This is a genomic window from Paenarthrobacter aurescens (assembly GCF_041549525.1).
Classification (GTDB): Bacteria; Actinomycetota; Actinomycetes; order Actinomycetales; family Micrococcaceae; genus Arthrobacter; species Arthrobacter aurescens.
Genome location: NZ_CP157456.1, coordinates 2980146 through 3037816 on the forward strand (window position 1 = coordinate 2980146; position 57671 = coordinate 3037816).

The 57671-nt window shown below is 61.2% G+C and carries 59 protein-coding genes and 1 tRNA gene (1 of these 60 only partly in view); 12 read left to right on the top strand and 48 right to left on the bottom strand.

Annotated elements, in window-relative coordinates; translation table 11 throughout:
• Positions 1-192: 192 nt before the first annotated feature.
• Complete coding sequence (locus ABI796_RS13780; RefSeq protein ID WP_174754471.1) at positions 193-1155, bottom strand: P1 family peptidase; 963 nt, start codon at positions 1153-1155, stop codon at positions 193-195.
• Between the two features lie 314 nt (positions 1156-1469).
• On the opposite strand from ABI796_RS13780, the gene ABI796_RS13785 reads away from it, so the two are divergent.
• The 3 genes from ABI796_RS13785 to ABI796_RS13795 are packed head-to-tail and all read left to right on the top strand — an operon-like array spanning position 1470 to position 4736.
• Entirely contained in the window at positions 1470-2420 is a 951-nt protein-coding gene (locus ABI796_RS13785) for a carbohydrate ABC transporter permease (RefSeq protein WP_174754472.1), read from the top strand.
• The gene (locus ABI796_RS13790; RefSeq protein ID WP_141281618.1) at positions 2417-3337 is read left to right on the top strand and encodes a carbohydrate ABC transporter permease; all 921 of its coding nucleotides are present in this window, start codon (positions 2417-2419) and stop codon (positions 3335-3337) included. Before ABI796_RS13785 ends, ABI796_RS13790 begins: the two co-directional genes overlap by 4 nt.
• 52 nt (positions 3338-3389) lie before the next feature.
• The gene (locus tag ABI796_RS13795) at positions 3390-4736 is read left to right on the top strand and encodes an ABC transporter substrate-binding protein (RefSeq protein ID WP_141281620.1); all 1347 of its coding nucleotides are present in this window, start codon (positions 3390-3392) and stop codon (positions 4734-4736) included.
• A gap of 60 nt (positions 4737-4796) precedes the next feature.
• Here the strand turns inward: ABI796_RS13795 and map are convergent, their stop codons facing one another.
• The 23 genes from map to rpsJ all read right to left on the bottom strand — a co-directional run bounded on the left by map (position 4797) and on the right by rpsJ (position 17671).
• Positions 4797-5624, bottom strand: a complete 828-nt coding sequence (map, locus tag ABI796_RS13800) for a type I methionyl aminopeptidase (RefSeq protein WP_141281898.1) — start codon at positions 5622-5624, stop codon at positions 4797-4799.
• 182 nt (positions 5625-5806) lie between these two features.
• Positions 5807-6376 (bottom strand): adenylate kinase, encoded by a 570-nt coding sequence (locus ABI796_RS13805; RefSeq protein ID WP_174754477.1) that lies wholly within the window; start codon positions 6374-6376, stop codon positions 5807-5809.
• 5 nt (positions 6377-6381) lie between these two features.
• The gene (gene secY / locus ABI796_RS13810; protein WP_024817581.1) at positions 6382-7692 is read right to left on the bottom strand and encodes a preprotein translocase subunit SecY; all 1311 of its coding nucleotides are present in this window, start codon (positions 7690-7692) and stop codon (positions 6382-6384) included.
• A 184-nt stretch (positions 7693-7876) separates the two neighbouring features.
• The gene (rplO, locus tag ABI796_RS13815; protein ID WP_011775579.1) at positions 7877-8359 is read right to left on the bottom strand and encodes a 50S ribosomal protein L15; all 483 of its coding nucleotides are present in this window, start codon (positions 8357-8359) and stop codon (positions 7877-7879) included.
• Positions 8359-8565, bottom strand: a complete 207-nt coding sequence (gene rpmD, locus ABI796_RS13820) for a 50S ribosomal protein L30 (protein WP_011775580.1) — start codon at positions 8563-8565, stop codon at positions 8359-8361. The genes rplO and rpmD overlap by 1 nt, the downstream gene beginning before the upstream one ends.
• Positions 8566-8567: 2 nt before the next feature.
• Positions 8568-9239, bottom strand: coding sequence for a 30S ribosomal protein S5 (gene rpsE, locus ABI796_RS13825; protein ID WP_011775581.1), 672 nt, complete (start codon positions 9237-9239; stop codon positions 8568-8570).
• A 29-nt stretch (positions 9240-9268) separates the two neighbouring features.
• Entirely contained in the window at positions 9269-9652 is a 384-nt protein-coding gene (gene rplR / locus ABI796_RS13830) for a 50S ribosomal protein L18 (RefSeq protein ID WP_011775582.1), read from the bottom strand.
• A 3-nt stretch (positions 9653-9655) separates the two neighbouring features.
• On the bottom strand, positions 9656-10192 hold the full coding sequence (gene rplF / locus ABI796_RS13835) for a 50S ribosomal protein L6 (protein ID WP_062073167.1): 537 nt from the start codon (positions 10190-10192) through the stop codon (positions 9656-9658).
• 18 nt (positions 10193-10210) lie between these two features.
• Positions 10211-10609 (bottom strand): 30S ribosomal protein S8, encoded by a 399-nt coding sequence (gene rpsH, locus ABI796_RS13840; RefSeq protein ID WP_011775584.1) that lies wholly within the window; start codon positions 10607-10609, stop codon positions 10211-10213.
• Between the two features lie 79 nt (positions 10610-10688).
• Entirely contained in the window at positions 10689-11264 is a 576-nt protein-coding gene (rplE, locus tag ABI796_RS13845; protein ID WP_141281624.1) for a 50S ribosomal protein L5, read from the bottom strand.
• Positions 11264-11623 (bottom strand): 50S ribosomal protein L24, encoded by a 360-nt coding sequence (gene rplX, locus ABI796_RS13850; protein WP_141281625.1) that lies wholly within the window; start codon positions 11621-11623, stop codon positions 11264-11266. The genes rplE and rplX overlap by 1 nt, the downstream gene beginning before the upstream one ends.
• Positions 11624-11626: 3 nt before the next feature.
• Entirely contained in the window at positions 11627-11995 is a 369-nt protein-coding gene (gene rplN, locus ABI796_RS13855) for a 50S ribosomal protein L14 (RefSeq protein ID WP_003803789.1), read from the bottom strand.
• Positions 11996-12348: 353 nt separating this feature from the next.
• Complete coding sequence (gene rpsQ, locus ABI796_RS13860; RefSeq protein ID WP_011775587.1) at positions 12349-12645, bottom strand: 30S ribosomal protein S17; 297 nt, start codon at positions 12643-12645, stop codon at positions 12349-12351.
• Positions 12642-12962, bottom strand: a complete 321-nt coding sequence (gene rpmC, locus ABI796_RS13865) for a 50S ribosomal protein L29 (RefSeq protein WP_014922387.1) — start codon at positions 12960-12962, stop codon at positions 12642-12644. Before rpmC ends, rpsQ begins: the two co-directional genes overlap by 4 nt.
• Positions 12963-12964: 2 nt before the next feature.
• On the bottom strand, positions 12965-13381 hold the full coding sequence (gene rplP / locus ABI796_RS13870) for a 50S ribosomal protein L16 (RefSeq protein WP_003803795.1): 417 nt from the start codon (positions 13379-13381) through the stop codon (positions 12965-12967).
• Positions 13382-14203: a 30S ribosomal protein S3 gene (gene rpsC / locus ABI796_RS13875; protein WP_011775589.1), complete on the bottom strand. Its 822-nt coding sequence runs from the start codon at positions 14201-14203 to the stop codon at positions 13382-13384. It lies immediately after the preceding gene.
• Positions 14204-14569: a 50S ribosomal protein L22 gene (gene rplV / locus ABI796_RS13880; protein ID WP_011775590.1), complete on the bottom strand. Its 366-nt coding sequence runs from the start codon at positions 14567-14569 to the stop codon at positions 14204-14206.
• 38 nt (positions 14570-14607) lie between these two features.
• A complete protein-coding gene (gene rpsS / locus ABI796_RS13885) occupies positions 14608-14889 on the bottom strand; it encodes a 30S ribosomal protein S19 (protein ID WP_011775591.1) in 282 nt (93 codons plus the stop codon).
• A gap of 12 nt (positions 14890-14901) precedes the next feature.
• Complete coding sequence (gene rplB, locus ABI796_RS13890) at positions 14902-15741, bottom strand: 50S ribosomal protein L2 (RefSeq protein ID WP_011775592.1); 840 nt, start codon at positions 15739-15741, stop codon at positions 14902-14904.
• A 29-nt stretch (positions 15742-15770) separates the two neighbouring features.
• Positions 15771-16076, bottom strand: a complete 306-nt coding sequence (gene rplW, locus ABI796_RS13895; protein WP_024817589.1) for a 50S ribosomal protein L23 — start codon at positions 16074-16076, stop codon at positions 15771-15773.
• On the bottom strand, positions 16073-16690 hold the full coding sequence (gene rplD / locus ABI796_RS13900) for a 50S ribosomal protein L4 (RefSeq protein ID WP_141281626.1): 618 nt from the start codon (positions 16688-16690) through the stop codon (positions 16073-16075). The genes rplW and rplD overlap by 4 nt, the downstream gene beginning before the upstream one ends.
• Before the next feature lie 4 nt (positions 16691-16694).
• Complete coding sequence (gene rplC, locus ABI796_RS13905; protein ID WP_011775595.1) at positions 16695-17345, bottom strand: 50S ribosomal protein L3; 651 nt, start codon at positions 17343-17345, stop codon at positions 16695-16697.
• 17 nt (positions 17346-17362) lie between these two features.
• Entirely contained in the window at positions 17363-17671 is a 309-nt protein-coding gene (rpsJ, locus tag ABI796_RS13910; RefSeq protein ID WP_003803825.1) for a 30S ribosomal protein S10, read from the bottom strand.
• A gap of 382 nt (positions 17672-18053) precedes the next feature.
• Here rpsJ and ABI796_RS13915 point away from each other — a divergent pair, with 382 nt between their 5' ends.
• Entirely contained in the window at positions 18054-19487 is a 1434-nt protein-coding gene (locus ABI796_RS13915; protein WP_141281627.1) for a GH1 family beta-glucosidase, read from the top strand.
• A gap of 50 nt (positions 19488-19537) precedes the next feature.
• Here ABI796_RS13915 and ABI796_RS13920 read toward each other — a convergent pair whose 3' ends face one another.
• The 8 genes from ABI796_RS13920 to rpoB form a co-directional block, all read right to left on the bottom strand.
• Positions 19538-19663 (bottom strand): hypothetical protein, encoded by a 126-nt coding sequence (locus tag ABI796_RS13920; protein ID WP_261609405.1) that lies wholly within the window; start codon positions 19661-19663, stop codon positions 19538-19540.
• 31 nt (positions 19664-19694) lie between these two features.
• Positions 19695-23879 (bottom strand): hypothetical protein, encoded by a 4185-nt coding sequence (locus tag ABI796_RS13925; RefSeq protein ID WP_141281629.1) that lies wholly within the window; start codon positions 23877-23879, stop codon positions 19695-19697.
• Between the two features lie 154 nt (positions 23880-24033).
• The gene (gene tuf / locus ABI796_RS13930) at positions 24034-25224 is read right to left on the bottom strand and encodes an elongation factor Tu (RefSeq protein WP_373091518.1); all 1191 of its coding nucleotides are present in this window, start codon (positions 25222-25224) and stop codon (positions 24034-24036) included.
• 231 nt (positions 25225-25455) lie between these two features.
• Positions 25456-27570, bottom strand: coding sequence for an elongation factor G (gene fusA, locus ABI796_RS13935; RefSeq protein WP_011775599.1), 2115 nt, complete (start codon positions 27568-27570; stop codon positions 25456-25458).
• Positions 27571-27639: 69 nt separating this feature from the next.
• Positions 27640-28110, bottom strand: a complete 471-nt coding sequence (gene rpsG, locus ABI796_RS13940) for a 30S ribosomal protein S7 (protein WP_003803829.1) — start codon at positions 28108-28110, stop codon at positions 27640-27642.
• A gap of 1 nt (position 28111) precedes the next feature.
• Entirely contained in the window at positions 28112-28486 is a 375-nt protein-coding gene (gene rpsL, locus ABI796_RS13945; RefSeq protein WP_009358312.1) for a 30S ribosomal protein S12, read from the bottom strand.
• Positions 28487-28899: 413 nt separating this feature from the next.
• The gene (locus tag ABI796_RS13950) at positions 28900-32799 is read right to left on the bottom strand and encodes a DNA-directed RNA polymerase subunit beta' (RefSeq protein ID WP_141281631.1); all 3900 of its coding nucleotides are present in this window, start codon (positions 32797-32799) and stop codon (positions 28900-28902) included.
• Positions 32800-32902: 103 nt separating this feature from the next.
• Positions 32903-36409, bottom strand: a complete 3507-nt coding sequence (rpoB, locus tag ABI796_RS13955) for a DNA-directed RNA polymerase subunit beta (protein WP_043471397.1) — start codon at positions 36407-36409, stop codon at positions 32903-32905.
• 428 nt (positions 36410-36837) lie between these two features.
• Here rpoB and ABI796_RS13960 point away from each other — a divergent pair, with 428 nt between their 5' ends.
• Entirely contained in the window at positions 36838-38037 is a 1200-nt protein-coding gene (locus ABI796_RS13960; protein WP_141281633.1) for an acetyl-CoA C-acetyltransferase, read from the top strand.
• Positions 38037-38531 carry an aminoacyl-tRNA deacylase gene (locus ABI796_RS13965; protein ID WP_141281635.1) on the top strand — a complete coding sequence of 165 codons (495 nt, stop codon included), beginning with the start codon at positions 38037-38039 and terminating at the stop codon, positions 38529-38531. The genes ABI796_RS13960 and ABI796_RS13965 overlap by 1 nt, the downstream gene beginning before the upstream one ends.
• Before the next feature lie 134 nt (positions 38532-38665).
• On the opposite strand, the gene rplL is transcribed toward ABI796_RS13965, so the two are convergent.
• From rplL to ABI796_RS14010, 9 genes are all read right to left on the bottom strand, one after another.
• On the bottom strand, positions 38666-39043 hold the full coding sequence (gene rplL / locus ABI796_RS13970; protein ID WP_011775604.1) for a 50S ribosomal protein L7/L12: 378 nt from the start codon (positions 39041-39043) through the stop codon (positions 38666-38668).
• A gap of 76 nt (positions 39044-39119) precedes the next feature.
• Positions 39120-39713: a 50S ribosomal protein L10 gene (gene rplJ, locus ABI796_RS13975; RefSeq protein WP_062073190.1), complete on the bottom strand. Its 594-nt coding sequence runs from the start codon at positions 39711-39713 to the stop codon at positions 39120-39122.
• A 302-nt stretch (positions 39714-40015) separates the two neighbouring features.
• Positions 40016-41185, bottom strand: coding sequence for a GNAT family N-acetyltransferase (locus ABI796_RS13980; protein WP_141281637.1), 1170 nt, complete (start codon positions 41183-41185; stop codon positions 40016-40018).
• Positions 41164-42273: a GNAT family N-acetyltransferase gene (locus ABI796_RS13985; protein WP_141281639.1), complete on the bottom strand. Its 1110-nt coding sequence runs from the start codon at positions 42271-42273 to the stop codon at positions 41164-41166. Before ABI796_RS13985 ends, ABI796_RS13980 begins: the two co-directional genes overlap by 22 nt.
• Before the next feature lie 109 nt (positions 42274-42382).
• Complete coding sequence (gene rplA / locus ABI796_RS13990) at positions 42383-43090, bottom strand: 50S ribosomal protein L1 (protein ID WP_011775608.1); 708 nt, start codon at positions 43088-43090, stop codon at positions 42383-42385.
• Between the two features lie 146 nt (positions 43091-43236).
• The gene (gene rplK / locus ABI796_RS13995; RefSeq protein ID WP_011775609.1) at positions 43237-43668 is read right to left on the bottom strand and encodes a 50S ribosomal protein L11; all 432 of its coding nucleotides are present in this window, start codon (positions 43666-43668) and stop codon (positions 43237-43239) included.
• A 130-nt stretch (positions 43669-43798) separates the two neighbouring features.
• Complete coding sequence (nusG, locus tag ABI796_RS14000) at positions 43799-44659, bottom strand: transcription termination/antitermination protein NusG (protein ID WP_141281641.1); 861 nt, start codon at positions 44657-44659, stop codon at positions 43799-43801.
• Positions 44660-44773: 114 nt separating this feature from the next.
• The gene (secE, locus tag ABI796_RS14005) at positions 44774-45055 is read right to left on the bottom strand and encodes a preprotein translocase subunit SecE (protein ID WP_141281643.1); all 282 of its coding nucleotides are present in this window, start codon (positions 45053-45055) and stop codon (positions 44774-44776) included.
• Between the two features lie 80 nt (positions 45056-45135).
• Positions 45136-45208, bottom strand: a tRNA-Trp gene (locus tag ABI796_RS14010).
• Positions 45209-45461: 253 nt separating this feature from the next.
• Between ABI796_RS14010 and ABI796_RS14015 the strand changes: the two genes are divergently transcribed.
• The gene (locus ABI796_RS14015) at positions 45462-46691 is read left to right on the top strand and encodes a pyridoxal phosphate-dependent aminotransferase (RefSeq protein WP_141281645.1); all 1230 of its coding nucleotides are present in this window, start codon (positions 45462-45464) and stop codon (positions 46689-46691) included.
• Between the two features lie 111 nt (positions 46692-46802).
• Here ABI796_RS14015 and ABI796_RS14020 read toward each other — a convergent pair whose 3' ends face one another.
• Both ABI796_RS14020 and ABI796_RS14025 read right to left on the bottom strand, forming a co-directional pair.
• Positions 46803-47477, bottom strand: a complete 675-nt coding sequence (locus ABI796_RS14020; protein WP_141281647.1) for a response regulator transcription factor — start codon at positions 47475-47477, stop codon at positions 46803-46805.
• Positions 47474-49132, bottom strand: coding sequence for an ATP-binding protein (locus ABI796_RS14025; protein WP_141281649.1), 1659 nt, complete (start codon positions 49130-49132; stop codon positions 47474-47476). Before ABI796_RS14025 ends, ABI796_RS14020 begins: the two co-directional genes overlap by 4 nt.
• 126 nt (positions 49133-49258) lie before the next feature.
• On the opposite strand from ABI796_RS14025, the gene ABI796_RS14030 reads away from it, so the two are divergent.
• The 5 genes from ABI796_RS14030 (at position 49259) to ABI796_RS14050 (ending at position 53584) form a co-directional block, all read left to right on the top strand.
• Entirely contained in the window at positions 49259-50818 is a 1560-nt protein-coding gene (locus tag ABI796_RS14030; protein ID WP_174754473.1) for a PspC domain-containing protein, read from the top strand.
• Positions 50819-51041: 223 nt separating this feature from the next.
• A complete protein-coding gene (locus ABI796_RS14035; RefSeq protein WP_246095684.1) occupies positions 51042-51293 on the top strand; it encodes a hypothetical protein in 252 nt (83 codons plus the stop codon).
• Positions 51294-51342: 49 nt separating this feature from the next.
• On the top strand, positions 51343-51591 hold the full coding sequence (locus tag ABI796_RS14040; RefSeq protein WP_141281653.1) for a PspC domain-containing protein: 249 nt from the start codon (positions 51343-51345) through the stop codon (positions 51589-51591).
• A gap of 200 nt (positions 51592-51791) precedes the next feature.
• Positions 51792-52817 carry an ATP-dependent 6-phosphofructokinase gene (locus ABI796_RS14045; protein WP_141281655.1) on the top strand — a complete coding sequence of 342 codons (1026 nt, stop codon included), beginning with the start codon at positions 51792-51794 and terminating at the stop codon, positions 52815-52817.
• 17 nt (positions 52818-52834) lie between these two features.
• On the top strand, positions 52835-53584 hold the full coding sequence (locus ABI796_RS14050; RefSeq protein ID WP_141281657.1) for a GNAT family N-acetyltransferase: 750 nt from the start codon (positions 52835-52837) through the stop codon (positions 53582-53584).
• 71 nt (positions 53585-53655) lie between these two features.
• Here the strand turns inward: ABI796_RS14050 and ABI796_RS14055 are convergent, their stop codons facing one another.
• The 5 genes from ABI796_RS14055 to ABI796_RS14075 form a co-directional block, all read right to left on the bottom strand.
• Positions 53656-55176 carry a DHA2 family efflux MFS transporter permease subunit gene (locus ABI796_RS14055; protein WP_141281659.1) on the bottom strand — a complete coding sequence of 507 codons (1521 nt, stop codon included), beginning with the start codon at positions 55174-55176 and terminating at the stop codon, positions 53656-53658.
• Entirely contained in the window at positions 55160-55789 is a 630-nt protein-coding gene (locus ABI796_RS14060) for a PadR family transcriptional regulator (protein ID WP_141281661.1), read from the bottom strand. Before ABI796_RS14060 ends, ABI796_RS14055 begins: the two co-directional genes overlap by 17 nt.
• Before the next feature lie 109 nt (positions 55790-55898).
• Positions 55899-56291, bottom strand: coding sequence for an ankyrin repeat domain-containing protein (locus ABI796_RS14065; protein ID WP_141281663.1), 393 nt, complete (start codon positions 56289-56291; stop codon positions 55899-55901).
• Positions 56288-57373 (bottom strand): folate-binding protein YgfZ, encoded by a 1086-nt coding sequence (locus ABI796_RS14070; RefSeq protein ID WP_141281665.1) that lies wholly within the window; start codon positions 57371-57373, stop codon positions 56288-56290. Before ABI796_RS14070 ends, ABI796_RS14065 begins: the two co-directional genes overlap by 4 nt.
• Before the next feature lie 39 nt (positions 57374-57412).
• On the bottom strand, positions 57413-57671 hold the 3' portion of the coding sequence (locus ABI796_RS14075; protein ID WP_141281667.1) for a flavodoxin family protein. It continues 464 nt past the right edge of the window; only the last 259 of its 723 coding nucleotides appear in the window; the start codon falls outside the window, past its right edge — the gene reads right to left on this strand; it ends in the stop codon at positions 57413-57415.

The window sequence follows — 57671 nt, forward strand, 5'->3', positions numbered from 1 at the left end:
CTCCGCTAACTGTTGTTTGCCACCGCCCTTCGGTTAGGCACCGAAGATCCAGCGGACGTTTTTTGTTTGCTTGGCCCTCTTGGAACCACGACACTAAAAAGGGCGTGGCTGCACAGACAACCAACAAATAACTCTACGCCAATGAGGCCGGAAAGTTAAATCCGTCTATGGTAGCGCACCTGTCCCCAGTCGTCACTCCCCTGCGGGCCGGTAAGCAGGGAAGTCCCCTGCCGCCGTCGAGACGCTTTGGGCCGCAAGGACGCCATCCACAATGGCCAGGCGAACGGCGTCGGCAGCGGCGCTCTGGAGCGTTATCAGCGAGACTTGCCGCGCCTGTTCGGTACTGCGGTCAAGCCCGACGGCGCCAGTCGCCAAGGCGAACACGGTATCTCCGTCCGCCAACGTATGGGACGGATCCAAGGCCCGCGCCAACCCCGCATGCCCGGCACTGGCGGTCCGCCTGCACTCGGCCACATCAAGCACAGCGTTGGTGGCGATCACCACGAGAGTCGTGTTGAGCCCTTGCGGCGACCCCAGCGGATCTGCCGAGGTTGCGGGCGAAGATTCAGGCCCCGCGCCGCTGAACACCGGCGCCCCCATCGCGTTCACCACGGCAATGGCACCAACAACCACCCCACCGTCGAGAGCGATTGAAGAAGTACCTACCCCACCCTTGTAGTGGCCACGCGCAACAACGGCCCCCGTCCCGGCACCCATGTTTCCACGTTCGACGGCGGCGTGGTCGCCTGAGGCGAAGGCTGCGGCGGCTGCCTGGTAGCCCATGTCCGCGCCGGGCCGCGCTTTCACGTCGCCACCGCGCCCGAGGTCGAAGATGGCCGCCGCCGGCACAATGGGCACCACTGTCCCCGGAACAGCAAAACCCCTGCCCTGCTCCTCACACCACAATTGAGCACCACCAGCAGAAGCCAAGCCAAAGGCACTGCCACCCGTCAACACCACGGCATCCACAGTCGACACCAATGTGGTCGGATCCAGCGCATCGGTCTCATGCGTCCCGGGCCCACCCCCACGCACGTCCACAGACCCCACAGTCCCCGGCGGAGGAAGCACCACAGTAACCCCGGACAACCACCCCTCCCCCACCTTCTGCACATGCCCAACCCGTATGCCGGCAACATCGGTGATCGAATTCATGGCTCCATTCTCCACCCGCCGGGAGCAGAACGAACTGGCGGTGCGCCGGGACCCGGCAGCGCGCGTCTAAGGGAGGAACGACCGAGCGCGCAGAGGGGTCCAGCCAGCCCGCAGGGCGGGGCAAGTGGGAGCCGAGCCTCAAATACGAACAAGCGAGTAACGCCGAGTAAACGGGCTTGGAAGTGTAAGCCAACTATCCATACACGCCCCGCTTTTGGCCTCAACGGGTGCTTTCGGTGTGGTGAGCTAGGCCTGTCTTCGCCGCCCCGGTCAGGGAGCTGGCGCCCTCATTCGCCCGAAACCGTTAGTGACTCATGACTACCCGACAGATTCACAGCAGCAGTGCTGCGCCCGCAGACAGGCGGCCCACGCAGCAGAGAAAGCGCTGGTCCGGCCGGAGCCGCCGGGACTTCCTGGTGTTCCTGGCCATGGCCTTGCCCAACCTGGCCTTGATCGGCACGTTCACGTATTGGCCGCTGATCAACAACATCTATTACTCGACGTTGGATTGGACCCTCGGCTCGGCAAAAGCCACCGTGGTGGGGTTGCAGAACTACGTCACGTTTTTCGCCAGTGAGGACGCTTCCAAGGTCCTGGGAACCACCGCGATTTTCACCGTGGTGACAGTGGGCGGCTCCATGGTCCTGGGCCTGCTGGTTGCGTTGGCTTTGAACTCGAAGGCGCGCGGCACCACATTCGCCCGGTCTGCCGTGTTCGCGCCCTACGTGCTCTCCGGTGTGGGCGTTGGCTTGGTGTGGCTGTTCATCTTCGATCCCGGCTACGGAGTCCTTGCATGGGTCCTGCGTGGCTTTGGCCAGCAGAGCCCGCAGTGGATCAATGATCCGCAGCTTTCCTTGGTGATGGTGATCATTGTGTACGTCTGGAAGAACCTCGGCTACTGTGCTGTGGTTTTCCTGGCCGGCCTGCAGTCCCTCCCCCGTGACGTCATGGAGGCCGCTGCGCTGGATGGGGCCAACAGTGTGCGGAGGTTTTTCAACATCTCCCTTCCATTGCTTTCCCCCACCACGTTCTTCCTGCTGATCACCACCATGCTGAGTTCCCTGCAGGCGTTCGACCTCATCCGCATCATGACTCCGCTGGGAAACGGCACCAGCACCCTCATCTATGAGGCTTACCTTCAGGCGTTCGGCGCGTACAACCGGGCAGGCTACTCGGCCGCGATTTCCGTGGTCCTCTTCGTGATCCTGCTGATCATCACTGTTCTTCAACTCCGGTTCGTTGAGCGAAAGGTTCACTACTCATGAGCGCGCCCTCACCCGCCGTCGTGGTTGATCCGCCGCAAGAGGCCGCGCAACCGGCCGCCACGCAGGACCTGCCGCGCCCCTTTTCCACATCCAACTTCCTGCAGACCCTGGCTACGGGCTACGTGCCGTTGATCATCGCAACGCTGGTGGTATTCCTGCCACTGCTGTGGATGGTGCTGAGTTCCTTCAAGCAACCCGGCGAGATCGTCACCATGGATCTGAAGATCCTGCCGGAATCACTGAACCTGGAGAACTACGTCACCGCAATGACCACGGTCCCGTTCGCACAGTTCTTCGCGAACAGCCTGATCGTCACCGTGGTGGGTTCAACCATCAAAGTCATTTTGGCGATCCTGACGGCCTATGCGCTGGTGTTCGTTCGCTTCCCGTTCAAGAACGTCATCTTCGTGCTGATTCTGGTGGCACTCATGGTCCCTGCGCAGGTGTCCATCCTGCCCAATTACATCCTGATCGCGGGGATGGGCGGAAAGAACACCTTGTGGGGCATCATCCTTCCGGGTTTGGGGACGGCGTTTGGCACTTTCCTGCTACGGCAACATTTCATGACCCTGCCGCCGTCCATTCTCGAAGCAGCTGAAATCGACGGTGCCGGCCATTGGCGGCGGCTGTGGCAGATCATCGTGCCGGTCTCAGTGCCGTCCATCGCCACCGTGGCGCTGGTGACCGTGGTCAGCGAATGGAATGACTACATTTGGCCGCTCATCATCACGGACCGCCCCGAAACCATGACACTTCCCGTGGGTTTGACCCTGCTGCAGAACTCCGAGGGCAACGGTGCAGGCTGGGGAATTCTCATGGCCGGGGCCGTCCTGGTGATCGTGCCCATCCTGCTGGTGTTTGCAGCACTCCAGCGCTACATCGTTGCCGGGCTGACCCAGGGCAGTGTCACCGGCTGATTTTCTCCAAACGCTCCATCCGCATCGAAGTAAGTTATTGAGAGGAAGCACCATGCGTACCAACCTTGACCGCAGACATTTCCTGGGGCTGGCAGGCCTCGGAGCCGGAGCCGCCGCCCTCGCCGCATGCGGTGGACCGTCGACGGCGGGCACGACAGACGCCGTCGACACCGCGGCGATCGACTTCAGCGGCGTGAAGCCTGCCGCCTCCATAGACTTCTGGACCAACCACCCCGGCAAGTCCCAGGACGTGGAGAAGGCGATTATTGAGAAGTTCCACGCCAAATTCCCGGAGATCAAAGTAAACCTGGTGACGGCCGGTGCCAACTATGAAGAGATCGCACAGAAGTTCCAGACCTCCCAGGCGGCAAAGACCGGGCTGCCGGGACTGGTTGTGCTCTCGGACGTTTGGTGGTTCCGCTACTACTCCAACGGCAGCATCATCCCCATTGATGGCTTGGTGAAACAGCTCGATATCAAGATTGATGACTTCCAGAAGTCCCTGGTTGATGACTACAAGTACGAGGACAAACAGTGGGCTCTCCCCTACGGCCGGTCCACGCCGCTTTTCTACTACAACAAGGATCATTTCAAGGCCGCCGGACTTCCGGACCGCGCGCCCGCCACGTGGCAGGAGTTCGCTGAGTGGGCTCCCAAACTCAAGGCAACCTCGGGTGCCCAGTACGCCTATATCTATCCTGCCCTTGCCGGCTACGCAGGCTGGACCCTCCAAAACAATTTGTGGGGCTGGGGTGGCAGCTGGTCCAAGGACTGGGACATCACCTGCGATTCAGCCCAGTCCGTGGCAGCGCTGCAGTGGGCCCAGGACTCCATCTACAAGGACGGTTGGGCCGGTGTCTCCTCCAAGGAGGCAGCGGATGACTTCGCCGCCGGGATCACCTCGTCCACCATTTCCTCCACAGGCTCCCTGCTGGGCGTCCTGAAGGCAGCCAAGTTCAATGTGGGCGTAGGGTTCCTGCCTGGCGGACCCGAGGCACCCAGCGGAGTCTGCCCCACAGGCGGCGCCGGCCTTGGCATCCCCAGCGGGATCACCAAGGAAGAACAGCTGGCGGCCGCTACGTTCCTGAAGTTCATGACGGAGCCGGAAAACACGGCCGCCTTCTCCGCCGCCACCGGTTACATGCCCACCAGGCTCTCGGCTGACATGTCGGCCGTCCTTGCTGCAACACCACAGATCAAGACGGCCATGGATCAGCTCGCGGCCACCAGGGTCCAGGACAATGCCCGCGTGTTCCTGCCGGGCGCTGACCAGGAAATGGCAAAGTCGGCCGCCAAGATCCTCACGCAACAAGGGGACGTGCAGGCAACCATGACCGAGTTGAAGAAAACCCTTGAAGGTATATACACCAAGGATGTGAAGCCCAAGCTGAAGGCATAACCGCTTCAGAACACAGACGAGCCGGGCTGCGTTTGCAGCCCGGCTCTTCTCCTGCGGGTGTTACGGGATCGGGACAGGCACGACGCCCAGTGGCGCCAACTGCTTGGCGCCACCGTCCGGGGCGGACAACACCCAGATGCCCTTTTCGTGAACAGCTACGGAGTGCTCCCACTGGCAGGAACGCTTTCCGTCCGTGGTCACCACAGTCCAGTCGTCATCCAAAGTTGCGGTCTCGATCCCGCCGCGAACCAACATGGGCTCAATGGCGAGGCACAGACCCGGCCTGATCTTGGGTCCGCGATGGCTGGTCCGGTAGTTCAGGACGTCCGGAGCCATGTGCATCTCCGAGCCGATGCCGTGGCCCACGTAGTCCTCCAGAATGCCCAGTGGCTTTCCGGGCACAGATGATACGTAGTCATCGATCGCGTTTCCGATGTCCCCCACGAACTTGCCCTTGGCGAGGGCCGCGATACCGTGCCACATGGCCGCTTCCGTGACGTCGGAGAGCCGCTGGTCTTCCGGATCAGCGTTGCCCACAATCACGGTACGGGCGGAGTCCGAATGCCATCCGTCAACAATGCAGCCGCCGTCGATGGAGATGATGTCGCCATCATTGAGGACCTTTCCACCCGGGATGCCATGGACCACTTCCTCATTGACCGAGGTGCAGATGGTGGCCGGAAACCCGTGATAGCCAAGGAAGTTCGACTTTGCTCCGGCATCGTTGAGTACCGCAGCGAAGACGTCGTCCAGGTCCTTGGTGGTAACGCCCGGTTTGGCCGCCGCAACGGCAGCGTCGAGGGCACGGCTCAGGACAAGGCCGGCCTGGTGCATGGTGCGCATCTGCTCGTTTGTTTTGTACTCAATGCGGGGCTGACCGAACGCCATGATCTCCTCTGAAGGTTTGCTGTTGAGGCCCATCAGGCCCCGTGCTTGAACCATTTTCCCGTACCGGGGAGCATGGCCGAAATTGAATTGCAGGGTGGAACAGGAAAAGGGTGTGCCCCGCACTCACCGCACGGGACACACCCCTCACTCCAACACCGGTTTCCCGGCTATGTGGAGAACTGCTAAACAGCCTTTGCTGACTCGATGGCCGTCAGCACGCGGTCGGTAACTTCATCGATACCGCCGATGCCATCAACCTGCGTGAGAATCCCACGCTCGGCGTACTTGGCCACAACTGCCTCGGTCTGCTCGTGGTAAAGATCCAGGCGGTGCCGGATGACAGTTTCGTTATCATCCGAACGGCCCGTTTCCTTGGCGCGGCCAAGAAGGCGGGCTACCAGCTCTTCGTCGTCGGCGGTCAACTGGAGCACGACGTCGAGCTCCTGCTCACCCTCAGCGAGGATCTGGTCCAGGTAGTCAACCTGAGCGGTGGTACGCGGGTACCCATCCAGCAGGAAGCCGTTCTCGACGTCGCTCTGGCTCAGTCGATCGCGAACCATGTTGTTCGTGACGCTGTCCGGAACAAAATCGCCGGCATCCATGTACTTTTTGGCTTCAATGCCCAAAGGCGTTTCGCCCTTGACGTTGGCACGGAAGATGTCGCCGGTGGAGATGGCGACCACGCCGAGGCGCTCGGAAATCCGCTCAGCCTGCGTACCCTTGCCCGAACCGGGAGGTCCAATGATCAGCATTCTCGTCATCGCAAAAGCCCTTCGTAGTGACGTTGTTGTAGCTGCGCATCAATCTGCTTGACGGTCTCCAGGCCAACACCCACCATGATCAGAATCGATGTGCCACCGAACGGGAAGTTCTGGTTGGCATTGATCAGGACGAGTGCAACCAGCGGAATCAACGCCACGAAGCCCAGGTAAAGGGCTCCAGGCAAAGTAATCCTGGAAAGCACGTACTGCAGGTAGTCCGCGGTCGGTTTACCCGCCCGGATGCCCGGAATAAACCCGCCGTACTTCTTCATGTTGTCCGACACTTCTTCAGGGTTGAAGGTGATGGCTACATAGAAGTAGGTGAAGAACACAATCATGGCGAAATAGAGTGCCATGTAGATGGGGTGGTCGCCACGGGTGAGGTTGTTGTTGATCCACTCAACCCACGGGGCCATCTGCTCCCCTGGCGCAGGCTGGTTGAACTGCGAGATCAGCCCGGGCAGGTACAGCATGGACGAAGCGAAGATGACAGGCACGACGCCGGCCATGTTCACCTTGATGGGGATGTAGGTGCTGGTGCCACCCACAGTGCGGCGACCGATCATACGCTTGGCGTACTGCACGGGAACACGGCGCTGGGACTGTTCCACAAAGACCACCAAGGCCACCGTCAGCAGGCCCACGGCGAGGACGGTGAAGAAGGTGCCCGGACCCTTGGACTCCCAGATGGAGCCCAGCGAACCGGGGAAGCTTGCAGCGATGGAGGTGAAGATCAGCAGCGACATGCCGTTACCCACACCCTTTTCGGTGACCAGCTCGCCCATCCACATGATGAGGCCGGTGCCGGCCGTCAACGTGATGATGATGAGAATGGTGGTCATGATGCTCTCATCGGGGATGATGGGCAGGTTGCAGCCAGGGAGCAGCTGACCGGACCGGGCCAGCGACACCAGAGTGGTGGCGTTCAGCAGCCCGAGCGCGATGGTGAGGTACCGGGTGTACTGGGTCAACTTTGACTGACCGGAGGATCCCTCTTCGTAGAGCTGCTGGAACCGGGGAATGACTACCCGAAGCAACTGCACGATGATGCTCGCCGTGATGTAGGGCATGATGCCCAGGGCAAACACTGAGACCTGCAGCAACGCGCCGCCGCTGAACAAGTTCACCAGCTGGTAGATGCCCTGCGAGGTGTCACCGGTGTTCAAGCATTGCTGGACATTCTGGTAGTTCACACCAGGCGAGGGGATAAAAGCTCCCAAGCGGAAGATTGTGATGATTCCCAGCGTGAACAACAACTTGCGTCGCAAATCAGGCGTCCGAAACGCCCGGCCGAATGCGCTTAGCAAGCGTCCTCCTGAGTAGAAAGTACAAGGATGTGGTTGGGATCAATGAAACCCAACAACCGAGTCTAACCGCTTGTGACGCCGTCGGAATAATCGAGAGCCCACAATCACGCAAAAATCCCGGTATACAGGGCCGAAGCCCCGCATACCGGGATCCTTTTACAACGGGCATTTGCCCCACTTGCTCTTAGAGAGCAGTGGTGCTTCCGCCTGCAGCAGCAATCTTTTCCGCAGCGCTGGAAGAGAAAGCGTGGGCGGTGACGTCAACCTTGACGGTGATGTCGCCGGTGCCCAGCACCTTGACGGGCTGGTTCTTGCGAACGGCACCCTTCTCAACCAAGGACTCCACGGTGACAACGCCACCTTCCGGGAACAGCTCATTGAGCTTCTCCAGGTTTACAACCTGGAACTCAACCCGGAACGGGTTCTTGAAGCCGCGCAGCTTCGGCAGGCGCATGTGCAGCGGCAGCTGGCCGCCGGCAAAGCCAGCCTTTACCTGGTAGCGGGCCTTCGTACCCTTGGTACCGCGACCAGCGGTCTTACCCTTGGAGCCTTCACCACGACCAACACGGGTCTTGGCGGTTTTGGCACCCGGGGCGGGGCGCAGGTGGTGGACCTTCAGAGCGTGCTGCTTCTCAGCAGTCTCTTCGGCGGTCTTGTTCTCTGCCATTACTTCGCCTCCTCTACATTCACGAGGTGCGGAACCGTGTTCAGCATGCCAACGGTCACGGCGTCAGCGTTGCGGACAACGGTGTGTCCGATGCGCTTGAGGCCGAGGGACCGAAGGGTGGCCTTCTGGTTCTGCTTGGCGCCAATGACGCCCTTGATCTGGGTGATCTCCAACTTGGCGTCGGAGGGAGTCAGGTTCTTAGCCATGACTAAACACCTGCCTTCTGGTTCTGGAGCGCGCGCACCAGAGCAGCAGGAGCAACCTCGTCCAGCGGCAAGCCACGGCGGGCAGCCACGGAAGCGGGCTCTTCGAGCTGCTTCAGAGCGGCAACAGTCGCGTGAACGATGTTGATCGCGTTTGAGGAACCGAGCGACTTGGAGAGGATGTCGTGGATACCCACGCACTCCAATACCGCGCGGACCGGACCACCGGCAATAACACCGGTACCGGCGGAAGCCGGACGCAGCAGGACTACACCTGCAGCGGCCTCACCCTGCACACGGTGCGGGATGGTGCTGCCAACGCGGGGAACGCGGAAGAAGGACTTCTTGGCCTCTTCAACGCCCTTGGCGATAGCTGCGGGAACTTCCTTGGCCTTGCCGTAGCCGACGCCGACCATACCGTTGCCGTCACCGACGACGACGAGAGCGGTGAAGCTAAAGCGACGACCACCCTTGACGACCTTGGCAACGCGGTTGATGGTGACAACGCGCTCTACGAACTGGCTCTTCTCAGCCTCACGACCGCCGTCGCGGCCACCACGGCCACCACGGTCGCCGCGGCCCTGGCCACGGTCGCCGCGCTCGCCACGACGTCCGCCGCGGCGGTCATCGGTAGCGGGTGCGGTCTCAGTTGCTTCAGCAGCTACAGCTTCAGTCACCTGAATGTCCTTTTCGTTATTTTCAACGGTCACAGTGCCAGCCCACCTTCGCGAGCACCGTCAGCGACGGCGGCGATGCGGCCGTGGTACTTGTTACCGCCACGGTCGAAGACAACAGCTTCGACGCCTGCAGCCTTGGCACGCTCGGCAACGAGCTCGCCGACGCGCTTGGCCTTGGCAGTCTTGTCTCCGTCAAATGCGCGGAGGTCAGCTTCCAGGGTGGAAGCGTAAGCCACGGTTACACCCTTGCTGTCATCGACAACCTGGACGAATACGTGACGTGCCGAACGGTTGACGACCAAACGAGGACGTACAGCCGTACCGGTGATGCGCTTGCGGATACGAAGCTGGCGACGGCTGCGTGCAGCAGACTTGCTCTTGTTCGAACGCTTCTTGTTAATTGCGATGGCCATGGTTTACTTACCAGCCTTTCCGACCTTGCGGCGGATGACTTCGCCGGCGTAACGGACACCCTTGCCCTTGTAGGGGTCAGGCTTGCGCAGCTTGCGAATGTTGGCAGCAACCTCGCCGACCTGCTGCTTGTTGATACCCGCAACAGAGAGCTTGGTCGGACCCTCTACTACGAAGGTGATGCCTTCGGGTGCAGAGACGCTGACCGGGTGGCTGTAGCCCAGAGCGAACTCCAGGTCAGAACCCTTGGCCTGAACGCGGTAACCGGTACCAACGATCTCAAGCTTCTTCTCGTAGCCCTCGGTAACGCCCTGGATCATGTTGGCGATCAGGGTGCGGGTCAGGCCGTGCAACGAACGCGAGTTGCGCTCGTCGTTCGGGCGGGTGACCGTGAGAGTGTTCTCTTCCTGGGTAACCTCGATCGGGCTGGCCACAGTGTGGCTCAGCTCGCCTTTGGCACCTTTGACGCTGATGACGGAGCCATCGAGCTTGACCTCAACTCCGGCAGGAACGGTGATGGGGAGACGTCCAATACGTGACATTATTCTCTTCCTTTCCCGTTACCAGACGTACGCGAGGACTTCGCCGCCCACGCCCTTCTTGCCGGCCTGCTTGTCAGTCAGGAGGCCGGAAGAGGTGGACAGGATTGCGATACCCAGGCCACCCAGCACGTGCGGCAGGTTGGTGGACTTCGCGTAAACGCGGAGGCCCGGCTTGGAGATGCGGCGGACGCCAGCGATTGAACGCTCGCGGTTCGGACCGAACTTCAGGTCGATGGTCAGCTTCTTGCCAACCTCGGCGTCTTCTTCCTTCCAGCCGGCAATGTAGCCTTCTGCCTTCAGGATGTCAGCAACGCGTGCCTTCAGTTTGCTGTACGGCATGGACACGGTGTCGTGGTATGCCGAGTTTGCATTGCGCAGACGCGTGAGCATGTCTGCGACAGGATCTGTCATAGTCATTTTGGGCTATAGCCCTTCCTCGTACCGGTTTCCGTCACGCTTGCTCCTAAGAGCCTGCATAGACGGACCTGTCACGTAGTTAGTTTTCGGTCTTGAACGGGAAACCAAGCGCCTTGAGCAGCGCGCGGCCTTCGTCATCGGTCTTGGCGGTGGTGACAACCGTGATGTCCATACCGCGAACGCGGTCGATGGAATCCTGGTCGATTTCGTGGAACATAACCTGCTCGGTCAGACCGAAGGTGTAGTTACCGTTGCCATCGAACTGCTTGCCGTTGAGGCCGCGGAAGTCGCGGATACGGGGCAGTGCGAGGGATACCAGACGGTCCACGAATTCCCACATGCGGTCTCCACGCAGAGTTGCGTGTGCACCGATGGGCATGCCTTCGCGCAGCTTGAACTGAGCGATCGACTTGCGGGCCTTGGTTACCTGCGGCTTCTGGCCGGTGATCAGGGTGAGGTCGCGGACAGCGCCGTCGATCAGCTTGGAGTCCTTGGCGGCATCTCCAACACCCATGTTCACTACAACCTTGACCAGGCGGGGAACCTGGTTGACGTTCGCGTAGCTGAATTCGTCCTGCAGGGACTTCTTGATGGTCTCTGCGTACTTGGTCTTCAGACGCGGAACGATCTTCGTTTCGACTGTGGTCTCAGTCATTAGATGTCCTTCCCGGTGGCCTTGGACACGCGGATACGGACAGTCTTTGAACGACCATCCTTCTCAACGGTGTCGAGACGGAAACCAACACGGGTCGGCTTCTTGGTCGACGGGTCAACCAAAGCAACGTTGGAGACGTGGATCGGGGCTTCAACAACCTCGATGCCACCGGTCTTGGTGCCGCGCTGCGACTGACCGACCTTGGTGTGCTTGGTGACGCGGTTGATTCCCTCTACCAGCACGCGGTTGGTGTCCGGGAATACGCGCAGGACCTTGCCCTGCTTGCCGCGGTCGCCGCCACGTTCCTGCTTGGCGCCGGTGATGACCTGAACCAGGTCACCCTTCTTGATCTTAGCCATGGACTAAAGCACCTCCGGGGCCAGCGAAACGATCTTCATGAACTTCTTGTCGCGAAGTTCACGACCAACCGGGCCGAAGATACGGGTACCGCGGGGGTCACCGTCGTTCTTCAGGATCACAGCTGCGTTTTCGTCAAACTTGATGTAGGAACCATCCGCACGGCGGCGTTCCTTCTTGGTACGAACGATGACAGCCTTGACGACGTCACCCTTCTTTACGTTGCCGCCAGGGATAGCGTCCTTGACGGTGGCGACGATGACGTCGCCGATGCCTGCGTAGCGACGACCGGATCCACCGAGAACGCGAATGGTAAGGATTTCCTTAGCACCCGTGTTGTCGGCGACCTTGAGTCGCGACTCCTGCTGAATCAATTTTTACTCCTTGCGTCGCGCCGGTTCTCAGACCGAAATCATGCATACGGAATGAGCCTTGCGGAACGGTTGATCGGGGTGTCTCTTGACCTGCCTGGATTTTGCCAGTACAGGCCTAAACGCCCGTGCCACAAGCATCAGCTTCCCTTGCAGAAAACTCTGCGCGGGGCAGTATGCAGCGGCACGATTGTTTACGAGGTAGTGGACGACGCACAAGTGGCGCCATACAAACTCAATATCCTAGCACGTTCACGGCACTAAACCGAAACGGCTGGGAAAGCGGAAAGGCCCGCATTCCCAAAGGAATGCGGGCCTTTCCAGTTAATCACTGCCGGGCGGACCCGGCGTCGGATTTACTTGGCCTTTTCGAGGATCTCCACCAGACGCCACCGCTTGGTAGCGGAGAGCGGGCGGGTCTCAGAGATGAGAACCAGGTCGCCGATGCCGGCGGTGTTCTCTTCGTCATGAGCCTTGATCTTCGAGGTGCGGCGAATAACCTTGCCGTACAGAGCGTGCTTCACGCGGTCTTCAACCTGAACAACGATGGTCTTTTCCATCTTGTCAGAGACAACGTAGCCGCGACGCGTCTTACGGTAACCGCGCTGTTCAGCGCTGGCTGCTGCTTCCGTCACAGTTTCCTTCTCGCTCACTTGGCGTCCTCTCCAGCTTCAACCTCGGCCTTTTCAGCCTTGGCAGCCTTCTTGGACTTCTTTTCTTCCTTGGCTTCCACAACCGGTGCGGCAACCTCGGCACGAATGCCCAGCTCGCGCTCACGGAGAACGGTGTAGATGCGTGCGATGTCCTTCTTTACCGCGCGCAGGCGACCGTGGTTCTCCAGCTGTCCGGTGGCGGACTGGAAACGCAGGTTGAACAGCTCTTCCTTGGACTTGCGGAGTTCTTCAACGAGACGCTCGTTGTCGAAACCGTCCAGCTGTGCGGGTGCGAGATCCTTCGACCCTACTGCCATTTCTATTCACCACCTTCGCGACGCACAATGCGTGCCTTCAACGGGAGCTTGTGGATTGCCAGGCGCAGGGCCTCGCGAGCTACCTCTTCATTGACACCGGAGAGTTCGAAGAGAACCCGGCCCGGCTTGACGTTTGCGACCCACCATTCCGGAGAACCCTTACCGGAACCCATACGGGTTTCAGCAGGCTTCTTCGTCAGCGGACGGTCCGGGTAGATGTTGATCCAGACCTTACCGCCACGCTTGATGTGGCGGGTCATCGCGATACGAGCGGACTCGATCTGACGGTTGGTAACGTATGCCGGGCTCAGAGCCTGGATACCGTACTCACCGAAGCTGACCTTGGTGCCGCCCGTTGCAGCGCCGGAACGACCCGGGTGGTGCTGCTTACGGTGCTTGACTCGACGTGGGATAAGCATTTAAGCCTGTCCTCCTTCTGCTGCCGGAGCAGCAGCTTCAGCGGCCGGTGCTTCAACGGCAGCGGGTGCTGCCTCAGCTGCCGGACGGTCGTTACGACGACGGCGGTCGCCACCCGGGCGGCCCGGACGGTCTCCTGCACGGCCACGGGACGGAGCAGCAGCTGCCTGCTGAGCCAGTTCCTTGGCAGTTACGTCACCCTTGTAGATCCAAACCTTCACACCGATACGGCCGAAGGTGGTCTTGGCTTCGTAGAAGCCGTAGTCGATGTTCGCGCGGAGGGTGTGCAGGGGCACACGGCCTTCGCGGTAGAACTCCGAGCGGGACATTTCTGCGCCACCCAGACGGCCCGAGCAAGCAACGCGGATACCCTTGGCACCCGCACGCTGTGCGGACTGCATGGCCTTCTTCATCGCACGGCGGAAAGCCACGCGGGAAGTCAGCTGCTCAGCAATGCCCTGGGCAACAAGCTGTGCTTCCATCTCGGGGTTCTTGACCTCGAGGATGTTCAGCTGAACCTGCTTGCCGGTGAGCTTTTCGAGCTCGCCGCGGATGCGGTCTGCTTCAGCGCCGCGGCGGCCGATGACGATGCCCGGGCGTGCCGTGTGGATATCCACGCGGACACGGTCACGGGTGCGCTCGATTTCAACCTTGGCGATGCCGGCGCGCTCCATGCCGGTGGACATGAGCTGACGGATCTTGATGTCCTCGCGGACGAAATCCTTGTAGCGCTGTCCGGGCTTGGTGCTGTCAGCGAACCAGTGCGAAACGTGGTCGGTGGTGATGCCGAGTCGGAACCCGTGCGGGTTTACTTTCTGTCCCACTTAGCGAGCCTCCTCTTTCTCCGGGGTTGCGACAACCAGCGTGATGTGGCTGGTCCGCTTCCTAATGCGGTAGGCGCGGCCCTGGGCACGCGGCTGGAACCGCTTCATGGTCGGGCCTTCATCAACAAATGCTTCGGTGATGAAGAGGTCGCTGTCGTCGAATGCAACGCCGTCACGGTCCGCGAGGACACGTGCGTTGGCCATTGCCGACTGAAGTACCTTGAATACCGGCTCCGAAGCTGCCTGGGGGGCAAACTTCAGAATTGCCAGAGCCTCATTCGCTTGCTTACCACGAACAAGGTTGACGACGCGCCGGGCCTTCATAGGCGTTACGCGGATGTGACGCGCAATAGCCTTGGCTTCCATTGCTTTCCTTCTCTCGTCTAAGACGTAAAGTCAGGCGCCTAGCGGCGCTTGCCCTTACGGTCGTCCTTAACATGGCCGCGGAATGTCCGCGTGGGAGCGAATTCGCCGAGCTTGTGCCCGACCATCGACTCAGTGACAAACACCGGGATGTGCTTGCGTCCGTCGTGTACGGCGATCGTGTGCCCGAGCATGTCGGGGATGATCATCGAACGGCGGGACCAGGTCTTGATGACGTTCTTGGTGCCCTTATCGTTTTCCCGTGCGACCTTCACAAAGAGGTGCTGGTCAACGAAAGGACCTTTTTTCAGGCTGCGTGGCATGTGTCCAGGCTCCTATCGCTTGTTCTTGCCAGTACGGCGGCGACGAACAATAAGCTTGTCGCTCTCTTTGTTCGGACGGCGGGTACGGCCCTCGGGCTTGCCGTTCGGGTTAACCGGGTGACGTCCACCGGAAGTCTTACCTTCACCACCACCGTGCGGGTGGTCAACCGGGTTCATGGCTACACCACGGACGGTCGGGCGAACGCCCTTCCAGCGCATACGGCCGGCCTTGCCCCAGTTGATGTTCGACTGCTCGGCGTTGCCCACCTCGCCGACGGTTGCGCGGCAGCGCACGTCTACGTTGCGGATTTCGCCGGAGGGCAGACGCAGCTGGGCGAAGCGGCCTTCCTTGGCAACGAGCTGTACCGAAGCACCAGCGGAACGTGCCATCTTGGCGCCGCCACCCGGACGCAGTTCAACTGCGTGGATTACGGTACCAACCGGGATGTTGCGCAGCGGCAGGTTGTTGCCCGGCTTGATGTCAGCGTCAGGACCAGCCTCGACGAAGTCACCCTGGGACAGCTTGTTAGGAGCGATGATGTAACGCTTGGTGCCATCAACGTAGTGCAGGAGTGCGATGCGAGCCGTACGGTTCGGGTCGTACTCAATTTCGGCAACGCGGGCGTTGATGCCGTCTTTGTCGTGACGACGGAAGTCGATCAGACGGTACTGGCGCTTGTGCCCACCACCCTTGTGACGGGTGGTGATCTTACCGGAGTTGTTACGGCCGCCTGTTTTGTGCAGCGGACGCAGCAACGACTTTTCCGGAGTCGATCGCGTGATTTCAGCGAAGTCGGCTACGCTCGAGCCACGACGGCCCGGGGTAGTCGGCTTGTATTTACGGATTCCCATAATTTATTTCCTCGTTAAAGTGGTCTCCGCTACGCGAGCGGACCGCCGAAGATGTCGATTGTGCCTTCTTTGAGGGTGACAATTGCACGCTTGGTGCTCTTGCGCGTACCCCAGCCGAATTTGGTGCGCTTGCGCTTACCGGCACGGTTGATGGTGTTGATCGAGTCAACCTTGACCGAGAAGATCTTCTCAACGGCCAATTTGATCTCGGTCTTGTTCGAGCGAGGGTCCACCAGGAAGGTGTACTTGCCTTCGTCGATGAGACCGTAGCTCTTTTCCGAAACGACGGGTGCAAGCACGACGTCGCGCGGGTCCTTGATGGTGGTTACGCTCACTTGGAGGCCTCCTCGTTCTTGGCCTTGTCAGCGACGAACGCCTCGAAAGCAGCCTTGGTGAAGACCACGTCGTCGGAGATGAGTACGTCGTAGGTGTTCAACTGGTCTGCGTACAGAACGTGAACACCCTCGAGGTTGCGCACGGACAGTGCAGCAACATCGTTGGCGCGCTCGATTACGACGAGCAGGTTCTTGCGCTCGGAGACTGCGCGCAGCGACGCCAGTGCTTCCTTGGCGGACGGCTTGGTGCCGGCTACCAGTTCAGCGATGACGTGGATGCGGCCGTTACGGGCGCGGTCAGACAGGGCGCCACGGAGTGCAGCAGCCTTCATCTTCTTGGGGGTGCGCTGGCTGTAGTCACGAGGGGTCGGACCGTGGACAACGCCACCGCCGGTCATGTGAGGAGCACGGATGGAACCCTGACGGGCGCGGCCGGTGCCCTTCTGCTTGAACGGCTTGCGACCTGCACCGGAAACCTCGGCGCGGGTCTTCGTCTTGTGGGTACCCTGGCGTGCAGCAGCGAGCTGTGCGACGACGACCTGGTGCAGCAGCGGCACGTTGGTCTGGACGTCGAAGATCTCTGCGGGCAGGTCTACCTTGACAGTGCTAGTCATTGAACTAGGCTCCCTTCACGGCGGTGCGTACGAGTACGACCTGGCCGCGGGCACCGGGAACGGCACCCTTGATAAGGAGCAGCGACTTCTCAGCGTCAATGGCGTGAACCGTGAGGTTCAGCGTGGTGTGACGCTCGGCGCCCATGCGGCCGGCCATTTTCAGGCCCTTGAAGACGCGGCTCGGGGTGGATGCGCCACCGATGGAGCCAGGCTTACGGTGGTTCTTGTGGGCACCGTGGGAAGCGCCAACGCCGTGGAAGCCGTGACGCTTCATAACACCGGCAAAGCCCTTACCCTTGGAGGTGCCGACGACGTCGATCTTCTGGCCGGCTTCGAAGATCTCAACAGAGAGCTCCTGGCCCAGCTCGTAGGATGCGGCGTCTGCGGTACGCAGTTCGACGACGTGGCGGCGAGGAGTTACGCCTGCCTTTTCAAAGTGACCAGCCAGCGGCTTGGTGACCTTGCGGGGGTCGATCTGGCCGTAGCCGATCTGTACGGCGACGTAGCCATCAACTTCTGCGTTACGCAGCTGGGTGATGACGTTGGAGTCAGCCTGGACAACAGTTACCGGGATGAGCTTGTTGTTCTCGTCCCAGACCTGGGTCATGCCGAGCTTCGTGCCCAGCAGGCCCTTTACGTTACGGGTTGCGGTCATAGTCTCTCAGCACCTCCCTAGAGCTTGATTTCGATGTTCACGTCGGCCGGCAGGTCGAGGCGCATAAGCGAGTCAACAGCCTTCGGCGTGGGGTCGATGATGTCGATCAGACGCTTGTGAGTACGCATTTCGAAGTGCTCACGGCTGTCCTTGTACTTGTGAGGAGAGCGAATAACGCAGTAAACGTTCTTCTCCGTCGGCAGGGGCACCGGGCCGACTACCGTTGCGCCTGCGCGCGTGACCGTCTCAACGATCTTCCGCGCTGAAACATCAATGACCTCGTGGTCATATGACTTCAGCCGGATGCGGATTTTTTGTCCCGCCATGTCGCCTGACTCTCTTTCAGCTAGTGCTGCTCTAGTTAGGGCTGCTCTGTTTACTTACCTGTTGATGTGGCCGCCGAAGCGTTTGAGGATCTACCACCACACGCCGCACAAGCTGAATCCGGAAAATTCCGGGTTCCTCACCTTGTCGGCGCACCGACCCCCGCGGTCGGGCGTGTCGCGATTTCCACGCAAACTCGACCGCAATCATGGGGTTCAGGGTTATGTTTGGGCTTCAGCTTGGACCCTGACACCCGGCATTATCCGGATCGGGACACGAAGAAGCGCTTGAACAACTCATCCAGTATGGCGGAAATATGGTGTAAAGGCCAATCGGCTCGCAGGAGCCATTGCCCGGCCCCTATCCGGTGAGGATGATAGGTCCATGAACGCCCAGGATTCAGGCTCCGTGGAAGATCTCGCTGCCCGCCTGCGTCCCGGGTTCACGTTGGGGGTGGCCGCCGCCGCTTTCCAGATTGAGGGTTCCTTGACTGCCGATGGACGCGGGCCGTCAGGATGGGACGCGTTCTCCGAGAAACCAGGAGCAATAGTCGACGGCGACTCCCCCACCGTAGCGTGCGATCACTACAACCGCTCGGATGAAGACATCGCCCTGATGCAGGAACTTGGCGTGGACTCCTACCGCTTCTCACTCTCCTGGCCGCGCATTCAGCCTGGCGGCAAAGGTGCAGTCAATCAGCGGGGGCTGGATTTCTATGACCGGTTGATAGACAAGCTCCTGGCCGCAGGCATCTCCCCCATGGCAACGCTTTACCACTGGGACACCCCCTTGGAGCTGGAGCATGCCGGAGGGTGGATGAACCGGGACACCGCCGAGCGCTTCGCTGTCTATTGCGACGCCGTCGCCGGACGCTTCGGTGACCGCGTTGAACACTGGGTCACCATGAACGAGCCCGTCTCAGTGACCGTGCAGGGATACTCTTTGGGAGTCCACGCCCCCGGCCGGGAACTGCTGTTCGATTCCCTGCCTGCCGCACATCATCAATTGTTGGGGCACGGGATGGCCGTTCGGGCCCTTCGGAGCGCCGGGGTCAAGGGGCAGATCGGTATATCCAATATGCACTGCCCCGTGGAGCCGGCCAGCAACAGTCTTGGCGACCGGCTGATGACGCAGGCGCTTGACCTGATCCTCAACCGCATCTATGCAGACGCGATTCTTCTCGGCCAATACCCTAAGCCACCCCTTCCCATGAAACCCTGGTTCCGGTCCCTGGGGACCGTCCACGACGGCGACCTTGAACTGATCAGCCAGCCACTGGACTTCTATGGGCTGAACTACTACTACCCGGTGAAGGTGGCCGCAGGTTCCGGACCCCCGGAGATCCCCACCGGAAGATCAGCGGAGATGACGCAGGTTCCCTTCCACTTGGCCGCCTACCAGGAGTATGAAACCACCGGGTTTGGCTGGCCCGTTGCGCCGGAATACCTTGCGCTGCTTCTGCGCCAAATGAAAGACCGGTACGGGGAGGCGCTTCCCCCCGTTTACATCACTGAAGGCGGCGCCAGCTTCCCTGAACCTGCCCACGTTGACGGGCCTGTCCAGGACACCAATCGCATCACGTATCTGGCTGAACACCTTGGCCATGCCCTGACGGCAACCGGACCTGGAGGCATGGCCGAGGATGTGGATCTTCGCGGCTACTACGTTTGGACTCTGCTGGACAATTTCGAGTGGGCAGCAGGGTACTCACAACGGTTCGGACTGATCCATGTGGACTTTGAGACTTTGGAACGTACTCCCAAGGAGTCGTTCTACTGGTACAGGTCTCTGATCCGCGCGCGCCACCATCCCCATTAGCCCGCACGGGTTAACCCGCATAGGTTAAATAGCGCGGATCCGGTGGACGACTATTTGCTTTTGTTGGCCCGACGTATCCGCTTGGCGCGTTCGATCTCGCTCTTGAAGTTCTTCCGCCCCCACAGCACGCCGCCGCCAATTGCGGCTATGACTGCCAGGAAAATCAGGAATTCCATGGTGCGCTCCTCTTCTTCGTAGACTCAAACATTATCGGATGCCGTTCTGGCTCCGCGCAGCAGGAACGCTGCCGGAGCCTCCGCCCGGGTCCGAACCGTCGCCGCCATTGCCAGGAGGCTTCCGGTTCAGACGCCACACTGCCAGCACAATCAGCCCCAAGGCAACGAGGGCAAGCATGGCGAAGGCATAGGAGCGCAGCGCCCACATGATGCTCAGTGCTACGGCGATTGCACCCCACCACACCAGGACCCTCTCAGCCAAAAGCAGTCCGGCGGCCAGAAGCAGAACATGCGCCACAAGTACGTAGAGTTGCTGTGCAGCCGTACCGCCGAAGATGGTCCCCACGGATGTAAAGGACAAAACGCCGGCGGTGATGCACAGGCGAAGGAACCCTTCAGGACGCTGTCCGGTTCCATAGCGCAACCCTGCTATAACGGCTCCGGCCACTACGTACCACTGTGCCACCCAGAACACATCAGGGATGGACGGGTCCACAAAGAGCGTCGCCCGCTGAAGTGCTGCAACAGAGACAATCCCGGCAAGTTCGCCCGCCATCCACTTGCCCCGCGGGATCTCAACCACCACCAGCACGCCGGTCAGAACCACCAGCACAAACCCCAGCATGGCGGTTTGGTCACGGCCCAGGCCCACGGCTGCGACCGTGGCAGTTGCCACAGCCGCAGTGGCGGCCAAGGAGTTGCGGCGCCAGTCATTCGCCTTGATGGCCGGTCCCCCGAACATCCTCAGCGAATAGAGAAGCGCCGCGGTGCCTGCTCCGCCAATCAGCCAGGCAGCGTAGTCACTCCAGACACCCGCCGGCAGTCCCTGCAGCAAGCCGTCGACAGCTGGCACCGCCCCTATCAGCAGCGCCGGAGCGGCTGCCACGTAAAGAGACGGAATCCGTTCGAAGTGCGAAGCCGCGAATAGGACACCGGCCAGCACCAGCAAGGACAACCCCGTCAAGGAGTGTGAGATGCCCAAAGCCAGAAGGCCGCCCACCAACGCAAACACCAAAGCAGACACCAGCCAGAACAAACGTTCCGCGACGCCGGCAACGGAACCCCTCACTGCGTTCTCCGGTCGGAAAACCGGCCGCGCAGCAACCATGGCAACGGATAAGGCCAGGAGGACAACAGGGACTTGGGATGTGTCCAGCAAGGGCTGATAGAGCCACGTTGACGTGGGGAACACCAGTGCCGGACCAGCGAAGATGACGCCTGCAGCCAGTGCCGTGGTGCCGAAGTACTGGGCTCCACGTGCTCCAAGAATGCGCCAGGCAACTCCTGCGGATGCCACCACCAGTGCCAGTTCCAGCATGACTACCCAGCGGCCGCCGCCGTCGTAATCCCCAGCGAGCAGGTAGGCCAAGGGCAGCAGGAGCTGGGCACCCAAGGTAGCGAAGACTGTGGCCTGCAAGAAGGCAACACCAACACCATGCCTGCCCAAGAACATCGTCACTGCGTGCTGCAACGCGAGCACCAGGGCCAGGCTGATGGAGAGCGCTGCCGAGGAGTCCGTGACGTCAGTGACGATCACCGCGATGAAGGCACCAGTCAGCACGCGGATGGCCAGTAGGTAGCAACCCCGGGTCAGTGGATGGCGAACCACACCCATCATGAAACCGCTGTAGGCCGCAAAGATGCCCAGCAATACTTCGATGTCCCGGATATTGCCCCACCGAAGAGCCAGGAGAAGAACAAAAGCGGCGGGAGCAAAAATCCAGCCAATGGAGTGGCGCCGCAGAATTGCGCTGACCAGGACGGCAGCCAAGGCAGTTGCTGCCGCTGCAGCTCCAGGCTGCCAGCTGTCCCAGGTGTTGCCCGCCCAGAACACACTGGAGACGGTAAGGGCGGTAGTTGCTGCTGCCATGACTGAAACAACAACACCGGCATCGGCCACGGAAGCTCGCGGGTACCGTTCCCGGCTCCCGGCCAGGAGAGGGAGGACCAGCTGGAATGCAGAAACCATCACCAGCACGAATCCTGTGGCAGGAACTTCGCCGAAGAAGCGGATGTTCCATCCATGGTTCAACATATCTCCGTAGGCTGAAACGGCCAACAGCGTGCCGGCCGCCCGGGAGAGCCACCAGTAGGAGTGCCGGTGGAACGAGGGAGAAATTCTGAGCGCAGTGACAACAAGATAAACAAGCAATGCCAAAAGGACACCATTGCCCAACGTCCAGGACACGAACGCTGCTGCCACTCCACCAGCAATAACAGCTGTCAGCGGCGCGATGGCTTCGGCCACCGTTGCGCGCCAGGTGACCCGGACACCTGATTCCGGACGAGTCGGCGCAAACAGCAGCAGGCCTGAAGCCAAACCTGCCAACAAAACGAGGAGTACTGCCGCACCAACCACCGGACGCCCGGAGGCCTGGTCAAACAGCGGCAGAACCAGTAGGCCCGCCACAGCGGCACCGCCGAAACCAGCCACTGAGGCTTGCGGGGCCACGAGCCGAACTCCCGTACGCGCACATCCGGCGCTCACCAGTTGCTGGGCAGCTGTTGCGGCCACGAGCGCCAGCACAGAGTACGGAGTCCTGTCCGGATTTCCCGTCAAGGCACCGGCCACCGCCACAGGAACAGTCAGGGTCAAAGCGATCCGGCCCGCGAGAATCAAGAACTGACGGTATTCGTTTGATCCGATCAACGCCCGAAGGAACCAGTAAAGGGTTGCTGCCGCCAGGAACGCTGCAACCGGCCAAGCACCGAGCAGTCCACCCAGCGCTCCTCCCACTACCAGCACAGCAGCCGGGGCGAACTCCATGCCCTTGCCCAGCTTCCAACCAATCACCATGGCCGTAAGCATGGTCACGGCAAGGGGAACATAATTGGGTAGGTCAAATGGCTTGAACTCGAGTACTGCGGTAAGGACAGCCGCGGTAAGAAGTTGCAACGCCACACAGGAAACGGCGTCTGCCCACCACGAGCGAGGCAGTAGTTTCCTGCCTCCGAAAGCAACTGACAGGGCCTGAACACCCAGGCAAATGACCGCGGCCAGTAACACCGTGCTCACATTCGACGTGACGTCCCACACCACTCCCAGCAGAGCCAACGTCAACGCAGCCCGCGCAGCATAGAGATGCTGCACCCTGTACTTGGCGTGCGGCACAAAGAACATCACGGCAAAGTAGATGCCGCACATCAACATGACCCACGCGTACTCCCCCTTTGACAAGAGGTGCGGTGTGACGGTGACTGCAACGGCCACGAGGGGAACCAGCGCCGGATGCAGCACCATGAGTGGACGGACGTACAGCGGAGGAAGCCACTTGGGGCTCAGCAGGGACACCACCGTCAGCAGAACTGCCACTCCTATGAGAGCTGTGAAATACCAAACCAATGCACCGCCAAGAACGGAGACGCCGGACCACGCCGTCGAGACGACGAAACTCAGGGACAGGAAAGCAAGGACTTTGTTATCCAGCTTCACTGCGGTGTACGCATAAACCGCTGTGCCCAGCAATGACGTGACCAACCACGCCGCCGGGCCGTTGTGCAGCACAAAGTTGTACATGGCCAAACCCGTGACCGGAACCAGCGCCAGGCCTGTACCAACAAACGCGACAGCGGCCGGTCGCAGACGGGGCACGCGCGCGTGGATCACCATTCCCGAAACGTAAAACAGCGCGGTGATAAACCAGATACCAACGAAGCGGAAGAGAGCCGGAAGGCTGGTGCCCACGAACAGCGCACCGGCGGCCACCAACAGAAGGCTCGCGACGTAGAGCGTGACGTTGATGTTTTGCTGATCGCGCTTTTCCTTGCGGGCGGCAGCGGCTTCAGGGGTCTCGCGAACTGCCGGCGGCTGAGTGACGCGGAAAGCAGGCGGCTGCTGTACCGCAGGCTGCTGGAACGCCTGCGCCCGGGGCGGCGCCGGGCTGACGGGAGTCGGCAGGGGCGTCATGGGCGGCGCCGGAGCTTGCACGGGCGACTGGATGTACGTCTGAGCCGGCGGTGGGCTCACAGGGGCAGGAACGGCGTTTCGGGCAGCGGCATGGTCATTGTGATGCCCCTTTGCCTCGGCGTCCCGCCAGCCTGCAAGGTGGCCGGCCAGAAAACCCGCCTGGTAGGAGGCGGCCTGATCCTGCCCAGCAGAAGGATCATGAGCAGAAGAAGTTTTCTGGGCAGAGCCACGGCGCCCCCTCGCCAACCCGACTGCAAAGCCCGCCCCGCCAACAATGATGACGAGCAGCAGTATGAGAAATGCAGTCATGGAAGCTCCTTGGTTGCGCCGGACTCAGTGCGAGCACGACCTTTATCCAATCGATAGCGTAACTATAGCAAAAAGAACCCCACCGCCGTAGCGGTGGGGTTCTTTCAAGCTAACTACCGGCTGGGCCGGAGTATCACCGATCTACAAGTAGAGACTACTTGATGATGCTGGTAACACGTCCCGAACCAACGGTGCGGCCGCCTTCGCGGATAGCGAAGCCGAGGCCCTCTTCCATAGCGATCGGCTGGATGAGCGCAACGGTCATCTCAGTGTTGTCGCCAGGCATAACCATTTCCGTGCCTTCCGGCAGGGTGATAACGCCGGTTACGTCCGTGGTACGGAAGTAGAACTGCGGGCGGTAGTTGGAGTAGAACGGGTTGTGACGTCCGCCTTCGTCCTTGGAAAGGATGTAGACGTTAGCCTCGAAGTCGGTGTGCGGGGTGATGGAACCCGGCTTGACGACAACCTGGCCACGCTCGACATCGTCGCGCTTGAGACCGCGGAGCAGGAGGCCACAGTTCTCGCCGGCCCATGCTTCGTCGAGCTGCTTGTGGAACATCTCGATACCGGTAACCGTGGTCTTCTGGATCGGGCGGATGCCAACGATCTCAACCTCGGAGTTGATGGCGAGGGTTCCACGCTCGGCGCGGCCCGTAACAACGGTGCCACGACCGGTGATCGTGAAGACGTCCTCGATCGGCATCAGGAACGGCTTGTCGCGGTCACGTACGGGGTCCGGAACGGACTCGTCCACAGCTGCCATCAGGTCCTGAACGGACTTGACCCAAACCGGGTCGCCTTCCAGAGCCTTGAGGCCGGAAACGCGAACAACCGGAGCCTCATCGCCATCGAAGCCCTGCGAGCTCAGGAGCTCACGAACTTCCATTTCGACGAGGTCGAGGAGTTCTTCGTCATCAACCATGTCGGACTTGTTCAGTGCGACCAGCACGTAGGGAACACCAACCTGGCGGGCGAGCAGAACGTGCTCACGGGTCTGAGCCATCGGACCATCGGTTGCAGCAACCACGAGGATTGCGCCGTCCATCTGGGCAGCACCGGTGATCATGTTCTTGATGTAGTCAGCGTGACCCGGGGCGTCTACGTGTGCGTAGTGGCGCTTTTCGGTCTGGTACTCCACGTGGGAGATGTTGATGGTAATACCGCGCTGGCGCTCTTCCGGAGCAGAGTCGATCGACGCGAAGTCGCGCTGCTCGTTGAGATCCGGGTACTGGTCGTACAGCACCTTGGAAATGGCGGCAGTCAGCGTCGTCTTACCGTGGTCAACGTGACCAATGGTGCCGATGTTGACGTGCGGCTTAGTCCGCTCGAACTTTGCCTTTGCCACAGGTTCCTCCTAGAACGATTTCAAGTGAAGTGCTCCTCGGCCGCGCTTTTCGCGGCAGAAACTTTAGCAAGTCTACTTGGGGGCTTGGTTTTGGTGAAATTGCAGATTCAGGAACCAATGGTAGTTCCTCGAGCCTGTTTGCGCAGGGGCCGGGCTGCAGCTCTCGCCGCAGCCCCGCCTCAAGCGCTCAGATGCCTTCCCGATACCGGAATTGCATCCGTTACCGGGAGATTACTCGCCGCGGGTTTTCTGGATGATCTCGTCGGCTACTGCCTTGGGGACCTCCGCGTAGCTGTTGAACGTCATGGAGTACACAGCGCGACCCTGGGTCTTGGACCGGAGGTCACCGATGTAGCCGAACATGCCGGACAGCGGAACGTGTGCACGGATAACCTTCACACCTGCTGCATCTTCCATGGATTGCATCTGGCCACGACGGGCGTTCAGGTCACCAATAACATCACCCATGTATTCCTCAGGTGTGCGGACCTCAACATCCATCAGCGGTTCAAGCAGAACAGGGTTCGCCTTGCGTGCAGCTTCCTTGAAAGCCATACGTCCGGCGATCTTGAACGCCATTTCCGAGGAGTCAACATCGTGGGACGCGCCATCAATCAGCGTGGCCTTGATGCCGACAACCGGGTAACCGGCCAGGACGCCGTCGTTCAGTGCATCCTGGATACCAGCGTCAACGGACGGGATGTATTCGCGCGGAACACGGCCACCAGTGACCTTGTTTTCGAACGCGTACAGCTCGCCGGAAGCGGTGTCCATGGGCTCGATCGCAATCTGGATCTTTGCGAACTGACCCGAACCACCGGTCTGCTTCTTGTGCGTGTAGTCAAGGCGCTCGACGGCGCGCTTGATGGTTTCGCGGTAAGCAACCTGCGGCTTGCCAACGTTGGCCTCAACCTTGAATTCGCGGCGCATGCGGTCCACGAGGATGTCCAAGTGGAGCTCGCCCATGCCGGCGATGATGGTCTGGCCGGTGTCTTCGTTGAGGGAGACCTGGAAGGTCGGATCCTCAGCGGAGAGCTTCTGGATGGCCGTGGAGAGCTTCTCCTGGTCACCCTTGGTGTTGGGCTCGATCGCAACAGAGATCACGGGCTCCGGGAAGCTCATGGACTCCAGGACGATCTGGTTGTTGGCATCGCACAGGGTGTCGCCCGTGGTGGTGTCCTTCAGACCGATGGCTGCGTAGATGTGGCCGGCGGTAGCGCCCTCAACGGGCATTTCCTTGTTGGCGTGCATCTGGAACAGCTTGCCGATGCGTTCCTTCTTGCCCTTGGTGGAGTTAACCACCTGGGCGCCTGCCTCAACGTGACCGGAGTACACGCGGACGAAGGTCAGCTGACCGAAGAACGGGTGCGCAGCAATCTTGAAGGCGAGGGCCGAGAACGGCTCGTCAGCAGAGGGCTTACGGGTGAGTTCCTTCTCTTCGTCGCGGGGATCGTGACCGATCATCGGCGGGACGTCGAGCGGGTTCGGCAGGAAGTCAACAACGGCGTCAAGCATCGGCTGGACACCGCGGTTCTTGAAGGCAGAACCACAGAAGACCGGGTAGAGCTCAGAGTTGATGGTCATCTTGCGGATGCCGGCTTTGATCTCTTCGAGGGTGAGTTCTTCACCTTCGAGGTACTTCTCCATGAGTTCCTCGGAAGCCTCGGCCACAGTCTCAACGAGCTGTGCGCGGTACTCTTCGGCCTTCGCCTGGAGGTCCGCCGGGATTTCCTGCACTTCGTAGGAAGCGCCCATGGTGACGTCACCCTTTGCGTCGCCAGGCCAAACCAGGGCGCGCATTTCGAGGAGGTCAACAACACCGATGAAGTCGTTCTCAGCACCGATGGGCAGCTGCATGACCAGCGGCTTGGCACCAAGACGGGAGATGATGGTGTCTACGGTGAAGTAGAAGTCAGCACCCAGCTTGTCCATCTTGTTGACGAAGCAGATACGCGGAACGTTGTACTTGTCAGCCTGACGCCAAACAGTCTCGGACTGCGGCTCCACGCCTTCCTTGCCGTCGAACACTGCAACTGCACCGTCGAGGACGCGCAAGGAGCGCTCAACCTCAACCGTGAAGTCAACGTGGCCCGGGGTGTCGATGATGTTGATCTGGTTCTTGTCCCAGAAGCAAGTCACGGCGGCAGACGTGATGGTGATGCCGCGTTCCTTTTCCTGTTCCATCCAGTCAGTCGTCGAAGCGCCGTCGTGCGTCTCGCCGATCTTGTGGTTCACACCCGTGTAGAACAGGATGCGCTCGGTAGTGGTGGTCTTGCCGGCATCGATGTGGGCCATGATGCCGATGTTGCGGACCTTATTAAGGTCGGTAAGCACGTCCTGTGCCACGGGGTCTCCCTTTCGGATGGACTACACGTTCGCCGCCGGCTCAGTGAGCCGGCGGCGTCCGGAAAGTTTTTACCAGCGGTAGTGTGCGAAGGCCTTGTTGGACTCGGCCATCTTGTGGGTGTCTTCGCGACGCTTCACAGCGGCACCAAGACCATTGGAGGCATCCAGGATTTCGTTCTGGAGACGCTCGGTCATGGTCTTCTCGCGGCGGGCCTTGGAGTAGCCCACGAGCCAACGCAGAGCGAGAGCGGTGGAGCGACCCGGCTTGACCTCAACCGGAACCTGGTAGGTAGCGCCACCAACACGGCGTGAACGCACCTCGAGGGAAGGCTTGACGTTGTCCATGGCCTTCTTGAGAGCGGCAACGGGGTCGCCGCCGGACTTGGCACGTGCACCTTCGAGTGCGCCGTAAACGATGCGCTCTGCGGTGGACTTCTTGCCGTCAACAAGAACCTTGTTGATCAGCTGCGTGACCAACGGGGAGCCGTAAACGGGATCGGAAACTAGCGGCCGCTTCGGGGCCGGACCCTTGCGAGGCATATTACTTCTTCTCCATCTTTGCGCCGTAACGGCTGCGAGCCTGCTTGCGGTTCTTTACACCCTGGGTGTCAAGTGCGCCGCGGACGATCTTGTAGCGGACACCCGGAAGGTCCTTAACACGACCACCACGGACGAGCACGATGGAGTGCTCCTGGAGGTTGTGGCCAACACCGGGGATGTAGGCGGTAACTTCCACGCCACCGTTGAGACGGACACGTGCCACCTTACGGAGAGCCGAGTTCGGCTTCTTGGGGGTGGTGGTGTAAACGCGGGTGCAAACACCGCGGCGCATCGGGCTGCCCTTCAGCGCGGGAGCCTTGGTCTTGGAGACCTTCGGCGTGCGGCCCTTGCGGACCAGCTGGTTAATCGTAGGCACTTTCGTGTTCTCCGTTGTTTGATCTCTGCCCCCACACACAGGCGCCAGCCTGGGTAAACGTGGGAACTTTGGCGTTGCTCGTGCAGCCGGCCGAAACTCCGGTAGGCGTGCAAAAGTGCGGCATTCGTTGCGCATGTTGCCCGCAACCCGGAAACAGGCTCCACCCAGCACCATGAGAACAAAACCAAAATGATGCTGCGGCGGCCTTCATCCACTGCCACACAGAACAATTACCAAAAGTCTAGCACGGCTTGATCTAGGGCCTTAATCGGGTGTATGGAGGACGACGGCGGCGGCCGGCTGCCGCCGTCGTCCTCCACTCCCCCGGGACGTCCCGGGAAGAAGAGCGTTAACGGGTCAAGCCCCGCACTCGAAAGTACGGGGCTTGACCTTTACAGCGTCAACTTGCCGATTCAGCGGAAGTCGTTGCCGAGATCGTAGTCATCCAGCGGGATGGCGTGGAACTCGGGAGCGCCGTCGCCACCCAGGGCGTCATAGGAGAAGTCGGTGAAAGCGCTGGGGCCCGTGAACAGGCTTGCCTTTGCTTCTTCCGTCGGCTCCACAGTGACCTCTGTGTAGCGGGGCAGACCCGTACCAGCCGGGATGAGCTTACCGATGATGACGTTTTCCTTGAGGCCGAGCAGAGGATCGCTCTTGCCTTCCATGGCCGCCTGCGTCAGGACGCGGGTGGTTTCCTGGAAGGAAGCCGCGGACAGCCAGGACTCGGTAGCCAAGGAAGCCTTGGTGATACCCATGAGTTCCGGACGACCCGAAGCCGGTGCCTTGCCCTCGGACACGACGCGGCGGTTCTCGTCCTCGAACCGGGCGCGCTCTGCCAGCTCACCGGGGAGGAGGTCGGAGTCGCCGGACTCGATGACGGTCACGCGGCGCAGCATCTGGCGGACAATAACCTCGACGTGTTTGTCGTGGATACCAATACCCTGGCTGCGGTAAACGCCCTGAACCTCGTCCACAAGGAACTTCTGTGCGGCACGGGGGCCCATGATGCGCAGAACCTGCTTCGGGTCCACAGGACCGTTGATCAGCTTCTGGCCGACGCTGACGTGCTCGCCATCCTCAATGAGGAGACGTGAACGGCGCAGCACCGGGTAGGCAATCTCTTCGGAACCATCGTCCGGAGTGATAACCAGGCGCATCTGACGCTCGGACTCTTCAATGGTGATGCGGCCGGCTGCTTCAGCAATCGGTGCCACACCCTTGGGAGTACGGGCTTCGAAGAGCTCCTGGATACGGGGCAGACCCTGGGTGATGTCGTCGCCACCGCCGGCGGAAACAGCACCACCGGTGTGGAACGTACGCATGGTCAGCTGGGTACCGGGCTCACCGATGGACTGTGCGGCAATGATGCCCACGGCCTCGCCGATGTCCACAGTCTTGCCGGTGGCCAGCGAACGGCCGTAGCAGAGTGCACAGGTGCCCACCTTGGACTCACAGGTGAGTACGGAGCGGACCTTGACCTCAGTGATGCCTGCAGCCAGCAGCTGGTCGATGACGACGTCGCCGCAGTCGGTGCCGCCGGCAGCCAGGACGTTGCCCTGGGCATCGACGACGTCGATAGCCAGCGTACGTGCGTAGGCACTGTTCTCGACGTTCTCGTCCAGGACGAGCTCACCGTTGGAATCCGGCACGGCAATGGGGGTGACCAGACCGCGTTCGGTACCACAGTCCTCTTCGCGGACAATGACGTCCTGCGAAACGTCCACCAGACGACGGGTCAGGTAACCCGAGTTGGCGGTACGGAGAGCGGTATCGGCCAGACCCTTACGGGCACCGTGCGTGGCGATGAAGTATTCCAGAACCGACAGGCCCTCACGGTAGGAGGACTTGATCGGGCGAGGAATAATCTCACCCTTCGGGTTGGCCACAAGACCACGGATACCCGCGATCTGGCGGACCTGCATCCAGTTACCACGTGCGCCGGAGGACACCATGCGGTTGATGGTGTTCATCGGAGACAGGCTGTCGCGCATCGCCTGGGCGATTTCGTTGGTTGCCTTGTTCCAGATCTCGATCAGTTCCTGGCGACGCTCGTCGTCGTCGATCAGGCCCTTGTCGTACTGGCCCTGAATCTTGGCAGCCATGTTCTCGTAACCGGCCAGGATGGCAGGCTTGGAGGTAGGCACCTCGATGTCGGAGATGGCAACCGTGACACCCGAACGGGTGGCCCAGTAGAAACCGGCATCCTTCAGGTTGTCCAGCGTTGCCGCCGTAACAACCTTCGGGTAACGCTCTGCGAGGTCGTTGACGATCCGGGACAGCTCGCCCTTGTCAGCAACAGCCTCAACCCACGGGTAATCCTCGGGCAGCGTCTGGTTGAAGATGACCTGGCCCAGGGAGGTTTCAACGAGAGCCGGCTGACCGGGCTCCCAACCTTCCGGAGCTTCCCAACCTGCGTAAGGCACGAAGTCGTCCAGACGGATCTTCACCTGGGAGTTCAGGTGCAGATCACGGGCGTCGTACGCCATGATGGCTTCCGAAACCGAGGAGAAGATGCGGCCTTCGCCGGCGGAACCGACGCGCTTGGTGGTCAGGTGGTAAAGACCGATGATCATATCCTGCGAAGGAAGGGTCACCGGACGGCCATCGGAGGGCTTCAGGATGTTGTTCGAGGACAGCATCAGGATGCGTGCTTCGGCCTGGGCTTCCGGGCTCAGCGGCAGGTGGACTGCCATCTGGTCGCCGTCGAAGTCAGCGTTGAAGGCGCCACAAACCAGCGGGTGAAGCTGGATTGCCTTGCCTTCCACAAGCTGGGGTTCGAAGGCCTGGATACCAAGGCGGTGCAGGGTAGGTGCACGGTTGAGCAGCACCGGGTGTTCGGTGATGATCTCTTCGAGCACGTCCCAAACCTGCGGACGGTAGCGCTCAACCATGCGCTTTGCCGACTTGATGTTCTGGGCGTGGTTGAGGTCAACCAGGCGCTTCATCACGAACGGCTTGAAGAGCTCCAGGGCCATCTGCTTGGGCAGACCACACTGGTGCAGCTTCAGCTGCGGGCCGACGACGATGACCGAACGGCCCGAGTAGTCAACGCGCTTGCCAAGGAGGTTCTGGCGGAAACGACCCTGCTTGCCCTTGAGCATGTCGCTCAGGGACTTCAGCGGACGGTTGCCCGGACCCGTAACCGGACGGCCACGACGACCGTTGTCGAAGAGGCTGTCAACAGCTTCCTGAAGCATGCGCTTCTCGTTGTTGACGATGATTTCCGGAGCACCGAGGTCAAGCAGGCGCTTGAGTCGGTTGTTGCGGTTGATCACACGACGGTAGAGGTCGTTGAGGTCGGAGGTCGCGAAGCGGCCACCGTCCAGCTGGACCATCGGGCGCAGTTCCGGCGGGATCACCGGGACGGCGTCGAGAACCATGCCGAGCGGGCTGTTGTTGGTGGTCAGGAACGCGTTGACAACCTTCAGGCGCTTCAGGGCGCGCGTCTTACGCTGGCCCTTGCCGTTCTGGATGGTGTCGCGCAATGACTCAGCTTCAGCCTGCATGTCAAAGGTCTCGAGGCGCTTCTTGATGGCCTCGGCACCCATGGAGCCTTCGAAGTACAGTCCGTAGCGATCGCGAAGTTCGCGGTACAGGCCTTCGTCACCTTCAAGGTCAGCGACCTTGAGGTTCTTGAAGCGGTCCCAAACCTGCTCAAGGCGCTCGATGTCGGCGTCGGCACGCTTGCGGACGTTCGCCATCTGGCGGTCAGCAGAGTCGCGGGCCTTCTTCTTGTCGGCAGCCTTGGCGCCTTCGCCTTCAAGACGGGCAAGCTCGTCCTCAAGGTCGCGGGCGATCGTGGCGATGTCGCTGTCGCGGTTGTCCACCATCTGCTTCTTCTCGAGGTCGTGCTCAACCTGGAGGTTCGGCAGTTCGGCGTGACGGCTTTCGGTGTCAACGCTGGTGATCATGTAGGCAGCGAAGTAGATGACCTTCTCAAGGTCCTTCGGTGCCAGGTCCAAAAGGTAGCCCAAGCGCGAGGGAACGCCCTTGAAGTACCAGATGTGGGTTACAGGCGCGGCCAGCTCAATGTGGCCCATGCGCTCACGGCGCACCTTGGCGCGGGTGACTTCAACGCCACAACGCTCACAAATGATGCCCTTGAAGCGGACGCGCTTGTACTTACCGCAGTAGCATTCCCAGTCGCGGGACGGGCCGAAGATCTTCTCGCAGAAGAGGCCGTCCTTCTCGGGCTTGAGCGTGCGGTAGTTGATGGTTTCCGGCTTCTTGACCTCACCGTAAGACCATCCGCGGATGTCTTCCGCGGTGGCGAGGCCGATCTGCATGAGGCCGAAGGAGGATTCGCTGGACATATGGTCCCTGTTCTCTCTTGTTCTCTAAATTCTGAAGTCTTGGTTACGGGAAGAGGGAGTTGTTCCGACGGACAGCTGTTGAGGCTGCCCGCCGGAACAGCTGCTAGACCTCTTCTACGGAACTGGGCTCTGCACGAGACAGATCGATGCCCAGTTCTTCCGCAGCCGTGAAGACTGCGTCATCAGAGTCACGCATTTCGATCGTGGTTCCGTCCGTGGAAAGAACTTCCACGTTCAGGCACAACGACTGCATTTCCTTGATCAAGACCTTGAAGGACTCGGGAACGCCAGGCTCAGGGATGTTCTCGCCCTTGACGATGGCTTCGTAGACCTTCACACGACCATGGATGTCATCAGACTTGATCGTGAGGAGTTCCTGAAGGGTGTAAGCGGCGCCGTAAGCTTCGAGCGCCCACACTTCCATTTCACCGAAGCGCTGGCCACCGAACTGAGCCTTACCACCCAGCGGCTGCTGCGTGATCATGGAGTACGGACCGGTGGAGCGCGCGTGGATCTTGTCGTCCACCAAGTGGTGGAGCTTCAGGATGTACATGTAACCGACGGAGATCGGGTCCGGGAACGGCTCGCCGGAGCGGCCGTCGAACAGACGGGTCTTGCCGGAGGAATCGATCAGGCGGTCGCCATCGCGGGTCACGTTGGTGGAGTCAAGCAGACCAGTGATTTCTTCTTCACGGGCGCCATCGAACACCGGGGTGGCAACGGTGGTCTGGCCGGTTTCACGGGGCAGGTTGGGCAGGTTCTTGACCCACTCCGGCTCGCCTTCGATCTTCCAACCGGTCTTGGCAACCCAACCGAGGTGGGTTTCCAGGACCTGTCCAACGTTCATTCGGCCCGGAACACCAAGCGGGTTCAGGACGATGTCCACCGGAGTACCGTCTGCAAGGAAGGGCATGTCCTCGATCGGAAGGATCTTGGAGATAACACCCTTGTTGCCGTGACGGCCGGCGAGCTTGTCGCCGTCGGTGATCTTACGCTTGGCTGCAACGTAGACGCGGACCAGCTGGTTCACGCCCGGGGGCAGTTCGTCGTCATTGTCGCGGTCGAAGACGCGTACGCCGATGACCGTACCGGACTCGCCGTGGGGCACCTTCAGCGAGGTGTCGCGCACTTCGCGGGACTTCTCACCAAAGATGGCGCGCAGGAGGCGCTCTTCCGGGGTCAGTTCGGTTTCACCCTTAGGGGTGACCTTTCCGACCAGGATGTCGCCTGCTTCAACCTCGGCACCGATGTGGATGATGCCGCGCTCGTCCAGGCCTGCAAGGACTTCCTCGGACACGTTGGGGATATCACGGGTGATTTCCTCGGCACCAAGCTTGGTGTCGCGGGCATCGATCTCGTGCTCTTCAATGTGGATGGAGGAAAGAACATCCTCAGCAACAATGCGCTGGGACAGGATGATGGCGTCCTCGAAGTTGTGGCCTTCCCATGACATGAATGCCACGAGCAGGTTCTTACCGAGGGCGAGCTCGCCCTGGTCCGTTGCGGGACCGTCAGCGATGATGCCGCCAACTTCAAGGCGCTGGCCTTCGTTGACCAGGACACGGTGGTTGTAGCAGTTGCCCTGGTTGGAACGGGCGAACTTGTTGATGCGGTAGTTGGTCTCAGTGCCGTCGTCGTTGATCATCACAACGAGCTCAGCGGAAACCTCAGTGACCACACCTGCCTTCTTGGCGATGACAACGTCACCGGCGTCGACGGCTGCTGCGCGCTCCATGCCGGTGCCCACAAAAGGAGCCTCGGAACGGACCAGCGGCACGGCCTGGCGCTGCATGTTGGCACCCATGAGTGCACGGTTGGCATCGTCATGCTCAAGGAACGGGATCAGTGCAGTTGCCACGGACACCATCTGGCGCGGGGAAACGTCCATGAACTGAACGTCTGCAGCGGGAACCAGAACAGGCTCGCCTCCACCACCACGGGCACGGACAAGGACGGTCTCTTCTGAGAACTTCTTGTCAGCATCCAGCGGAGCGTTGGCCTGTGCAATCAGGACCTCTGCTTCGTCATCGGCCGTCAGGTACTGGACTTCGTCGGAAACGACGCCCTCGGAAACCAGGCGGTACGGCGTCTCGATGAAACCAAACGGGTTGATGCGGCCGTAGGAAGCCAGCGAACCAATCAGACCAATGTTGGGGCCTTCAGGGGTTTCGATGGGGCACATACGTCCGTAGTGGGACGGGTGAACGTCTCGAACTTCCATGCCTGCGCGGTCACGGGACAGACCACCCGGGCCAAGTGCCGACAGGCGGCGCTTGTGGGTCAAACCCGAGAGCGGGTTGTTCTGGTCCATGAACTGGGACAGCTGGGACGTTCCGAAGAACTCCTTGATGGCTGCCACAACGGGACGGATGTTGATCAGCGTCTGCGGCGTGATGGCCTCGACGTCCTGCGTGGTCATGCGTTCGCGAACGACGCGTTCCATGCGGGAAAGACCTGTGCGGACCTGGTTCTCGATCAGTTCGCCCACGGCGCGGATGCGACGGTTGCCGAAGTGGTCGATGTCATCGACGTCGACGCGGAGCTCGTGGTCTTCGCCGTCGCGCTTGCCCATGAGGGTCTTCTCGCCGGCGTGAAGCGCAACGAGGAACTTGATCATGGCAACGATGTCTTCAACGTGCAGGACCGAGGCTTCCTTGTCACCAAGGGAGCGGTCGATGCCGAGCTTGCGGTTGATCTTGTAACGGCCAACCTTGGCAAGATCGTAGCGCTTGGCGTTGAAGTACAGGTTGTCCAGCAGGGACTGGGCAGCCTCAACTGTGGGCGGCTCGCCCGGACGCAGCTTGCGGTAGATGTCCAGAAGCGCATCTTCGCGGGTTTCGGTGGCGTCCTTCTCCAGCGTTGCACGCATGGAGTCGTACTGACCGAACTCTTCCAGGATCTGGCCTTCGGTCCAGCCGAGGGCCTTCAGCAGAACGGTAACCGACTGCTTGCGCTTACGGTCGAGGCGAACGCCGACCTGATCGCGCTTGTCGATTTCGAGTTCGAACCATGCACCACGGGACGGGATGATCTTCGCAGTGAAGATGTCCTTGTCACTGGTCTTGTCAGCGGTGCGCTCAAAGTAGGCGCCCGGTGAACGGACCAACTGGGAGACAACGACGCGCTCGGTGCCGTTGACGACGAACGTTCCCTTCTCAGTCATGAGGGGGAAGTCGCCCATGAACACGGTCTGCTGCTTGATTTCGCCCGTGTTGTTGTTCATGAACTCGGCCTTGACATACAGCGGTGCCGAGTAAGTGGCGTCACGGTCTTTGCATTCGGCCATGGTGTACTTCGGGTCAGCGAACTCCGGCTCGGAGAAGCTCAGGGACATGGTGCCCTGGAAGTCCTCGATGGGGGAGATCTCTTCGAAGATGTCGGCAAGTCCGGAGGTGGTGGCGACGCTGAGGTCGCCCTCCTCGACAGCCTTCGCTACCCGCGCCTGCCAGCGTTCGTTTCCGACCAGCCAGTCAAAGCTGTCTGTCTGCAGGGCGAGAAGATTCGGAACATCAAGGGGTTCGTGAATCTTTGCGAATGAGAGGCGGCGGGTGGCACCATCGGTGCTTGCCGTGTTAGCGGTTTCGTTATTAGAGGTGCTCGAGGCGACCAAGAGGGATCCTTCCACAGACCTTCAGGCGTTTTCAGATCTCCCCCGTTTGCATCCCGCAGAGTGCTCCGCAGGATACTTGTTCCGGTTCCGCTATATGACCCGGACCCAGTCCGCTCAAGAACAATGCACGTTTCGGAACGGCACGTCAATGGCGCAGCTGAGAGGTAAAGCCCACCGCTATATGAAGGCTGAAGGTTAACAGGGAAGACGCAAATATCTACGATACGGCAAAGCAGCCTTCCTGTCTACCCCAGATCGTCCGTGATTGCAAGCACGGTTGCTGCAGGCACCCATACACCTCCTCAATCCGCGAGGAATCAATCAGCAGCGGCCAAGGAATGAGAGGAACGGCACAATTGTTGTAGGGATTGGCCAGAGCGTGCTCCGCGATAGCCTTGCAAGACCACTCCCGGATCGGAAGAGAGACCATGACGAACTCCGCTGACGACAATGACGTTGTCATCCTTGCTGCATCCCGTACCCCACAGGGTCGGCTCAACGGACAATTGGCCGGCTTCACCGCCGTCGATCTCGGTGCCCATGCCATCAGCGCTGCACTCGCGGCCAGCGGGGTCAAAGCCGAACAAGTGGACGCGGTCATCATGGGCCAGGTACTGCAGGCAGGCGCAGGCCAAAACCCGGCCCGGCAGAGCGCCATAGCCGCAGGTGTGGGGTGGAACATCCCAGCCGTCACCATCAACAAGGTCTGCCTCTCCGGGCTCACCGCAGTCATTGATGCCGCGCGCATGATCCGCAGCGGCGATGCCACGGTAGTTGTTGCCGGAGGCCAGGAATCCATGACCAGGGCCCCTCACCTGCTCCCGGGTTCACGTCAGGGTTGGACGTACGGAGCCATCCAGGCGCTGGACGTCGCAGCCCATGACGGCCTTACCGATGCTTTCGACGGGCAGTCCATGGGCCTGTCCACGGAAACGAAGAACGTCACCCTCGGCATTGACCGCAAGGCCCAGGACGAAGTTGCCGCAGCCTCCCATCAGCGTGCCGCCGCCGCTATCGCAGACGGAACCTTCGACGTCGAAATCGCTCCGGTAAGCGTCAAGCAGCGCAAGGGAGATCCCCTGGTGCTGACTACCGATGAAGGCGTCAGGCCCAACACGTCCCTGGAAACCCTGGCACCCCTCAAGGCCGCTTTCGCCACGGATGGAACCATCACCGCCGGCAACTCCTCTCCGCTGTCCGACGGCGCCTCCGCCCTGGTGCTGACCAGTCGCCGCTTCGCCAAGGACAACGGGCTGGACTACCTTGCCGTTGTTGGCAAGCCCGGGCAGGTTGCAGGGCCGGACAACTCGCTTCATTCCCAGCCCTCAAACGCAATTGCACAGGCTTTGAAGCGTGCGGGATGGACGGCAGAGGAGCTGGACTTCATCGAAATCAACGAGGCCTTCGGTTCAGTGGCGGTCCAGTCCCTCAAGGACCTCCGCTACCCCTTGGAGAAATGCAACATCCATGGCGGTGCCATTGCTTTGGGCCACCCCATCGGAGCCTCCGGCGCCCGGCTCGCGTTGCACGCCGCGCACGAACTCAAGCGCAGGGGAACCGGAAAAGCCGCGGTCTCCCTTTGCGGAGGCGGAGGCCAAGGCGAAGCCCTGCTCCTGTACCGCGACTAATGGCTGAGGAACTGGCTGGAGCCCCTATGGACGGTGCCGAACGGTTCTTGTCCGATGCCGCCGCGCGCGGACTGGACGTTGACGTCGTCGAACGCCCTGCCGCCCGTAGTCTGGAAGAAGCTGCGGCGATCCTGGGGATCACCCCCGGGGACATCGTGAAGTCGCTGGTAGTCAAGCACAGGGATGGCAGCTTTTTGTTCGCCCTGATTCCCGGGGACCGCCAGATCTCCTGGCCCAAGCTGCGTGCGCTGGTGGGCGTTAACAAGCTCTCACTCCCCCACGCCGATGTTGCCTTGGCCGCCACCGGCTACGAACGCGGCACCATCACTCCGCTGGGAAGCACCACCCCGTGGCCCGTGTACGCCGATGCCACTATTGCAGGGCGTCGCATTTCCATGGGTGCCGGGGCGCATGGCCGGAGTGCATTCGTGGATGCGGATGCACTCACTGAAGCGCTGGGCGCAGTAGTAGCGGACATCAGCGAACCCAATTAGGGAGCAGCTCACGCCGTTTTGAGCTGTCAGAACGGCCATTGACTGCAACCAAGCTGGGTGCGTGGACCCTTGGTGGGTTAAACGCAGGAAACCCCGCCCGGCGAACCGGACGGGGCTTCCACAAGCAAAACGAGTTACTTGAGGGTAACCGTTGCGCCAGCTTCTTCGAGCTGAGCCTTTGCCTTCTCGGCAGCTTCCTTGGTGGCGCCTTCGAGAACAGCCTTCGGTGCGCTGTCAACCAGGTCCTTGGCTTCCTTGAGGCCGAGGGAGGTGATGGCGCGAACTTCCTTGATCACTGCGATCTTCTTGTCGCCAGCAGCTTCGAGAACGACGTCGAATTCGGTCTTCTCTTCAGCAGCTTCAGCAGCACCGCCGGCAGCGGGGCCAGCAACTGCAACAGCAGCAGCCGTAACTTCGAAGGTCTCTTCGAAGAGCTTGACGAACTCGGAGAGCTCGATGATGGTCAGTTCCTTGAAAGCTTCAATGAGCTCTTCGTTGCTGAGCTTCGCCATGGTGGCGTCCTTCCATTAGTTGGTGCAGATCCGGGCTAAACCGTGCCATGCACCAGAGTTTGATTGAGGGGAGAACTTAGTTCTCTTCGGTTGCTGCTTCAGCGGCTTCGGCCGGAGCCGCAACCTCTTCAGCTGCAGCCTCTTCAGCGGCCGGGGCTTCTTCAGCGGCCGGTGCAGATGCGCCGCCCTCTTCTTCAAGCTTGAGGCGCAGGGCGTCGATGATGCGTGCAGCAGCGGATGCGGGAGCCTTGAGGACACCAGCAACACGTGCAAGCTGCAGCTCGCGGGACTCGAGGGCTGCCAGTGCGGCAACTCCTGCTGCGTCCAATGCCTTGCCTTCGAAGACGCCGGTCTTGATAACCAGCTGCTTGTTGGCCTTGGCAAAGTCCGTCAGGCTCTTGGCAGCAGCAACAGCGTCACCCTTGATGAAGGCGATTGCAGTAGGGCCGGCGAGCTGATCGTTGAATGCTTCAACTCCAGCTTCCTTGGCTGCAATGGCACTCAGGGTGTTCTTGACGACCGAGAACTTGGTGTCCTGGCCGAGCGCAACACGCAGTTCCTTGAGCTGTGCAACAGTGAGCCCGCGGTATTCGGTCAGGACAGCCGCGTTCGATTCCTTGAAATCGTTGGTGATCTCCGCAACAGCGGAAACCTTGCTAGGCGTTGTCATAACCCTCCTTCCGGGGAATAAAGCCGGTCTTCCGGGTCCCCGCTCACGAGAGCTAAAACTAAAAACGCCCCGCGCAGATGCACGGGGCTTGGCTCAACACAGTTTGATCCGTGGAGACTTGCTTCGTTCACCTGCGCCGGCCGCCCTATTGTTCAGGGTCCTTCGTCAAGGAATTCACTTTCATCTCACGGGCGCAACTACAGAATTGAGCGGTGCCCGAAAGAGTGGATTCCCATCAACCGACGGTCTTTGGTACTTCAAGGTTACGGGAGAGTGTTCGGCAAACCAAATCGGCCGCACGCCTAGTCCGAGGACGTTGCTCCCGACAACCTGCCCGGGAGTTCCTTCTGCCACAGTCCCGTGACGCCGGCCGTAGTGAATCCCAGTTGCTTGTTCACTGTCAGGAGGTATCTGTTCTCCGGCGCGTTCCAGGTATAGATGACGCGGGCATCCGGGAATTGCTCACTGAGCCGTTCCATGTTGGCAACCTTGATCAACAAACCAAGCTTGTTTCCCCGGTGCTCCTGCAACACCAAGGTATCGTCCTGAAACACCACGTCCTGGCGATGCGCCAGGACGCTGATGGTTGTCAGGCCCACCAATCGTCCGCTCTCCACGTGCTCGACGGCGGTCACCACCGTACGCCGGCCCTGCGCCAAAGCTGCGTCCTCGGTTTCGCGAAGTACCGCAGCGTCAAACACCATGCCGCTGGCTTCAACCTCAGGGGCGTCCTCGTCCCCCTCTTCGCGAACTACCTCGCCGGCCGCGTTTTCCAAGGCAGCCACAGCTTCCAGCCAAGGTTCCGGGCAACGGTCTGTCCAGTGGTGCAGCGTGTAACGGCCACCGTTGGCTTCTTCGGCCTCGAGCTGCAGGTCACCTACGAGCTTGGAATCCAGGGGGAGCACGCAAGAGCTGAACTGCTCAATGTGCTGCAGTGTGTAACCGGCGCGTTTTGCGAAGTCCACTTCCCTGCTGCTGACGGGCACAAAACCCGCACCGCTTCCCGGGATCAATTGGTCCTCGGGTATCTCAGTGAGCGATGTTGCCGGGTGATTGGTGTCCACCAAGGCCATGGTGCGCCCCTCAGCCCTGGCGAGTTGCTCCGCAGCTTCCAGCAATTGACGGCCCACACCCCGCCCCTGGAACTCGGGAAGGATGTCCAAGGTGAACTCAGCCAGGTCAAGGTTGTCCGCAAGAGGCAAGGCAATGTCCACGGTGCCCACAATGACGCCGTCCACTTTTGCCACCAGAATGATCTGGCGCTCATAGGGGTCAGAAAGCTCCAAGAGCTTTTCCAGGGGCGTGTAGGCGAGGTCGTCGCTCCCCCACGTCTCCATGCGTACACGCCGCCCCACCTCAACGGCATCAAGGAAATCAGCGGCGTCGGGGCCGTCCAGGGTGTCAGGCACCCACAGCTGCTCGACTTGAACGGTCTTCGCCTCGTCTACAGTCATTCCAGCCGTTTCTGCCATTCGCCGTCAAAGCCGGAAGGCTTGAACCCCAAGGCGATATTTATGGCCAGCATATGCCGGTTTTCGTTGGCGTTCCATGTCATTACCGATGTGGCGGCCGGCCATAGCTGTTCCGTGCGGCGAAGATTGGCAATCTTCACCAGCATGCCAAGGCCATGCCCCCGGTGCCCGGGAGCAACCAACGTGTCCTCCTGATAGACCATCCCGGGCGTGGCCTCACGGTGGGTCAGAGTTGTGTAGGCGGCCAACTCCCCCGTGGCGTCGTGGCGGGCTACGGCCACAGTTGAAGCGATGCCACCTGCAAGCCAGGTGGATTCCTCCAAACGCACACGGCGTGCGTCCCAGTCCTCGCCCTCCCAGCCCAAGCCGGCGATAGGCACCTCCGTGCTCATGAGGCTCTTGAGGCTGGCAAAAACATCCACCAGCTCATCAGGGCAGCGGTCCTGCCAGCCTGTGATGCTGTAGCCGCCAGCACGCTTGAGCGCCTGTTCTTCAAGGTCCTGCAGGAGTGCTTCCTTCACGGGAAGGTCCAACGTGCTGTTGGTCTCCACCTGCTCCAAGGAATAACCGTGATGAAGGGCGAAACCGGTGGAAGCCGAATCCAGTGGGACCCCACCCGTGCCGGACTTTGCCTCCAGCAACCCAGCTCCCGGGATGAGGAGATCCAGTGGCTCGGCACAAAACGCGTCAAAAGACACGCGCTCCCGTCCGCGCGCCTGCTGCTCCAGCATCCCTAGGATCTCCGAGCCGATGCCGCGCCGGCGATAGGCCGGGTCCACCAGGACGTCCACACCCGCCGTCGTCGTGTTTTCGCTCAACGGCAAGGTCAACGTGCCGCTGCCAACCGGGGTTCCGTTGAGGCGGGCCAGGAAGACGTGGCGTTCCTCATATTCGTTGCCCCGCCAGAAAAGTACGGATTCAGCCAAAGTGGAGCAACGGTCCAGGTTGCCCCAGAGATCCATGTGGTGGGCAACGTCCAGGTCATGAAAGGCACGGAAATCGGGAGACCCGCTCGCGTCCGGGCTTTCGGGGACCTCAACCGGTTCTACGGACAACCCCTCAAGGGTGTGGGAGTTCGACGACGACACGCACCAAAGCCTACGACCCGCCACTGCCCCTGAACAGGGAAGAACGCAAGAAAAAGGACCGCCCGGCAAAGCCGGACGGTCCTTTTATCAGAGCAAGTGCCCGCGAAGCTTACGCGTCGACGAGGACCTTGGTGACGTTCGGGTCAACGGTGATGCCGGGACCAAACGTGGTGGCAACGGTAGCCTTCTGGATGTAGCGGCCCTTGGAAGCAGACGGCTTCAAACGAAGCACCTCTTCCAGTGCTGCTGCGTAGTTCTCCGCAAGCTTGTTGACGTCGAAGGACACCTTGCCGATGATGAAGTGCAGGTTGGAGTGCTTGTCGACGCGGAAGTCGATCTTGCCACCCTTGATGTCGTTGACAGCCTTGGTGACATCCGGGGTAACCGTACCGGTCTTCGGGTTCGGCATCAGGTTACGCGGGCCGAGGACCTTACCCAGACGGCCAACCTTGCCCATGAGGTCAGGGGTTGCCACTGCGGCATCGAAGTCGGTCCAGCCGGCTGCGATCTTTTCGATCAGGTCATCGGAACCAACGAAGTCAGCGCCGGCAGCGATTGCTGCTTCTGCTTTGTCGCCGGTTGCGAAAACGAGGACGCGGGCGGTCTTACCGGTGCCGTGGGGCAGGTTGACGGTGCCACGAACCATCTGGTCAGCCTTACGCGGGTCAACGCCCAGGCGGAAAGCGACCTCAACGGTTGCGTCGAACTTGGAAGGGTTGGTGTCCTTCGCGAGGGTGATGGCCTCGATCGGGGCGTAGACCTTGTCTGCCTCGATCTTGGCTACGGCTGCCTCATATGCTTTGCTGCGCTTTGCCATGCTGCTGTTTCTCCTTGTGCAGTTGTGGTCTGCGGACCGCGCTGGGCCCTGCCACAAGCCGCGGATCCGGCGAGGATCCTACGGCATTTCAATGTTTCAGATGCCGGTTGCCCGGCGGGTGAAGGCCCAAGGGCCCTCGAAGGTTATTAGCCTTCTACGGTGATGCCCATGGAGCGGGCGGTGCCTGCGATGATCAGGGCAGCTGCCTTGATGTCGTTGGCGTTGAGGTCTTCCATCTTGGTGGAAGCAATTTCCTCAACCTGTGCCTGGGTCAGCTTGGCAACCTTGACGGTGTGCGGGGTAGCCGAACCCTTGGCGACGCCTGCAGCCTTCTTGATGAGCTCTGCAGCCGGCGGGGTCTTGGTGATGAAGGTGAAGGAACGGTCTTCGTAAACCGTGATTTCAACCGGGATAACGTTTCCGCGCTGGGATTCCGTTGCAGCGTTGTACGCCTTGCAGAATTCCATGATGTTGACACCGTGCTGGCCAAGCGCAGGACCGATCGGCGGAGCCGGGTTAGCGGCACCTGCCTGGATCTGCAGCTTGATGAGGCCGGTGACCTTCTTCTTGGGAGCCAATGTAGGGTCCTTCTCTCAATAGCTTCCTGGGACACAGGAGCGCGTCCCAGGTTGTTGGCCGCCATGGCGAGGCGGCCGGCCGCTCCAGAACTGCTAAGCAGGCAGGACTGGAGCGAAATTTTGGAATCAGCTAGATCTTGGTGACCTGGTTGAAGGCGAGCGTTACCGGGGTTTCGCGCTCGAAGATCGAGACCAGAACCACGAGGGTCTGGGACTCGGGCTTGATCTCGGAGATCGTAGCCGGGAGGGTCTCGAACGGACCTTCCTTGACGATGACCGACTCGCCGACCTCGAAGTCGACGGCCACGGGAGCCTGGTTCTGCTTGTTGACGGGCTTGCCCTGCTCTGCCTGCTCTTCTTCGAAGACGGGGGCGAGCATGGAGAAGACCTCGTCAAGACGGAGCGGGACGGGGTTGTGGGCGTTACCCACGAAGCCGGTGACACCCGGCGTGTGGCGGACGGCGCCCCATGAGGCGTCCGTCAGATCCATACGGACCAGGACGTAGCCGGGAATGCGCACGCGGTTGATGACCTTGCGCTGCGCGTTCTTGATCTCGACGACCTCTTCCATGGGCACCTGGATTTCGAAGATGTAATCTTCCATGTCCAGGGTCTGGATGCGGGTCTCAAGGTTGGCCTTCACGCGGTTCTCGTAACCTGCGTAGGAGTGGATGACGTACCAGTCACCCTCCTGGCGGCGCAGCTTGGCCTTGAACTCTTCGGCCGGATCGGCCGGCGCTGCAGCAGCAGCGGCTGCCAGGTGGTCGCCGTCGGACTCTTCCGAAGCGTCTTCGTCATCAGACTCAGCCTCGGACGCGTCATCAGACTCGGCGTCTGCGTCAGCTTCGAAGTCCTCAACGGATTCGTCGGCAGATTCGGGCGCAGCAGAATCAACCTCGGACTCTTCCACGACAATTGCCGTGGCGTCGGCTGAGTTCTCGGCGGATTCGCCCAGCTCAGTCTCGTTTACCTCGAGCTCCTGCTCAGACACTTGGTCTCCTGCTTCCTCATTGCCTAACATGCCTATTTAAATGGCTCAATTCCGCAAACCCCGCAAAATCCCTGAGTCAACAGGAAATTTCACACAGTTTGCGGACAGATCCGCTTATTGGTCCGTAGCCCCGGACCCACCAAAGACCCAGCTGGCTCCCGTCCCGAAGGCGATGTCCAGCAGGCTGACGATGAGCATCATGATGGCTACGAACACCAGCACCACGAGCGTGTAGTTGATCAGTTCCTTGCGGGTGGGGGCAACGACCTTCTTCAGTTCGCCAATGACCTGGCGGACGAAGAGTGCAATACGGGCGAAGAAGCCGCGATCGGCTTTCTTGGCGGGACGGCCCTTTGAGCTGCTGGCAGCTGTTTCGGTCACCTGGTCCTCACTCACCTTGCAAAGTTGTTGACCCGACTCTGATCAGAGCCATGGTTGCTGCGCGTGCCCCGGCGTTTCCGCCGGAACAGCTTGCGCAGGGCAGACAGGACTCGAACCTGCAACCTGCGGTTTTGGAGACCGCTGCGCTACCAATTGCGCCACTACCCTATGGATCAAGTCCATGTTTCAGGCCGCACTTCAGCCTGTGGTGCTTTTCAACACCGGTGAACCAGTCTACGCAAGAATTTCGCGATAGTCGAACCGGCCCGATTCCGGACCTCCCAGCCCCGTAAAGCCTGTGACCAGCATTATCAGTCACAAAGTTCGGCAGGCACCCGGGAGCTCCGCAGAACAGCATAAGGTAGTTTACGTCGAATCCCATCATCCAGCCCCCGGGCTGCCTGCGAAGAACGGTACATAGATGTCTGCCGGAACAACTACCGCCCGCATTTCACAGCGAATCTCCGCCATTGCAGAATCCGCCACCCTTGCCGTTGACGCCAAGGCCAAGGCGCTCAAAGCCGCGGGACGTCCCGTGATCGGATTCGGTGCCGGTGAACCCGATTTCCCCACCCCCGACTACATCGTCCAGGCTGCCATTGAGGCAGCAGGGCAACCGAAGTACCACCGCTACTCCCCTGCCGGCGGACTCCCCGAGCTGAAGAAGGCAATCGCGGACAAGACGCTGCGGGACTCCGGCTACAAAGTTGACCCTTCCCAGGTCCTGGTGACCAACGGCGGCAAGCAGGCTGTTTACAACACCTTCGCAACCCTGGTTGATCCGGGCGACGAGGTGATCATCCCCACCCCCTTCTGGACCACGTACCCGGAGGCCATCCGCCTTGCCGGTGGCGTGCCCGTTGAGGTCTTCGCCGGCCCCGAACAGGGTTACCTGGTAACGGTGGAGCAGCTTGAGGCTGCAGTAACGGACCGGACCAAGATCCTGCTGTTCGTTTCCCCGTCCAACCCCACCGGCGCTGTTTACAGCCCCGAGCAGGTTGCGGAGATCGGCAAATGGGCCGCGTCCAAGGGCCTGTGGGTTGTTACCGATGAGATCTACGAGCACCTGACCTATGACGGCGTCGAGTTCACCTCGATCGCCACGGCCGCACCGGAACTCGGCGACCAGGTTGTCATCCTCAACGGCGTTGCCAAGACCTACGCCATGACCGGTTGGCGCGTGGGTTGGATGATCGGCCCGGCCGACGTCATCAAGGCCGCCACCAACCTGCAGTCGCACGCGACCTCCAACGTCTCGAACATCATGCAGATCGCCGCAGCCGCTGCCCTCACGGGTCCGCTGACCGCCGTCGACGAAATGAAGGTGGCTTTCGACCGCCGCCGCAAGGCCATAGTTGCCGGCCTGAACGCGATCGAGGGCGTTGAATGCCCGACGCCGACCGGCGCCTTCTACGTCTACGCGGACGTTCGCGGCTTGTTGGGTAAGGAATTTGAGACCTCCAACGGTCCCGTCCGGCCGCAGACTTCGGCTGAACTTGCCACGCTGATCCTCGACGAAGTTGAAGTTGCCGTGGTTCCGGGCGAGGCCTTCGGTCCTTCCGGTTACGTGCGGCTTTCCTACGCCCTGGGCGATGAGGACCTCGCTGAGGGCGTCCGCCGCATCCAGGAGTTCCTGGGCAAGGCCAAGTAACACCCGCTTAACGCGAACGCTCTTCCACCCTGGCAGGTGGAAGAGCGTTCGCGTTTAAGGGCCGGGAAGTGAGAGAGCGATCGGGGAAAGCCAGCGGGAAGTGAGAGATGGTCAGAGGAGGCGGCGTTCGGCCGCCCACTTGGTGAGCTCATGGCGGCTGGAGAGCTGGAGCTTCCTCAGGACCGCCGAAACGTGCGTCTCAACGGTCTTGATGGAGATGAACAGTTCCTTGGCCACTTCCTTGTAGCTGTAACCCCGGGCGATGAGTCGCATGACTTCAAGTTCCCGCGCGGAAAGCTTGTCCAGTTCATCATCCGCGATGTCCGCAGGGGCGGTGCCAAAAGCATCGAGCACGAAGCCGGCCAAACGGGGTGAGAAGACGGCGTCGCCATCGGCCACCCGGATAACGGCGTCGGAAATCTCCTTGCCGGAGATGGTTTTGGTGACATACCCGCGGGCACCAGCCCGGATAACCGAGACCACGTCCTCTGCGGCGTCGGAGACACTCAGCGCCAGGAAACTGGTGGAGGTCAGCAGGGACATGGATCCGGCAATGACTTCACGTCCTCCACCGCCCAGGCCGCCGGGAAGGTGCACATCCAAAAGGACAACTTCGGGGCGGGTCTCCGCTATGACCGCAATGGCCTGTTCCACGGTTCCGGCCTCGCCCACCACATCAATGCGTTGGTCCAGGTCCGCTTTCAACCCGGAACGGAAAATGGTGTGATCATCCACGATCACCACTCTCACCCTGCGTCCGGCACCATTCTCAGGGGCATTGTTCATAGCTTCGCTTCTCCATTCCGCTGTTCGCCGTTCCGCACCTCGCCAATGCGCTGCTCACCGGATTCGGCATTCACTGACGGAAGGGCCAACCGGACTTCCGTTCCATCACTGCTGCTGTTGATGACCGCTGTGCCACCATGACGCTTCATTCGTCCGATGATCGACTCCCTCACGCCCAGTCTGTCGTCCGGGACAGCATCGGGGTCGAAGCCGGGGCCGCGGTCCTTGACGAATACTTCCGTGCTGCCCGCAGTGCTTTCCAAGTACACCGATACTGTTCCGCCGCCATGCCGGGCGGCGTTGAGCATGGCCTCCCTGGCTGCCTGGACCAAGGCCTCATGCCGGTCCGTCATCTCCGTGTCTCCCACAGTGACAACCTCTACCGCGTGCCCGTGTGAGTCCTCCACCTCGGCCGCCACTGACTTGATCCGGTCTGCCAGGAGGCCGGACTCCTTGGCAGGGTCACTGAACAACCAGGACCGGAGCTCACGTTCCTGGGCCCGGGCAAGGCGTACTACGTCCTGCTCAGAACCGGCACGCCGTTGAATAAGCGCCAGGGTCTGCAGCACGGAGTCGTGCAAATGGGCCGCGATTTCCGCACGTTCAGTTTCACGAACGCGGCCGGCGCGCTCGGTTTCGAGGTCTTTCCAGAACTTCAGGCCCCAAGGCAGCAGTACCAAGGCAACTCCGCCCAGGACAGCCACGGATGCCAGCAGCGCCAGCCAGGTCTGCTCCCACGATCCCGAGCCGGACACCATCACCAGCACCCCAGCCACCACCAAGGCCAATCCCGCTGCCAGACGAGTCCACCCGCCGGCCTGGTCCGCTTTGGTCTTGTCCACCAAGCCGGCGCGTCGGGTCTCATCGAGCTGCATCCAGGCAATCGCCGCGCCACCCAAGATGGCGGCGGCTGGGATAAGTGTGCCCAGGGGGACGTCAACGCCGAACTGGCGGGCGATCAGGATTGCAGCCACCAGGAGCAGCGCCGCTCCGAGCAGGATTTCCTTGCCGTACTGGATTTTGCGGAAAGAGAACCAAGACGCCACAGGGTTGCCGTTGCCGTTGCCGTTGCCGTTGCCTTCGCCGGCCGCATTAGATGATCCAGCCCGGTTCCATGCTGAAAAGGCGCTGCCAAAGCCGGTAGCGTCGGCGCCTGCATTACCCGTAGGGGGCCCATCGGCCGGAACCGAGGGAGAACCGCCGTCGGTCCTGGAACCGATGCCGGACATGGAACCGCTGCCGGTCATGGAACCGCTGCCCGGCACAGTACCGTCGCCGGGCACGGAATCGCTTCCCGGGACGGTCCCTGACCGCGAAGGCGGGCCGGCAAGCGCCGGCGAGGCACCGGCGTCGTACATTGTGGTTGCCGCAGAAGAACCGAGGCTGGGAACCACGGGCGGCAGGCTCACCGCAGGAGCAATGGGCGACGCCGGCCGGCGGGCATTGCGCTTGGCGTTCTCATCCGCGGTAGGAACCATGGTCCACAGCCACGCATAGAAGGCCACACCTGCCCCGCCCGCGAAACAGGCCAGGATCATGCCCAGGCGGACCAGATTGACCGGCCAGCCAAGGTGATCGGCAAGTCCACTGCAGACGCCCGCGATCATGCGGTCGCTGCTGCGGACCAGCGTGGGGCGTTGTACAGCGGTTCTCATGTACCAATCCAAGCACGGATCACCGGTTCCCCGGAGCGAAAACAGGTGTTCTTCGGGGGTCCCTCAGGGATCATTCAGGGTATCCCCCAGTAGAGGGCAGGGTGGTCCGGGCGGCAGGATCGAAGTATGAACGCGAACAGCATGAACCCAGAGGAACCCGGAACGCCAGGCACTGCCGGCGGAGCCGGCTCCAGCGCCCAAACCGGCGCTTCCACCGGTGCCGGCGGTGCCACGTCCGGGACTCCTTCGGGGACACCGGGACAATCCGGCGCTGCCCCGGAAACCGGCACTGAAGGCGCAACTTACCCGCCTGCAGGCAACGCCCCGGCAGCCTCCCAGCAGAACTTCTTCGACTGGATCCGCAGCCAGGGAATCCGCCGCGGACCGGACCGTTGGATCGGCGGCGTGGCCAGCGGGGTGGCCCACCGGTTCGGCATTGACCCCTTGATTGTGCGCGGCATCTTCATTGTCCTGGCACTCTTCGCCGGCGTGGGTGTGCTGCTCTACGGCGTGGCCTGGGCGCTCCTGCCCGAGCCGGACGGCCGGATCCACGTACAGGAAGCCGCTGCGGGCCGTTGGTCCGGGGGCATGACCGGCGCGTTGATCACCACCATCATCGGCCTGCCCAGCCTGGGCCGCGGGTTCTGGGGCTGGGGCTGGGATGGGCTGCCGGGCCTGTTCTGGACGCTGTTCTGGATGGGCGGCGTTTTCTACCTCATCTATTTCCTGGTTCAACGCAACAAGGCTTCGAAAGGAACTCCGCCAGTGGGCCCGCAAAACTACTCCGCGACCCCCTATTCCACGTCTCCGGGCAGCACCGCTTACGGCACGCCCACCACATACGCGTCCGGAACTGCCACCGGCACCAACACAGGAGTACCGGTGTATGGCACATCCCAGCCGGGCAGCACAAGCTATGGGTCTCCATCAGCAGGTACCACCCACGGCCAAGCCGGCAGCTATGGCCCCCCTCCCTCCGGGCCCTCGGGCCCGCGTCCCCCTTACGGTCCTACTCCCCCGCAGAACTGGAACCCGAAACCGGCTGCGCCCAAGAGTAAGGGCCCGGGAGCTGCAATCGTCTCAGTGTCAGCCGGCGCAGCACTGCTTGCAGGCGGCACTTTGAAAGCGCTCGACGCCGGCAACGTCATTGAGTTGGGCAACTCGGGTAACGCCGTGGTCTGGGCAACAGGGGCAGCCGTGCTCGGTCTGGGCATCCTCATCGCCGGTCTCCGCGGACGGACCTCAGGATTCCTTGGTTTCCTGGCAGTAGTAGCGCTGATCATTGGCGGAATCTTCAACGTGATCCCCCGGGACGGCGATCGCTTCACCTTCCATGACGTGAACTGGGCACCCACCAGCCTGGAGCAGGCACGGCTGGGCATCAACGTCACCGGAGCCCAAGGCCAGCTGGACTTGAGTGACCTGTCCCTCACGCCACCCTTGACCTCGGAGGTCACCATTCCCGTTGATGCCACGGCCAGCAACGTCACGGTCATCATTCCCGATGATGTTCCGGTGGAAGTCAGGGCGGACATGACGTTCGGCAACCTCAACGAACGCGGCTCAGACCGCGGTGGCCGCCTGCAGGACGAGAGGACGCTCTACAACACTGAAAAGCCCGGAGCCAACCTCGTGGTGGAAATTGACGGCACGTTCAGCAACGTGACCATCCAGGAAGGAAACTGACATGAGCACCAATGAGCCGGAAAAGGCAAGCAACACGCAGCCAACCGAGCCACTGCCCAGGGAACATCATTTGCCCAGGGAACATCATTTGCCCAGCGAACATCGTTTGCCCAGGGAACATCGTTCCGACGATACCCGACCTACCGAATCCATCCCGCGCGAAACCCGCCCTACCGAAGCACTTCCGAAGCCGGGCTTGAAGCAGATCCCGCTCACGCCACCGCTGGAACCGAGCTTCAAGGTGGAGCACACGGACCACGACGAACCCCGGCAGGCCCGCATAGGAACAGTGGTCTGGGGGTTGATTGTGATTGCCCTGGCGGCCTTGATCGTCATCTCCACACTCGGCTGGGTCACGCTGAACGGTACCTATGTGCTGATTGGTCTGATGATCGGCGCGGGGGCGGCATTGGTAGTTGGCGGGCTTTTAGCGGCCCGCAGGGGCCCGGGCACGCCAAAGAGCCCGGCGAAGTGACCGAGCGCAGCAGCGTGACAAAGCAACCGCAACAGGGAAGGGTGTAGTCATGGACAAGTTCTTCAGCATCGTCAGGGGCTTCGGCCTGAAGCGTGGTCCGCAACGTTGGCTCGGCGGCGTCTGCGGAGGAATCGCAGCAAAGCTCAAGGTGGACGTAGCGTACGTCCGGGTGGCTTTCCTGCTCTTCTGCCTTCTGCCCGGTCCGGCATTCGTGGCCTACATCCTGGGCTGGCTGATCCTGCCGGACCAGAACAACAAGATCGCCCTGGAGTCGTTCATCAGCCAGCGTTCCCGGTAGTTGCCGGTGACATCAAGCCGAACGCTTCGGAACGCCCTGCCTGATGGCGGGGCGTTTCGCTGTTTTCGGCCGTGTTTCCAATACCGCACAGCCCGGGTCAAAAGTAACCATTTGTGTCCCACCCCACATGCGCGTCTACAATCATGTGGAGCTCAGCGTGGCGCTCTGCACGTATTCCTCCAAGCCATGAGTGAGCAAACATGAAAATTGGCATTCTTACCAGCGGTGGCGACTGCCCCGGCCTCAACGCAGTGATCCGGGGATCAGTCCTCAAAGGCATCGCCATCCACGGCCAGGAGTTTGTGGGCTTCCGCGATGGCTGGCGCGGGGTTGTGGAAGGTGATGTGATCGACATCCCCCGCACCATGGTCCGCGGTATCGCCAAGCAGGGTGGCACCATCCTGGGCACCTCCCGCACCAACCCGTTCGAGAATGGGGGCGGTCCTGAGGTCATCAAGGCGCACATGGAACGCCTTGGGATTGATGCCATCATCGCAATCGGCGGCGAGGGAACACTGGCAGCTGCCAAGCGCCTCACCGATGCCGGTTTGAAGATCGTGGGCGTTCCCAAAACGGTGGACAACGATCTCGATGCCACTGACTACACCTTCGGTTTTGATACCGCCGTCCAGATTGCCACGGAGGCAATCGACCGCCTCCGCACCACCGGCGAATCCCACCACCGCTGCATGATCGCCGAAGTGATGGGCCGTCACGTGGGCTGGATCGCCTTGCACGCAGGAATGGCAGCCGGCGCCCACGCCATCCTGATCCCGGAGCAGAAGGCAAGCATTGAGCAGATCACCGAATGGGTCCAGGAAGCCCACGATCGTGGCCGCGCCCCGCTGGTGGTAGTGGCCGAAGGCTTCGTTCCGGAGCACATGGAGTCCCCGCACTCCGAGCGCGGGCTGGATACTTTCGGCCGTCCCCGCCTGGGTGGCATCGCGGACCAGTTGGCACCGGAAATCGAGGCCCGTACCGGGATCGAAACACGAGCCACCATCCTCGGCCACATCCAGCGCGGCGGCGTCCCCACCGCCTACGACCGCGTCCTGGCCACGCGCTTGGGAATGGCGGCCATCGACTCCGTGGTGGAGGGCCGTTGGGGCACCATGGTGGCCCTGAAGGGCACGGACATCTCCCACGTGGGCTTCGAGGAAGCCTTGGGCAAGCTCAAGACCGTGCCGCAACACCGCTACGACGAAGCGTCTGTGCTGTTCGGGTAGTCGGATAGGCTGAATCCATGACTCTAGAGCCCACGTCTGCTGCCATTATCCAGCTGGCGTGGGCTCGTCGTTTAGGACTCGACGACGACGCTTTCGCCACCGCTGCTTCCCGGCTCGCCACCTCAGCGGCCGACCCCGGGGACATCGCCAACCGCATAACCCGGGCGGATGATTCGGCGCGGACCTTGGTGTTCCTCCGCCTCTTCGGCGTCTCGGCGCTGGTGGGACCGCAGTGGGCACTGGATGCCGCAGCGTCCATCCCCGATACTGAGCTCGCCCAACACGTCACCTTGTTGACCATTACGCGCTCACACGGTGGGCACGGGCTGGGCTCTTCGGCATTGTTCTTTGCCGATGACCTCCCCCTTCAGCAGCCTTCCGAAGAGCTCACCGTTTCCCATGGCAATCCCGAGGCCATCAGCCTGGAAAGCCTCTGTCCCCCGGATGACGTCAACGAGGTGGGCCTTCAAGGGCTCAGCCATCGCTTCACCATCATGCATCCCGAGGATGAACAGCCCACTCCCGTGGCCTGCGGCGCCTATGCCGAGTGGGAGGGCATCCTGGCCAACATGGGCGTTTTGGTTGCCCCTCCCTGGCGGCGCCGGGGCCTGGGCACCTTGGCTGCCTCCATCGCCGCACATGAGGCCTTGGCATCCGGATTGACCCTGCAGTGGAAGGCCGATGTCAGCAACACCGGAGCGCTTGCCATGGCCCGCAGCCTTGGTTTTGCCACCGGCGGGCTCCATGCGAGCGTGCTGCTCAGCTGAATCCCGGCGGAGTTTTTGTACAGCTAACGCCCTTCAGGTGCCTTCTTGAGGGCATTAGCTGTACAAAAACTCTAGGTGTTGAGGTCAGCCTTCTCTGAGGCTGGTGCGGATTCGGACGTGGCGCCCCATCCTTGCACAGCCTTCGGTTTGCCAAAGAACAGTGCCACCACGGCGCCCAGCAGGATCGCGCAGGCGGGCAAAATGATGGACTGGCTCATCGCCGTCGAGAATCCTGCGTGAAGCGCTTCGGGCAGGACTCCGCTCATGGACGCTTCGCCAACAGGAGCACCGGCAGGCGCTGCGGGCAGTTCTGCTGCCAGTCGCGACTGGATAAGGGCAGCGATGGCAGCCGAACCAAGGACAGCACCAATCTGGCGGGTGGTGTTGAAAACGCCGGAGCCGGCCCCTGCCTGGCGGGGTTCCAGGTTACGGGTGGTGGCATTGGAGACCGGTCCCCAGATGAAGGCGTTGGCAACGCCCTGCAAAGCGCTGGGGAGCAGGAACATCCAGATGGGGGTGTCCGGCCCCAGCAAGGCGGCGGTCCAGAACAACGCTCCGGCCATGCAGAGAAGTCCGAAGGACGCAAAATACCGCGGGTTGGCACGGTCAATGAGCTTGCCGACGAACGGTGCAAGAGCACCCGAAATGACGGCCATGGGGATCATCAGCAGCGCCGACTGGGTGGGCGTCAGGCCGCGGACCGTCTGGTAGTAGAAGATAGTGGGCAGCGGGAAGGCCGTCACCGTGAAGCCCACGGCCATGATGGTGGTGTTTCCCAAGGAGAAATTACGGTCCTTGAACAAGCCAAGTGGCAGCAAAGGTTCCCCGCCACGGCGTTCCAGGAGCCACTGCCATGCAACGAACAGCACCAGGACAACCAATCCCGTGATGATCAAACCCCAGACTGAAATAAAGCCGGTGACGGTTCCCCATTTGTAGGTTTGGCCTTCCTGAATGCCGAAGACCAGCAGGAACATGCCGACGGCGGAAAGCACCACGCCCACCACATCAAAGGTGTGCGTGTGGGTTGTAAGTTTCGGCACGAAACGCATGACCAGGATGAAGGCCACGATTCCTATGGGGACGTTGACGAAGAAGATCCACTCCCAGCCCAGGCTGTCCACCAGCACGCCGCCAAGGATAGGGCCGATCAGTACCGCCATGCCTGCGGTGGCTCCCCACAACCCCATGGCTGCGCCACGGCGGTCCGGCGGGAAGATGCGCGTAATGACCGCCATGGTTTGGGGAGTCATCATGGCCGCACCCAGGCCTTGAACGGCGCGGGCGGCGATCAGCAGGGTGATGTCACCGGAAAGCCCACACCACAGGGAGGCGAGCGTGAAGACCACCAGGCCGATCAAGTACAGGTTCTTGGGTCCGAAACGGTCACCCAGCCTGCCCGTAATCAACAGTGGCACGGCGTAGGCCAGCAGGTAGGCGCTGGTGACCCAAATGACGGCGTTGATGTCCGCGTTGAGGCCCTCCATGATCCGCGGGTTCGCGACCGACACAATGGTGGTGTCGATGAGGATCATGAAGAAGCCCACCACGAGTGACCACAGCGCGGGCCATGGCTTAGCTACGTTTTCCAAGGGATTCCTTTGGTTTGTGTGAAAGTTCGGCTGGAGTTGGATGGGGTTCATCCCAGGGCAGGCGCCCATTGCCCAACTCCTCCAGGAGGCCGCGGATCCACGCGATCTCCGTTCGGCGCATTGCCTGTTGATAGGTGATGTCTATCCAGTACTTACGGTCCAGCCCCCTGGCCGTCACGGTGGCTTCTGCCTGCACCAGGAAATCGAGGTCCGCGTTCAGGGCCACAACCCGCTCCTCCAACAGCTCCGTCACCACGGCCACGGGAAGATGGTGGGCTTCAGCAATTGCATGGGGAAAAACAGGGTACTCATTGACGGGCGTGGAGAGCATGGCCTGCAGCCGTGCATCCAGTGCTTCGTGTCCGGCGGTGGTGATCCGGTACGTGGTCCGTTCGGGTCGGTTGCCTTCGCGCCCTGTCCCCGTTGCCTCCACCAGCCCGTTTTCCTCAAGCCTGCCTACCGCGTGGTAGAGCGTGCCCGGGCGCACTTTGACAAGGCGGTCTTCATGCCGCGCCATCAGCACCTGGTACATCTCGTAAGGGTGCATCGGCTCCTCCGCAAGAAGTGCCAGCGAGGCGACCCCAAGCGGGGTTAATTCGGCAACCTTGGGCACGGCAATCTCCTTCCGGATCAAATATTCCATCACAACTATTCCACGTGGAGTATCCGGGCGCAAGAAAGCCCGGCCGCAACGCGACCGGGCTTTGCTTGTCTTTGGCTGCTTAGCCCAGCAGGGCCTGAATCTCTGACCTGGCGAACATCGTGGCGGCCTCGCGCGCGGAGGGCGTTCCGGCGTCGGGATCCGCTCCGGCGTCCAGCAGAACCCGCGCAACCCCTGTGTAGCCCTTGAAGACGGCACCGGCGAGCGGCGTCTGACCGCGGTCGTTGGCGGCATTGACGTCAGCACCGTGATGGAGGATGAGCTGCACAGCTTCCTCGTGGCCGTGATAGGCCGCAAGCATCAGGAGGGAGTCGCCGGCGGCGTTGGTGAGTGTGGCAGGAGCGCCTGCATTCAAGTAGCCACGCAGCAACTCGGTGTCACCCTCGCGGGCAGCGTCGAACAGGGCATGGGCCAGGGCCAACGTTTCGTCGTCGGGGCCTGTAGCTTGGCTCATCGGTGGGGTCCCTTCAGGAATCCGGTCTGGCGCCCGACAACCTGGCCGGCGTCGGGGGCGACGATCACTTCCTGGGCTGCAATGTAAGGCTCCTCGCCGTCCATCACCGTCAGGGTTTCCTCCGCCGAAATGGACCGCTTGATCACGGCCAAAGCAACAGGGCCCATCTCGAAGTGCTGCGCCACCGATGTCAGAGTACCCACCTTGCGCTCCCCGGCAAATACAACGCTGCCAACAGCAGGCAATGTGTGTTGCGAGCCATCGAGCTGCAGGAACACGAGCCGCCGCGGAGGATGGCCGAGGTTATGGACGCGTGCAATAGTCTCCTGGCCCTTGTAGCAACCCTTGTTCAGGTGCACCGAGGTCCGCAGGAGATCAAGTTCGTGAGGGATGGTCTTCTCATCAGTCTCGGCTCCCAAACGTGGACGCCAGGCGGCAATCCGCAAAGCGTCAGCAGCCATGGCACCGGCCAGGGGCAGGCCTTCCACGGATTGTTCCAGTTCCGCGGCCGGAACAAGGTACTCGAACCATGGGCGCTCAAGCCCGGGATGCGATTCCTCAGGGACGATGCTGTAGGAATAACCACCGGGGCTGACACGCGGCCACGGATCCTCCCACACCAAACCACCGGAAAGCTGGTCCACAGGCTTTGTGGAACCCACCACAGCCCATTGCCCGGAGACGTCCTGAATCTCCACGCGGAGCATGAACTTCATCCGGTTCAACCACTCGGCCAGCGGAGCTGCCTCCGCCGCCTCCACGATCAGCCAGGTAGTGCCGCCGTCGTCAATAACGCGGGCATCGAACTCAATCCTGCCCTGAACGCTCAGCAACAGAAGTTCGCTGGCGACACCAGGCTGCAGGTTGGTCAGTTGCTGGGACGAGAGCGTGTTGAGCCAGCTGAGCCGATCAGGGCCGGCCACGGTCACCACGCCACGATGCGAGAGATCAACGACGGCGGTGCCCGCGGCCAAGGCGCGCTGCTCACGCAACGGTTCACCATAGTGGGCCGCTACGCCGGCGTCGAGGCCGGTATCTTCAACGGCACCAGGGCGCGACAACAGGGGGCTCTTGTAAGTCATATGTAGTAGAAGTCCTCGCGGCTCAGCGGTATTCCGGTATCAGCGGTATTCCGGGTTTTCGAAATCGAATCGGGTGCCCGCTTTCCATTCCTCCGGCAGATTGCCGTAGGCAGGAATTCCCCCGGCATCGCGCAGGAGTTTGGCCATGTGGAGCAGGTTCCACGTCATGAAAGTGGCGTTCCTGTTAGTAAAATCACTCTCCGGACCGCCTGATCCTTCATCAAGATAACTGGGTCCGGGGCCCACCGGGCCGATCCACCCGGCGTCGGCCTGGGGAGGAATGGTGAAGCCGATGTGC

Bases quoted from the DNA above. Each gene is read 5' to 3' on its own strand.
- ABI796_RS13780 (WP_174754471.1), bottom strand. From the start codon at position 1,155: ATGAATTCGATCACCGATGTTGCCGGCATACGGGTTGGGCATGTGCAG.
- ABI796_RS13785 (WP_174754472.1), top strand. From the start codon at position 1,470: ATGACTACCCGACAGATTCACAGCAGCAGTGCTGCGCCCGCAGACAGG.
- ABI796_RS13790 (WP_141281618.1), top strand. From the start codon at position 2,417: ATGAGCGCGCCCTCACCCGCCGTCGTGGTTGATCCGCCGCAAGAGGCC.
- ABI796_RS13795 (WP_141281620.1), top strand. From the start codon at position 3,390: ATGCGTACCAACCTTGACCGCAGACATTTCCTGGGGCTGGCAGGCCTC.
- map (WP_141281898.1), bottom strand. From the start codon at position 5,624: ATGGCGTTCGGTCAGCCCCGCATTGAGTACAAAACAAACGAGCAGATG.
- ABI796_RS13805 (WP_174754477.1), bottom strand. From the start codon at position 6,376: ATGCTGATCATTGGACCTCCCGGTTCGGGCAAGGGTACGCAGGCTGAG.
- rplO (WP_011775579.1), bottom strand. From the start codon at position 8,359: ATGGCAGAGAACAAGACCGCCGAAGAGACTGCTGAGAAGCAGCACGCT.
- rpmD (WP_011775580.1), bottom strand. From the start codon at position 8,565: ATGGCTAAGAACCTGACTCCCTCCGACGCCAAGTTGGAGATCACCCAG.
- rplR (WP_011775582.1), bottom strand. From the start codon at position 9,652: ATGGCCATCGCAATTAACAAGAAGCGTTCGAACAAGAGCAAGTCTGCT.
- rplF (WP_062073167.1), bottom strand. From the start codon at position 10,192: ATGTCACGTATTGGACGTCTCCCCATCACCGTTCCTGCCGGAGTTGAG.
- rpsH (WP_011775584.1), bottom strand. From the start codon at position 10,609: ATGACTATGACAGATCCTGTCGCAGACATGCTCACGCGTCTGCGCAAT.
- rplE (WP_141281624.1), bottom strand. From the start codon at position 11,264: ATGACTGAGACCACAGTCGAAACGAAGATCGTTCCGCGTCTGAAGACC.
- rplX (WP_141281625.1), bottom strand. From the start codon at position 11,623: ATGGCTAAGATCAAGAAGGGTGACCTGGTTCAGGTCATCACCGGCGCC.
- rpmC (WP_014922387.1), bottom strand. From the start codon at position 12,962: ATGGCAGTAGGGTCGAAGGATCTCGCACCCGCACAGCTGGACGGTTTC.
- rplP (WP_003803795.1), bottom strand. From the start codon at position 13,381: ATGCTTATCCCACGTCGAGTCAAGCACCGTAAGCAGCACCACCCGGGT.
- rplV (WP_011775590.1), bottom strand. From the start codon at position 14,569: ATGGAAGCCAAGGCTATTGCGCGTCACATCCGCGTAACGCCTATGAAG.
- rpsS (WP_011775591.1), bottom strand. From the start codon at position 14,889: ATGCCACGCAGCCTGAAAAAAGGTCCTTTCGTTGACCAGCACCTCTTT.
- rplB (WP_011775592.1), bottom strand. From the start codon at position 15,741: ATGGGAATCCGTAAATACAAGCCGACTACCCCGGGCCGTCGTGGCTCG.
- rplD (WP_141281626.1), bottom strand. From the start codon at position 16,690: ATGACTAGCACTGTCAAGGTAGACCTGCCCGCAGAGATCTTCGACGTC.
- rplC (WP_011775595.1), bottom strand. From the start codon at position 17,345: ATGACCGCAACCCGTAACGTAAAGGGCCTGCTGGGCACGAAGCTCGGC.
- rpsJ (WP_003803825.1), bottom strand. From the start codon at position 17,671: ATGGCGGGACAAAAAATCCGCATCCGGCTGAAGTCATATGACCACGAG.
- ABI796_RS13915 (WP_141281627.1), top strand. From the start codon at position 18,054: ATGAACGCCCAGGATTCAGGCTCCGTGGAAGATCTCGCTGCCCGCCTG.
- ABI796_RS13920 (WP_261609405.1), bottom strand. From the start codon at position 19,663: ATGGAATTCCTGATTTTCCTGGCAGTCATAGCCGCAATTGGCGGCGGC.
- ABI796_RS13925 (WP_141281629.1), bottom strand. From the start codon at position 23,879: ATGACTGCATTTCTCATACTGCTGCTCGTCATCATTGTTGGCGGGGCG.
- rpsG (WP_003803829.1), bottom strand. From the start codon at position 28,110: ATGCCTCGCAAGGGTCCGGCCCCGAAGCGGCCGCTAGTTTCCGATCCC.
- ABI796_RS13950 (WP_141281631.1), bottom strand. From the start codon at position 32,799: ATGTCCAGCGAATCCTCCTTCGGCCTCATGCAGATCGGCCTCGCCACC.
- ABI796_RS13960 (WP_141281633.1), top strand. From the start codon at position 36,838: ATGACGAACTCCGCTGACGACAATGACGTTGTCATCCTTGCTGCATCC.
- ABI796_RS13965 (WP_141281635.1), top strand. From the start codon at position 38,037: ATGGCTGAGGAACTGGCTGGAGCCCCTATGGACGGTGCCGAACGGTTC.
- rplL (WP_011775604.1), bottom strand. From the start codon at position 39,043: ATGGCGAAGCTCAGCAACGAAGAGCTCATTGAAGCTTTCAAGGAACTG.
- rplJ (WP_062073190.1), bottom strand. From the start codon at position 39,713: ATGACAACGCCTAGCAAGGTTTCCGCTGTTGCGGAGATCACCAACGAT.
- ABI796_RS13980 (WP_141281637.1), bottom strand. From the start codon at position 41,185: ATGGCAGAAACGGCTGGAATGACTGTAGACGAGGCGAAGACCGTTCAA.
- rplA (WP_011775608.1), bottom strand. From the start codon at position 43,090: ATGGCAAAGCGCAGCAAAGCATATGAGGCAGCCGTAGCCAAGATCGAG.
- ABI796_RS14015 (WP_141281645.1), top strand. From the start codon at position 45,462: ATGTCTGCCGGAACAACTACCGCCCGCATTTCACAGCGAATCTCCGCC.
- ABI796_RS14020 (WP_141281647.1), bottom strand. From the start codon at position 47,477: ATGAACAATGCCCCTGAGAATGGTGCCGGACGCAGGGTGAGAGTGGTG.
- ABI796_RS14025 (WP_141281649.1), bottom strand. From the start codon at position 49,132: ATGAGAACCGCTGTACAACGCCCCACGCTGGTCCGCAGCAGCGACCGC.
- ABI796_RS14030 (WP_174754473.1), top strand. From the start codon at position 49,259: ATGAACGCGAACAGCATGAACCCAGAGGAACCCGGAACGCCAGGCACT.
- ABI796_RS14040 (WP_141281653.1), top strand. From the start codon at position 51,343: ATGGACAAGTTCTTCAGCATCGTCAGGGGCTTCGGCCTGAAGCGTGGT.
- ABI796_RS14045 (WP_141281655.1), top strand. From the start codon at position 51,792: ATGAAAATTGGCATTCTTACCAGCGGTGGCGACTGCCCCGGCCTCAAC.
- ABI796_RS14050 (WP_141281657.1), top strand. From the start codon at position 52,835: ATGACTCTAGAGCCCACGTCTGCTGCCATTATCCAGCTGGCGTGGGCT.
- ABI796_RS14065 (WP_141281663.1), bottom strand. From the start codon at position 56,291: ATGAGCCAAGCTACAGGCCCCGACGACGAAACGTTGGCCCTGGCCCAT.
- ABI796_RS14070 (WP_141281665.1), bottom strand. From the start codon at position 57,373: ATGACTTACAAGAGCCCCCTGTTGTCGCGCCCTGGTGCCGTTGAAGAT.